38 protein-coding genes and 1 pseudogene (1 of these 39 running past the window's edge) are annotated in these 40,498 nt (G+C 72.9%); 22 read left to right on the top strand and 17 right to left on the bottom strand.

The annotated features are described in order from the left end of the window. Both AB0J33_RS08930 and AB0J33_RS08925 read right to left on the bottom strand, forming a co-directional pair. Window positions 1-93: pseudogene (locus AB0J33_RS08930) on the bottom strand (30S ribosomal protein S3); the annotation flags it as partial. Window positions 94-186: 93 nt separating this feature from the next. Further along, complete coding sequence (locus AB0J33_RS08925; RefSeq protein WP_363611525.1) at window positions 187-1,365, bottom strand: ABC transporter substrate-binding protein; 1,179 nt, start codon at window positions 1,363-1,365, stop codon at window positions 187-189. 444 nt (window positions 1,366-1,809) lie between these two features. Between AB0J33_RS08925 and AB0J33_RS08920 the strand changes: the two genes are divergently transcribed. From AB0J33_RS08920 to AB0J33_RS08905, 4 genes are all read left to right on the top strand, one after another. Beyond that, a complete protein-coding gene (locus AB0J33_RS08920) occupies window positions 1,810-4,971 on the top strand; it encodes a sensor histidine kinase (protein WP_363611523.1) in 3,162 nt (1,053 codons plus the stop codon). After that, entirely contained in the window at window positions 4,968-5,375 is a 408-nt protein-coding gene (locus tag AB0J33_RS08915; RefSeq protein ID WP_067313320.1) for a roadblock/LC7 domain-containing protein, read from the top strand. The genes AB0J33_RS08920 and AB0J33_RS08915 overlap by 4 nt, the downstream gene beginning before the upstream one ends. Window positions 5,376-5,463: 88 nt before the next feature. Next, entirely contained in the window at window positions 5,464-5,829 is a 366-nt protein-coding gene (locus AB0J33_RS08910; protein ID WP_007465174.1) for a DUF742 domain-containing protein, read from the top strand. Then, window positions 5,810-6,433, top strand: coding sequence for an ATP/GTP-binding protein (locus AB0J33_RS08905; protein WP_363611521.1), 624 nt, complete (start codon window positions 5,810-5,812; stop codon window positions 6,431-6,433). The genes AB0J33_RS08910 and AB0J33_RS08905 overlap by 20 nt, the downstream gene beginning before the upstream one ends. A 42-nt stretch (window positions 6,434-6,475) precedes the next feature. Here AB0J33_RS08905 and AB0J33_RS08900 read toward each other — a convergent pair whose 3' ends face one another. The 6 genes from AB0J33_RS08900 to AB0J33_RS08875 form a co-directional block, all read right to left on the bottom strand. Next, window positions 6,476-7,564: a uroporphyrinogen-III synthase gene (locus AB0J33_RS08900; protein ID WP_363611519.1), complete on the bottom strand. Its 1,089-nt coding sequence runs from the start codon at window positions 7,562-7,564 to the stop codon at window positions 6,476-6,478. Next, window positions 7,564-7,911, bottom strand: coding sequence for a nitrite reductase small subunit NirD (gene nirD / locus AB0J33_RS08895; protein ID WP_363611517.1), 348 nt, complete (start codon window positions 7,909-7,911; stop codon window positions 7,564-7,566). The genes AB0J33_RS08900 and nirD overlap by 1 nt, the downstream gene beginning before the upstream one ends. Further along, window positions 7,908-10,445, bottom strand: a complete 2,538-nt coding sequence (gene nirB, locus AB0J33_RS08890) for a nitrite reductase large subunit NirB (protein ID WP_363611515.1) — start codon at window positions 10,443-10,445, stop codon at window positions 7,908-7,910. Before nirB ends, nirD begins: the two co-directional genes overlap by 4 nt. Beyond that, window positions 10,442-11,881 carry an FAD-dependent oxidoreductase gene (locus tag AB0J33_RS08885; protein WP_363611513.1) on the bottom strand — a complete coding sequence of 480 codons (1,440 nt, stop codon included), beginning with the start codon at window positions 11,879-11,881 and terminating at the stop codon, window positions 10,442-10,444. The genes nirB and AB0J33_RS08885 overlap by 4 nt, the downstream gene beginning before the upstream one ends. Continuing rightward, on the bottom strand, window positions 11,878-14,064 hold the full coding sequence (locus AB0J33_RS08880; RefSeq protein ID WP_363611511.1) for a molybdopterin oxidoreductase family protein: 2,187 nt from the start codon (window positions 14,062-14,064) through the stop codon (window positions 11,878-11,880). Before AB0J33_RS08880 ends, AB0J33_RS08885 begins: the two co-directional genes overlap by 4 nt. 576 nt (window positions 14,065-14,640) lie before the next feature. Then, a complete protein-coding gene (locus AB0J33_RS08875) occupies window positions 14,641-14,919 on the bottom strand; it encodes a hypothetical protein (protein WP_363611509.1) in 279 nt (92 codons plus the stop codon). 617 nt (window positions 14,920-15,536) lie between these two features. On the opposite strand from AB0J33_RS08875, the gene AB0J33_RS08870 reads away from it, so the two are divergent. The 7 genes from AB0J33_RS08870 to glmM all read left to right on the top strand — a co-directional run bounded on the left by AB0J33_RS08870 (window position 15,537) and on the right by glmM (window position 21,086). Beyond that, window positions 15,537-16,232 carry a methyltransferase domain-containing protein gene (locus AB0J33_RS08870; RefSeq protein WP_363611507.1) on the top strand — a complete coding sequence of 232 codons (696 nt, stop codon included), beginning with the start codon at window positions 15,537-15,539 and terminating at the stop codon, window positions 16,230-16,232. An 88-nt stretch (window positions 16,233-16,320) separates the two neighbouring features. Beyond that, window positions 16,321-16,578, top strand: coding sequence for a DUF6364 family protein (locus AB0J33_RS08865; RefSeq protein WP_363611505.1), 258 nt, complete (start codon window positions 16,321-16,323; stop codon window positions 16,576-16,578). Further along, window positions 16,568-16,861, top strand: coding sequence for a hypothetical protein (locus AB0J33_RS08860; RefSeq protein ID WP_151488090.1), 294 nt, complete (start codon window positions 16,568-16,570; stop codon window positions 16,859-16,861). Before AB0J33_RS08865 ends, AB0J33_RS08860 begins: the two co-directional genes overlap by 11 nt. Before the next feature lie 225 nt (window positions 16,862-17,086). Then, the gene (locus AB0J33_RS08855; protein WP_363611503.1) at window positions 17,087-18,469 is read left to right on the top strand and encodes a nitrate/nitrite transporter; all 1,383 of its coding nucleotides are present in this window, start codon (window positions 17,087-17,089) and stop codon (window positions 18,467-18,469) included. 209 nt (window positions 18,470-18,678) lie between these two features. After that, on the top strand, window positions 18,679-19,122 hold the full coding sequence (gene rplM / locus AB0J33_RS08850) for a 50S ribosomal protein L13 (RefSeq protein ID WP_007465158.1): 444 nt from the start codon (window positions 18,679-18,681) through the stop codon (window positions 19,120-19,122). A gap of 20 nt (window positions 19,123-19,142) precedes the next feature. After that, the gene (gene rpsI / locus AB0J33_RS08845; protein ID WP_278141680.1) at window positions 19,143-19,610 is read left to right on the top strand and encodes a 30S ribosomal protein S9; all 468 of its coding nucleotides are present in this window, start codon (window positions 19,143-19,145) and stop codon (window positions 19,608-19,610) included. A gap of 120 nt (window positions 19,611-19,730) precedes the next feature. After that, the gene (gene glmM, locus AB0J33_RS08840; protein WP_363611501.1) at window positions 19,731-21,086 is read left to right on the top strand and encodes a phosphoglucosamine mutase; all 1,356 of its coding nucleotides are present in this window, start codon (window positions 19,731-19,733) and stop codon (window positions 21,084-21,086) included. A gap of 72 nt (window positions 21,087-21,158) precedes the next feature. On the opposite strand, the gene AB0J33_RS08835 is transcribed toward glmM, so the two are convergent. Together AB0J33_RS08835 and AB0J33_RS08830 are read right to left on the bottom strand one after the other, a co-directional pair. Beyond that, complete coding sequence (locus AB0J33_RS08835; protein ID WP_363611499.1) at window positions 21,159-22,355, bottom strand: pyridoxal phosphate-dependent aminotransferase; 1,197 nt, start codon at window positions 22,353-22,355, stop codon at window positions 21,159-21,161. Window positions 22,356-22,394: 39 nt separating this feature from the next. Then, window positions 22,395-22,892: an MmpS family transport accessory protein gene (locus tag AB0J33_RS08830; protein ID WP_363611497.1), complete on the bottom strand. Its 498-nt coding sequence runs from the start codon at window positions 22,890-22,892 to the stop codon at window positions 22,395-22,397. Between the two features lie 849 nt (window positions 22,893-23,741). Here AB0J33_RS08830 and glmS point away from each other — a divergent pair. Then, a complete protein-coding gene (glmS, locus tag AB0J33_RS08825) occupies window positions 23,742-25,655 on the top strand; it encodes a glutamine--fructose-6-phosphate transaminase (isomerizing) (RefSeq protein WP_363611495.1) in 1,914 nt (637 codons plus the stop codon). A 19-nt stretch (window positions 25,656-25,674) separates the two neighbouring features. Here glmS and AB0J33_RS08820 read toward each other — a convergent pair whose 3' ends face one another. Together AB0J33_RS08820 and AB0J33_RS08815 are read right to left on the bottom strand one after the other, a co-directional pair. Further along, a complete protein-coding gene (locus AB0J33_RS08820) occupies window positions 25,675-27,282 on the bottom strand; it encodes an alpha/beta hydrolase (protein ID WP_363611493.1) in 1,608 nt (535 codons plus the stop codon). Next, window positions 27,279-27,575 (bottom strand): hypothetical protein, encoded by a 297-nt coding sequence (locus tag AB0J33_RS08815; protein WP_363611491.1) that lies wholly within the window; start codon window positions 27,573-27,575, stop codon window positions 27,279-27,281. The genes AB0J33_RS08820 and AB0J33_RS08815 overlap by 4 nt, the downstream gene beginning before the upstream one ends. Window positions 27,576-27,749: 174 nt before the next feature. Between AB0J33_RS08815 and AB0J33_RS08810 the strand changes: the two genes are divergently transcribed. The 6 genes from AB0J33_RS08810 to ung all read left to right on the top strand — a co-directional run bounded on the left by AB0J33_RS08810 (window position 27,750) and on the right by ung (window position 33,198). Next, window positions 27,750-28,118: a holo-ACP synthase gene (locus tag AB0J33_RS08810; RefSeq protein ID WP_363611489.1), complete on the top strand. Its 369-nt coding sequence runs from the start codon at window positions 27,750-27,752 to the stop codon at window positions 28,116-28,118. 55 nt (window positions 28,119-28,173) lie between these two features. Next, window positions 28,174-29,643 (top strand): NAD(P)H-hydrate dehydratase, encoded by a 1,470-nt coding sequence (locus AB0J33_RS08805; protein ID WP_363611488.1) that lies wholly within the window; start codon window positions 28,174-28,176, stop codon window positions 29,641-29,643. Between the two features lie 90 nt (window positions 29,644-29,733). Further along, a complete protein-coding gene (gene alr / locus AB0J33_RS08800; RefSeq protein WP_363611486.1) occupies window positions 29,734-30,852 on the top strand; it encodes an alanine racemase in 1,119 nt (372 codons plus the stop codon). Continuing rightward, window positions 30,849-31,952 carry an alpha/beta hydrolase gene (locus AB0J33_RS08795; RefSeq protein ID WP_363611484.1) on the top strand — a complete coding sequence of 368 codons (1,104 nt, stop codon included), beginning with the start codon at window positions 30,849-30,851 and terminating at the stop codon, window positions 31,950-31,952. The genes alr and AB0J33_RS08795 overlap by 4 nt, the downstream gene beginning before the upstream one ends. Further along, window positions 31,949-32,431 (top strand): tRNA (adenosine(37)-N6)-threonylcarbamoyltransferase complex ATPase subunit type 1 TsaE, encoded by a 483-nt coding sequence (tsaE, locus tag AB0J33_RS08790; RefSeq protein ID WP_363611482.1) that lies wholly within the window; start codon window positions 31,949-31,951, stop codon window positions 32,429-32,431. Before AB0J33_RS08795 ends, tsaE begins: the two co-directional genes overlap by 4 nt. 65 nt (window positions 32,432-32,496) lie before the next feature. Continuing rightward, entirely contained in the window at window positions 32,497-33,198 is a 702-nt protein-coding gene (gene ung, locus AB0J33_RS08785) for a uracil-DNA glycosylase (RefSeq protein WP_363611479.1), read from the top strand. Between the two features lie 90 nt (window positions 33,199-33,288). Here the strand turns inward: ung and AB0J33_RS08780 are convergent, their stop codons facing one another. Beyond that, the gene (locus AB0J33_RS08780; RefSeq protein WP_363611477.1) at window positions 33,289-33,993 is read right to left on the bottom strand and encodes a helix-turn-helix transcriptional regulator; all 705 of its coding nucleotides are present in this window, start codon (window positions 33,991-33,993) and stop codon (window positions 33,289-33,291) included. A gap of 432 nt (window positions 33,994-34,425) precedes the next feature. Here AB0J33_RS08780 and tsaB point away from each other — a divergent pair, with 432 nt between their 5' ends. The 4 genes from tsaB to AB0J33_RS08760 are packed head-to-tail and all read left to right on the top strand — an operon-like array spanning window position 34,426 to window position 36,890. Beyond that, complete coding sequence (gene tsaB, locus AB0J33_RS08775; protein WP_363611475.1) at window positions 34,426-35,103, top strand: tRNA (adenosine(37)-N6)-threonylcarbamoyltransferase complex dimerization subunit type 1 TsaB; 678 nt, start codon at window positions 34,426-34,428, stop codon at window positions 35,101-35,103. Continuing rightward, window positions 35,100-35,582 carry a ribosomal protein S18-alanine N-acetyltransferase gene (rimI, locus tag AB0J33_RS08770; protein WP_363611473.1) on the top strand — a complete coding sequence of 161 codons (483 nt, stop codon included), beginning with the start codon at window positions 35,100-35,102 and terminating at the stop codon, window positions 35,580-35,582. Before tsaB ends, rimI begins: the two co-directional genes overlap by 4 nt. Continuing rightward, window positions 35,575-36,621 (top strand): tRNA (adenosine(37)-N6)-threonylcarbamoyltransferase complex transferase subunit TsaD, encoded by a 1,047-nt coding sequence (tsaD, locus tag AB0J33_RS08765; RefSeq protein WP_363611471.1) that lies wholly within the window; start codon window positions 35,575-35,577, stop codon window positions 36,619-36,621. Before rimI ends, tsaD begins: the two co-directional genes overlap by 8 nt. Before the next feature lie 14 nt (window positions 36,622-36,635). Next, window positions 36,636-36,890 carry a hypothetical protein gene (locus AB0J33_RS08760; protein ID WP_363612354.1) on the top strand — a complete coding sequence of 85 codons (255 nt, stop codon included), beginning with the start codon at window positions 36,636-36,638 and terminating at the stop codon, window positions 36,888-36,890. Window positions 36,891-36,921: 31 nt separating this feature from the next. Here AB0J33_RS08760 and AB0J33_RS08755 read toward each other — a convergent pair whose 3' ends face one another. From AB0J33_RS08755 to AB0J33_RS08740, 4 genes are all read right to left on the bottom strand, one after another. Beyond that, entirely contained in the window at window positions 36,922-37,662 is a 741-nt protein-coding gene (locus AB0J33_RS08755) for a DUF4142 domain-containing protein (protein ID WP_363611469.1), read from the bottom strand. 124 nt (window positions 37,663-37,786) lie between these two features. Beyond that, the gene (locus AB0J33_RS08750) at window positions 37,787-38,083 is read right to left on the bottom strand and encodes a DUF1707 domain-containing protein (RefSeq protein WP_363611467.1); all 297 of its coding nucleotides are present in this window, start codon (window positions 38,081-38,083) and stop codon (window positions 37,787-37,789) included. A 19-nt stretch (window positions 38,084-38,102) separates the two neighbouring features. Next, window positions 38,103-39,284: an ROK family protein gene (locus tag AB0J33_RS08745; RefSeq protein WP_363611465.1), complete on the bottom strand. Its 1,182-nt coding sequence runs from the start codon at window positions 39,282-39,284 to the stop codon at window positions 38,103-38,105. A 20-nt stretch (window positions 39,285-39,304) separates the two neighbouring features. Then, window positions 39,305-40,498, bottom strand: the 3' portion of a protein-coding gene (locus tag AB0J33_RS08740; RefSeq protein ID WP_363611463.1) for an ABC transporter permease. It continues 69 nt past the right edge of the window; the window shows 1,194 of its 1,263 coding nt (coding positions 70-1,263); its start codon lies beyond the right edge, outside the window; the stop codon is at window positions 39,305-39,307.

Here is a 40,498-nt window from a genome sequence, read left to right as displayed (position 1 = left end):
CAGCTGCTCGGCCACGCCCTGCGCGACCAGCTGAGCGTCCGACTCGGGGTTCTTCACCTCGATGATGTTCAGCTGAACCTGCTTGCCGGTGAGACCGTGCCCGGCGCAGGGATCAAGCCTGACCGCCCGGAGCCGGGCACGGTCGGCCACACCCAACCCGGCACCCGACGAACCCGCCAGCAGCGTCTACCCCGCCAACCGCCAGCGACCGTTGCGCGCCACCAGCGTGGTGAGCGCCTGCGGCATCAGGCCGCTGTGGTTGTCCGGAGTCATCCGGATCGGGCCGGACAGACCGTCCATCTGGGACGTCTCCAGCACGTCCCGGAGGCCGTCGCGGTTGACCTTCCCGACCTCCCCACCGGCGCGCAGTTCCGCGTCGGCGATCAGCTGGACGGCGTCCGCCGCGAAGGACGAGGACCCGTTGTAGCCGCCGAAGCGGGCCGTGTAGTCCTGGAACCACTGCCGCCGCGCGGCCTTGGCCGGCGTGGTGGCGATCACGTCGTCGATCACCATCGTCTGGGTGAAGATCAGCGTGGCCTGCTCGGTCGCCTTGGCCGCGGCGCCGAGGAAGAGGTCCCCGGCCGCGCCCGCGTCGAAGTAGAGCGAGCCACGGAAGATGGTCTGTTGGGTGCTGGTCGCGGCAAGTGTCGCCTGCTCCGGCGGGGTCCAGAAGACCAGCGCGTCGGGCTTGCCCGTCACCAGCTGCTGGATCTGCTGGCTGACGTCCGTGTCGGTGGTCTTGGCCCGTTGCTCGCGCAGCGAGATGTTGACCTTGTTCAGCTCGCTGCGGAGCGCTGCCGCGCCCTCCCGGCCGTATTCGTCGTCGCTGACCAGCATCCCCACTTTGCGGATGTTGTTGCGACGCAGTTCGGTGGTCAGTGCGGCGGCGCTGTCCGGGGCGTTGGGGCCCAGCTTGAACACGTAGCGCCGTTCGGCCACCGGGCTGGCGATCGCGCCGGAAGCGGCCAGCGCAATGGTGGGAATCCGCTTCTCGTTGATGGTCCCGACCGCGCCGACCGCGCATTCGTTGCAGCCGCCCATGATGATGGCGCTGACCCGCGAATCGCTGCTGAAGTCGACGATGTTGCGAAGTGACTCGGCCGAGTCGGAACGGTTGTCCTTGACCTTGAGTTCGATCTTCCGGTCGTTCAGCGCACCGGAAGAGTTCAACTGCTCGACCTTGAGTTCGAGGGCGCGCTGGTATGTCCGACCGACCGGGGCCGCGGCCCCGGAGAGTTCGAGATCCGCGGCGATCACGATCGGACTCGTGTCCTGCTCCGCCTCGCCAAACTGGCAGCCGGTGAGCGTGGTGGCCACTACGGCCGATGCGAGCGCCGCGATGGTCGCGGAGCGGATGGGGCTCAACTCAGTCCTCCAGGTGCGGGCGCGGGCGCTGCCCGGTCACCGCCGCTAATCCGTCCTCAGTGGAGGACGGGGTCTCCTCTGCCGTACGGTGTGCGCGAAGCCTGCAAAACCTTGCCAATGGCCGGCGCTGTGGTCAAGCGCGGACCCCGGTGGCATTTTCGGGACGGCCATCCCACATGCTGGGGTAACGCAATGTTTGCAAAAGCTCACTTTGCATACACGCGTGACCACTCTGGAGTTACATGCCCTGTTCAGGGGCTTGCAGAAATGAAGGTATCAGTTGCCCGGATCACGGGATGCGCTCCGTCCGACCGTTTCCTACCTCACTGCGGCTTCCCAAACAGGATCATGTCTGATGAAATCGCGGCCGTGCCGCGCGTGGTCCCCTCCGCTTACGGCATGGCTCGGCGGGTCAGGCGGGGAAGAAACGACGGAGGCGATGTCGTGAGCACCGGACCGACGACCCTGCCCGCGCTCGGCGATAGCGGTCGGCGTGCGCGCCGACGGATGCCGAGGCTGCGGGACGCCCGGATCCGGTCCAAACTGGCGCTGATCCTGGTCGTTCCGGTGGCGGCGGTGATCGCGCTGGCCACGGTCCGCCTGATCTCCGTCGGCGAGGGCGCTTTCGACGCCACCCGGGCCCGGTCGCTGACGGCTCTCTCCATCGACGTCAGCGCCCTCACCCAGGACCTGCAGTCCGAGCGGATGGCCGCCGCGGCCTACCTGGCCAATCCGCAGCAGCCGGCCGACGCGTACAACCTGCGGGTCCGCCGGACGCAGCAGCAGGTCGACGAGTACCGCGCCGAGCGGGGCCGGATCGGCGAGGTGCCGGCCGCCCTGCGGGACCGGCTGGCCGCCATCGACGACCACCTGGCGACCCTGGACGGCACCCGCCAGGAGGTGCTGGACCGCCGCCAGATGGCCGTCGCCGAGGCGGTGCTCCGCTACGGAGTCATCCTCACCGACCTGGTCTCCTACGGTGACGGCCTGGCCCAACTGCCCGGCGACGAGAGCCTCTCGGACAGTCGCCGCGCGGTCTCCGCGTTCGCCCGCGCCAAGGCTTCGGTCGGTGAGGAAGAGGCAGTCGCCTTCACCGCGTTGACCGCCGGCCAGCTCGACTCGGAGCAGTTCTCCTCCTTCGTGGCCACCTTGACCAGCCAGCAGGAGGCCCTGGTCGCCTTCTCCCTGGCCGCCGACCCGGTGCAGCGCGCCCTGGTCGACAGCACCGTCTCCGGTGACGCGGTCGGCCTGGCCGACCGGGTCGCCACCGACATCACCCGCTCGGTCGGCCAGCGCCCGCTGGTCACCGCGCAGGACGCCACCGCCGCCATCGGCGCCGTGAACGACCTGATGCGCTGGGCCGAGATCCAACTCCAGAACCGTCTGCTCCAGCAGGCCGACCAGGCGCGCTCGGACGTCATCCGGCAGGCCGTGGTCGAGTCGGTCCTGGTGCTGCTGACCCTGATCATCGCCGTGTCGCTGGCCGTGGTGCTGGCCCGCTCGCTCAACCACTCGCTGCGTCGGCTGCGTGAGGGCGCCCTCTCGGTGGCCAACCACGACCTGCCCGACGCGGTGCAGCGGTTGCAGAACATGGGCAGCGTGGGTGACGGCGGGGTGGACGAGATCGTCCGGCAGGTCCGCGACCCGATCCAGCTCAACACCCGCGACGAGGTCGGTCAGGTGGCGCTGGCCTTCAACGTCGTACACCGGGAGGCCGTGCGGGTCGCCGCCGAGCAGGCGGCGCTGCGTACCAGCGTCTCGGCGATGTTCCTCAACCTGGCCCGCCGCAGTCAGACCCTGGTCGACCGGATGATCGGCGAGCTGGACGCGATCGAGCGCGGCGAGGAGGACCCGAAGCGGCTCGCGCAGCTCTTCGAGTTGGACCACCTGGCCACCCGAATGCGCCGCAACGACGAGAACCTGCTGGTCCTGGCCGGCGCCGACTCCGCCGTGCCGCGTCGTGACGACGCGTTGGTGGTGGATGTCCTGCGCGCCGCCCAGTCCGAGGTGGAGCTGTACAACCGCATCGAGTTCGGGACGGTGGACACCGACATCTCGGTGGCCGCGCACGCGGTCAACGACGTGGTACGTCTCGTCGCCGAACTGCTCGACAACGCCACCCGGTTCTCGCCGCCGAACACCACCGTGGTCGCCGACGGTCGCCGGATCCGCGACTACGTACTGATCCAGATCGAGGACCGCGGCCTCGGCCTCACCGACGAGCAGCTGGACTCGCTCAACCGCCGGCTGGCGGCCCCGCCGAGCGTCGACGTCGCCGCGTTCCGGCTGATGGGTCTGGCCGTGGTGAGCCGGCTCGCCTCCCGCTACGGCATTCGGGTGGAGCTGCGCCGCAACGTCGAGGGCGGCACCGTCGCCCAGGTGACCCTGCCCGCCGCCACCGTGGTGCTGCCCAGCAGCCGAGGCCGCGACCAGGTGCTCACCCGGCCGCGTCAGCCGATGGCCGTGGAGCAGACGCCGCTCACCCCGGTGGGGCACTCCGAGCAGTTCGCCGGCGCCGCGACGTCGGCGGCGACGCTGCCCGACCAGTGGCGGACCAACGCCCCGGCGCCCGCCCAGTGGCAGTCGCCGCTGGACTCGCGGGACACCACCCCGGCCGTGCAGGCGGGTGGTTACACCGGTCCGCGCTCGACGATGCCACCCGTGCCCGCGCCGGCCGCCCCGGCGCCCGCCGCTCCGGCACCCGCCGCTCCGCTCCCGCCGACCCGGCCGGCCTACGGCAACGGCGCGGGCGCCTCGATGGGCAGCCCGACCGTGGCCTACCCGACCGTCGACCCGTTGCCGCGGCGCGGCTCCACCACGGACGCCGCCGCGGATGGGCGTGGCGTCCAGGGCGGTCTCCCGGTCGGGCCGGTCGCCGGTCCGGGCGCGGTGGCTCCGCCGGCCGCACCCCCGGTCGCGCCGTCGGTGCCGGCCGCGCCGGTCAGCACCCGGCCCGACTTCCCCGCCGAGGCGCCGATTTTCCGGGAGATGGAGGCGGTCTGGTTCCGGTCGCACGGCGACGACGCCACCGCGATCTTCACCCGGCCCAACTTCGACGAGCCGCCCGCGCCCACCACCGCGGCCACCGGTCTGCGTACCGGCAACGGTGGCCAGCCGAGCGCCGCGCCCGTGCCGGCCGCGCCGCCGGCCCGACCCAAGCTGCCGACCCGCACCCCGGGCAGTTCCGGCACCGACGGCACGGCCACCCCGGGCGCCGAGGGCCTCGGTACCACGATGGACGGCTTCGGCACCCGGTCGTCGGCGCCGCCTTCGGCGCCGCCGTCGTACAACCCGCCCCCGGCTGCCCGGACGGCGCCGCCCCCGGTGGACCCGGAGGCCTGGCGGACGGCGGCCGACGAGGGTTGGTCCCGGGCCAGTCGGGCCGCCGAGCCGGCTCCCGCCGGCACCACCCGCTCCGGGTTGCCCAAGCGGGTGCCGCAGGCACAGCTCGTGCCGGGTGGCATCGAACCGAAGAGCGGCCGGGACCGCAGCCGGCGGACCCCGGATGAAGTACGTGGTCTGCTGTCGGCCTACCACCGCGGTGTGCAGCGTGGTCGGACGGCCGGATCGGATCTGAACAGCACCTCGACCAAGGAGAGCCGATGAACAGGCCAGCTGCCATGCAGGACATGGGTTGGCTGCTCACCAACTTCGCCGACAGCGTGGCGGGCATCGCCCACGTGGTGGCGGTGTCCGCTGACGGGCTGTTGCTCGCGTCCTCCCGGGATCTGCCGACGGACCGGGCGGACCAGCTCGCCGCGATCACGTCCGGCGTGGTGAGCCTGACCGAGGGCGCGGCCCGGATGTTCAGCGCGGGCGGGGTGTTGCAGACAGTCATCGAGATGGACAGCGGGTATCTCTTCCTGATGTCGATCAGCGATGGCTCCTCGATGGCCGTGCTGGCCGCGCGCAGCTGCGACGTGGGTCAGGTGGGCTACGAGATGGCGTTGTTGGTCGAGCGGGTCGGTGCCGCGCTGGTGCCGTTGCCGCGCGACGCGGTGCGTTCCTAACCGGAAAGGCGGCGCTCCGACCGAGCGCCGGACCAGGGACGAGAGGCGGCGCAGTCCGGCTCCACAGGGGACCAGGAGGTGATCGGGCATGGACCAACGACGCGCTGACCCGCGCGGCGCGCTGGTACGTCCGTACGCGGTCACCCGTGGTCGCACCGAGCCCCGGCAGGACATCGCCCTCGAGGCCGTCCTCACCGCCTCTCCCACCCAGGTCGCCGAGTCCCGCTTCGCCGGGCATGACAAGCACCGCATCGCCACGGTCTGTGAGGGCCGAGCACAGTCGTTGGCGGAGATCGCCGCGTACACCCGGATGCCGCTCGGCGTTGCCCGGGTGTTGGTCGCCGACATGGTGGCCGAGAGCCTGCTGACGTTACACACTGCTGCTCCCGCCGAGGGGTTCGAGGAGCGGATGGAACTGCTTGGAAGGGTGCTAAGTGGACTTCGCAGGCTATGACCCCGCAGGGGGGCGGCCGGGCCGGGGAATCGTATCCGCGAAGATCGTCGTCGCGGGCGGCTTCGGCGTCGGTAAGACGACACTGGTCGGGGCGATCTCCGAGATCACGCCGCTGACCACCGAGGCGTTGATGACCGCGGCGGGTGTCGGCATCGACGATCCGTCCAAGGTGCCGGGCAAGGAGACCACCACGGTCGCCATGGACTTCGGCCGCATCACCATGGCCCAGGACCTGATCCTGTACCTCTTCGGTACGCCCGGTCAGACCCGGTTCTGGTTCATGTGGGACGAGATCATCCGGGGGGCGGTGGGTGCCGCCGTACTGGTGGACACGCGCCGGATCACCGACGCGTTCGCCCCGCTGGACTACTTCGAGAACCGCAACCTGCCGTACGTGGTGGCGCTGAACAAGTTCGACGGCGCACCGCAGTACGAGGCGGAGGAGATCCGCGAGGCGCTGGCCATCTCGCCGCAGGTGCCGCTGGTGATGACCGACGCCCGGCAGCGGGACTCGGTCAAGCAGGTGCTGGTGACGGTGGTCGAGCACGCCATGCTCCGGCTCCAGTCCGAGCACGGGCGGGGCTTCCCCACGCCGGTCGGCTGAACCCTCGTGTCACGGCCGGCACGACGGCCGGCCGTGACACGTTCAGTCGACCCGCAGTCGGTAGCCGCGCTTCACCACGGTCTGCACCACGCGTGGCGCGTGCAGGCCGGCCCGTAGCCGGGCGACGGCCATCTCCACGGCATGCTCGTCCGCGCCTCGGGGCAGTGTGCGCAGCAACGCCGTGCGGGACAGCACCCGTCCCGGGGACTGGGCCAGCGCCCGCAGCACCGCCATCGGTGCGGGCGCGAGTGGCCGCAGCTCGCCGTCGATCACCGCCGCGTGCCCGCGCAACGTGAGCAGGTGCCCACCGGCCTTGAACGTCACCGTCCGGCGGGGCAACTCGTCGACGATGGTCCGCACCAGCGCGCCCAACCGGGCCCGACCCGGCGCGCTCACCGGCACCCCGCGCCGCAGCAGCGGCTCGGCGGTCACCGCGCCGACGCAGCTGGCCAGCACATCGCCGCGCAACGCGGACAGCACCGCGTCGGTGCGGTCCCCGGCGGCCCGGAGCAACGCCTCGGCCGCCGGCGCCGAGGTGAACGTCACCGCGTCCACCAGCCGGCCGGCGATCAGGTCGATCAACCGGTGCAGCGGTGCCGGGTCGGTCGGCGGCGCCCAGCGGTAGACCGGCACCTCGATGACCGTGGCACCGGCCGCCTCCAGCGCGAGCGTGCACTCGGGCTGCCGCTCGCCGTGCAGCTGCATCGCGATCACCTGCCCGGCCACACCGCGCCGACGCAGGTGGTCGACCACCTCGTCACAGCTCTCCGAGGCCGGCGACCACTGGTCGTGCAGCCCGGCCGCCCGGATCGCGCCGCGCGCCTTCGGACCACGCGCCACCACGTACGAGCTGGCCAGCACCGAGCGCAGCGGCTCGGCCAACCCCCAGCCCTCGGCAGCCTCCAGCCAGCCGCGCATCCCGATGCCCGTGTTGGCCATCAGGATGTCCGGCGGCTGATCGAGGCAGGCGCGGGTCGCCTCGCGCAGTTCGGTGTCGTCGGAGAGCGGCACGATCCGCAACGCCGGGGCGAGCACCACCCGCGCGCCCCGGCGTTCGAGCAGCGCGGCCAACTCGTCGCGCCGCCGGTCGGCGGTCACCCCGATGGTGAAGCCCGCCAGTTCTTCCCGCATCAAGCCTCCTGTCGCAGCCGAACCTCGACCAGCCCGTTACGGCACCGCGCGTCGTGTCGGGCCACGGCCACCCCGGGAAGGTCGAGGCAGTGCCCGCTGCGCAGGTCGTACACCTGCTTGTGCAGCGGCGACGCGACCGTCGGCGCTCCGCCACGGCTGCCGACGATGCCCCGGGACAGCACGTACGCCCCGGAGACCGGATCGCGGTTGTCGATCGCGAACAGCCCGTCGGCGGTCCGGAAGAGGGCGATCTGTACCCCGTCTACCAGGGCGGCGACGCCCCGGTCCGGTTCCAACCGGTCGAGGCGGCAGACGGTGGTCCAGGTCAGTGCGAGGGTCTGGGTCATCGCCGTACCTCCGGTAGGCCGAGGGTGACCGGTTGCCGACGGTGACCGTTCGTCGGCTCGGATCCGGTCGGGGAATGGTCGCGTACGGGTACCAGTTGGCCGCGTTCCCGGGTGAAGGTGATCGACGGGTCGGGCACGTCGGGGGCGTTGACGAAGGAGGTGTAGCGGCGTAGCCGATCCGGGTCGTCCAGCACGTCGCGCCACTCGTCGGAATACGTCGACACGTGCCGGGCCATCGCCGCGTCGAGGTCGGCGCAGAGCCCGAGCGAGTCGTCCACGATCACCGAGCGCAGGTGGTCCAGGCCACCGTCCATCGCCTCGATCCAACCGGCGGTGCGTTGCAGCCGGTCGGCGGTGCGGATGTAGTAGATCAGGAACCTGTCGATCAGGGTGATCAGCGCGTCCGTGGACAGGTCGGTGGCGAACAGGTCGGCGTGCCGGGGCCGGAAGCCTCCGTTGCCGCCGACGTAGAGGTTCCAACCGGTCTCGGTGGCGATGATGCCGAAGTCCTTGCTGCGCGCCTCCGCGCACTCCCGGGCGCAACCGGAGACCGCCGACTTGAGCTTGTGCGGCGCCCGCAGCCCGCGGTAGCGCAGCTCCAGCGCGACGGCCAGCCCGACCGAGTCCTGCACCCCGTACCGGCACCAGGTCTCGCCCACGCACGACTTCACCGTGCGCAGCGCCTTGCCGTACGCGTGGCCGGACTCGAAGCCGGCGTCCACCAGTCGCCGCCAGATCTGCGGCAGCTGCTCCACCCGAGCCCCGAACAGGTCGATCCGCTGCCCGCCGGTGATCTTCGTGTAGAGCTGGAAGTCCCGGGCGACCTCACCGATCACGATCAGCTTCTCGGGGGTGATCTCACCGCCCGGTATCCGGGGCACCACCGAGTAACTGCCGTCGCGTTGCAGGTTCGCCAGGAAGTGGTCGTTGGTGTCCTGTAGGGACGCCTGCTCGCCGTCGAGCACGTGCCCGCTGCCCAGCGAGGCGAGGATCGACGCCACCACCGGCTTGCAGATGTCGCAGCCGCGCCCCCGACCGTGCTCGGCGACCAGCCGGGAGAAGGTGCGGATGCCGCGCACCTGGATGATCTCGAACAGCTCCCGGCGGCTGACGTCGAAGTGCTCGCAGAGCGCACGCGACTGCGCCACCCCGGCCGCGTCCAGAAGTTGCTTCAGCATCGGCACGCAGGAGCCGCAGCTGGTGCCGGCCCGGGTGCACGCCTTCAACGCCGCCACGTCCGCGCAACCATCCGCGATGGCGGCGTCCACGTCGCCGCGGGTCACCGCGTTGCAGGAGCAGACCTGGGCGGTCGCGGGCAACGCCCCGGCGTCCGCCCCGCCGCCGTCGGGCGCCAGCAGCGCCAGCGGCGCGGCCGGCAGCGGGCCGCCCACGCTGGCGCGCAGCGTCGGGTACGCGCTGGCGTCACCGACCAGCACCCCGCCGAGCAGGGTGTGGGCGTCGTCGGAGAGGACCAGCTTCGCGTAGACCCGGGTGGCCGGGTCGGTGAACGTGACGTCCAGGCAGCCCTCGGTCGCGCCGTGGGCGTCGCCGAACGAGGCCACGTCGACGCCGAGCAGCTTGAGCTTGGTGGCGGTGTCCGCCCCCGGGAAGGTCGCGGCCCCGCCGACCAGCCGGTCGGCCACCACCTCGGCCGTCGCGTACCCCGGCGCGACCAGACCGTGGCAGGTGCCGTCGACCGCCGCGCACTCGCCGACGGCCCAGATCCGTTCGTCGGCGGTGCGGCAGGTCGCGTCGACCAGCACCCCGCCGCGCGGGCCCAACGGCAGACCGGCGTCCCGGGCCAGCTGGTCCCGGGGCCGGATGCCGGCGGCCACCACCACCAGCTCCGCGTCGACGGCCGTGCCGTCGGAGAGTTCCAGGGCCGCGACGGCGCCGTCCGGGCCGGGACGGATCGCGGTGGTCGCCACCCCGAGATGGGTCCGTACGCCCAACTCGTCGACGTAGCGGCGGAGCATCGCACCGCCGGCCTGGTCCACCTGTACCGGCATCAACCGGGGCGCGAACTCGACCACGTCGGTGCTCAGGCCGAGCAGCCGCAGGGCGTTCGCCGCCTCCAGGCCGAGCAGCCCGCCGCCGATCACCGCGCCGGCCCGCCGGCCCTGGGCGTACGCCCGGATCGCGGCCAGGTCGTCGAGCGTCCGGTAGACGAAGACCCCGGGCAGCTCCGTACCGGCCACCGGGGGCACGAACGCGTACGACCCGGTGGCCAGCACCAGCGCGTCGTAGCGGTACTCGCCGACTGCGGTGGTCACCACCTGTCGCTCCCGGTCGACGGCGGTGGCCGGCTCGCCGAGCCGCAGCCGCACCCCGTCGTGCGGTGTGTGCAGGTTGAGTTCGCTCTCGCTCACCCCGTCGAAGTACGCCGAGAGCCGCACCCGGTCGTACGCCGGGCGGCCCTCCTCGGCCAGCACGGTCACCCGCCAGTTGCCCTCCGGGTCACGGGCGCGCAGCGCGTCCACGAAACGCTGCCCGACCATGCCGTTGCCGATCACGACCAGATCGCCGCCGCTCATCGCGTCACCTCCACCGATTCCGCTTGGCTCAGCCAGTCGACGATGCCGCTCACCGCGTCCCGGCAGCTGCCGCATCCGGTGCCGGCCCGGGTCGCGGCCACCACCGCATCGACCGTCCGGGCGCCGGAGCGCCAGCATCTGACCAGCGCGCCCTTGCTCACCGTGTTGCACTGGCAGACCGTGGCCGCGTCCGGCATCAGCGCCGGTGAAGCGGCCGGGGCCGCGCCGACCGTGCCGAGTGCCCGGCCCAGCAGCAGCGCCCGCCGGTCGCTCGGCACCGGGTGGCCACGGTCGAAGAGTTGGATCACCGTGCCGACGGCCGGGTTGTCGCCGAGCAGGATCGCGCCGATCAGCCGCTCGTCCCGGATCCGCAACCGGGCGTACGTGCCCCGGGTCGGGTCGGCGAAGGTCAGCTCCTCGCCCGGTCCGCCACTTGCCGCGTCACCCATCGAGGCCAGGTCGATCCCGGCGGCCTTCAGCCGGGTCACCACCGGCCGGGGCCGGTACCGGGCCAGCGGGTCCGTCCCGGTCAGCACGTCGGCGAGCACCTGGGCCTGGGCCCAGGCGGGGGCGACCAGCCCGGTGAGCACGCCGTCGTGCTCGGCGCAGTCGCCGATCGCGGAGATGGACCGGTCGGTGGTGCGCAGCCGGTCGTCCACCACCACGCCGCGCCGCACCGTGAGGCCGGCGGCCTGCGCGAGGGCGGTGTCCGGGCGTACGCCGCAGGAGAGCACCAGCAGGTCGGCGCGCAGCGATCGGCCGTCGGCCAGGTCGAGGCGGACGCCGTCGGGGTCGGCGGCCACGCCGGTCGCGGACACCCCCAGTTGGACGGTGACGCCGAAACCGGCGAGCGTGCCGGCGAGCACCGCGCCGGCGGCCGGGTCGAGCTGCCGTTCCATCAGGTGCTCCCGCGGGTGCACCACGGTGGTGGCCAGCCCCCGGGTGGCGAGCCCCCGGGCAGCCTCCAGGCCGAGCAGCCCGCCGCCGAGCACCAGCGCGCTGCGGGCGCCGTCCGCCGCGGCGAGGATCCGCCGGCAGTCGTCCAGGGTGCGGAAGGGAACCACCCGCTCCGGCAGGTTCGCCGGGTCGAGGCCGGGCAGCGTCGGCACCACCGCACGGGCGCCGGTGGCCAGTACCAGATGGTCGTATCCGATGCGTTCGCCGTCGTCGGTGCGGACCTCCCGGGCGGACCGGTCGACAGCGGTCACCGGTACGCCGCTGCGCAGGTCGACGCCGTGCCCGGCGGCCTCGGTCAGCTCCACGTCCGGCTCGTCGATCCGACCGGCCAGCAGGGTGGAGAGCAGGATCCGGTTGTACGCGCGGTGCGGCTCGGCCCCGAGCACGGTGACCTTCCGGTCGCCCTCCCGGGCGTGCAGCTCAGCGGCGAGGCGGGCGCCCGCCATCCCGTTGCCGACGATGACCACCCGGGCGGTCATGCCTTCTCCACCCGAACCGCGCAGATCTTGAACTCGGGCATCCCGCAGATCGGGTCGACCGCGTCGTTGGTCACCGAGTTGGCGCGTCCCGCCCCCGCGTAGTGGAACGGGGCGAACACGGTGTCCGGTCGGATTCCGGCACTGAGCCGGGCCGGAGCCCGCAACTCACCCCGGCGCGAGGTGACCCGCACCGGGTCGCCGTCGTCGATGCCCAGCCGGGCGGCCAGGTCGGGGTGCAACTCGACGTACGCCTCCGGGGCGGCACGGCGCAGCGCGGCCACCCGGCGGGTCTGGGTGCCCGACTGGTACTGGGCCAGCACCCGGCCGGTGGTGAAGTGCAGCGGGTACGTGGCGCAGACCTCCTCGGCGGCCGGCCGATGGTCGACGGGGTGGAAGCGGGCCCGGCCGTCCGGTGTGGCGAACCGGTCGGCGAAGAGCCGTGGCGTGTCCGGCCCGTCCTCGGTCGGGCAGGGCCAGTAGACGCCGTCGTCGGCGTCGATCCGGTCCCAACTGATGCCGGCGTAGTCGGCGGCCCCGCCGGCGGAGGCGCGGCGCAGCTCGGCGAAGACGGTGCCCGGGTCGGCCGGGAACCGGGCCGCCGCGTCGGTGGCAGCGCAGTCGTCGGTGGCAGCGCAGCCGTCGGTGGGGGCGCAGTCGTCGGTGGCGGCGCAGCCCTCGGTGGCGAGCCTCGCCGCGAGGTCGGAGATGATGGCCAGGTCGGTGCGGACCCCCGGTGGGGGTGGGCGTAGTGCGCGCCGACGCAGCACCCGACCCTCCAGGTTGGTCATGGTGCCGTCCTCCTCGGCCCACTGGGCGGTGGGCAGCACCACGTCCGCCAGCGCGGCCGTCTCGGAGAGCAGCAGGTCGGCGACGACCAGCAGGTCCAGGTCGCGCAGCCGGCCCTCGATCCGGGCCGCCCGGGGCGCCGACACCACCGGGTTCGATCCGAACACCAGCAACGCGCGCGGACCGCCCGGGGTGCCGAGCGAGTCGAGGAGTTGGTAGGCGGGCACTCCCGGGCCGGGCAGCTCGTCGGCGGGCACGCCCCAGACCCGGGCCACGTGCTCCCGGGCAGCCGGGTCGTCGATCTTCCGGTAGCCGGGGAGCTGGTCGGCCTTTTGCCCGTGCTCCCGGCCGCCCTGGCCGTTGCCCTGGCCGGTGAGGCAGCCATACCCCGAACCGTCGCGGCCGGGCAGACCGAGAGCGAGGGCGAGATTGACGTACGCGCTGACGGTGTCCACCCCCTTGGCGTGCTGCTCGGCACCGCGTGCGGTCAGGATGATCACGCGTCCGCCGGTGCCCAGCGCGCGGGCGGTCGCCTCCAGGTCGGCCACCGGCACACCGGAGAGCTGTTCCGCGCGGGCCGGCCACCAGGCGGCGACACTCCGGCGGACCGCGTCGAATCCGGTGGTGCGGTCGGCGACGTACGCCCGGTCGACCCAACCCTCGGTGAGGGCGATGTGCAGCAGGGCGTTGGCCACCGCGAGGTCGGTGCCGGGCAGCGGTTGCAGGTGCAGGTCGGCCTGGCGGGCGGTGGCGGTGACCCGGGGGTCGACGACGATCAGTTTTCCGCCGCCGCGGCGCTGCTCGGTGAGCCAGCGCACCAGCGGGGGCATGGTCTCCGCCGGGTTCGCCCCGACCAGTAGCAGGGTGTCGGCCCGGCCCAGGTCGGCGAGCGGGAACGGCAGCCCCCGGTCGATGCCGAAGGCCCGCATCCCGGCGGCTGCCGCCGAGGACATGCAGAATCGTCCGTTGTAGTCGATGTTCCGCGTGCGCAGCCCGATCCGGGCGAACTTGCCCAACGCGTACGCCTTCTCGTTGGTCAGGCCACCCCCGCCGAAGACGGCGACCGCGTCCCGACCGGCGTCGTCCTGGACGGCGCGGATGCCGGCGACCACCCGGTCGAGCGCGGTGTCCCAGCTCGCCGGGCGCAGCTCGCCGGTGGCCGGGTCGCGCACCAGCGGGGTGGTCAGCCGCTGCGGGTGGTCGAGCAGTTCGGCGGCGGTCCAACCCTTCTGGCAGAGCCCGCCCCGGTTGGTGGGGAACTGGCGCGGGTGGACCGTCACCCCGGCGTCGTCCTCGCGCAGCGTCATACCGCACTGCAGGGCGCAGTACGGGCAGTGCGTCGCCACCTCCCGGGGCGCGAGCCCCGGTCGAGTTGCCGACCATGCACCGTCTGTCATGTCGGGAAAGCGTGCCGGCGGGCGGTTTCCGGTCCGGGTCTCTTCTGTTTCGGTCCTGTCAAGTGGGGCTCACACCGCACCGGGGAAGAGCGCTTGACCGTGGGCCATGGCGGCCTCGAACGGACGCGTGACCAGCGCGGCGGGCCGCGATCCGACCCCTAGTCCGATGACCCTGATCGACCCCACCCACCCGCGCCGATCTTGCAGTTTCCGTTGTCGAGATGCGCGGGATGCCCCCTTTGCCGCGACAGCAACTGCAAGATCGCGGAGAGGCTGGCTCGACCAGGCGGCCCGGGTTGGACCAGTCGGCGGCGAGCGCGTTCTGCGTGTTCGCTGCCGGGTAGAACGCCAGGGCGATCGAGTGGCCGTAGAACTCGGTCGCGAGGTGCAGCTGAGCCGGCGAGCACGGCCGGGGAGCGGCGCAGCCACGGCAGAGCCACGCCGGGCGCATCGGTTGGTGCGGGGGAGGGGGTCTGGTCATCCGACCCGCACCGGACCTCGCTTGCCGGGCGTGCGCCTGGTCGACCGACGGGCCGCCCGCGCGGGCACGTCCGACCAGACCAGGGCCCGCGGGCATCACGAACAGGGATCGGCGCGCCACCGCGCCACCGCGCCACCGCGTCGCCGCGTCGCCGCGTCGCCGCGCCACCGCGCCACCGCGTCGCCGCGCCACCGCGCCACCGCGTCGCCGTTCGCGGCCAGCCGGTAACCGTCGATCCACAGCCACCCGTCGTACGTCGGCCGGTCGAGAACGCGAATCACCCGGACGAAGATCGGGCGCGGGAACTGCACACCCGCGGCGCGGGTCAGGTGCGGGACCTTACCCGCGCGTGGCTTCCGCGCGGGCCCGTTCACGGGTGCGTCCCGCGGTTCTCGGGGGGTGGGTCGAGTCGGTTCACCGGCCAGGGCGGAACGATGGTCCCTGGTGGCCAGGGCACGCCCGGTGCCGACGGCGGCGACAGGTTCGGCTGCGGCTCGGACTTCGGCTCGGGCTTCCGAACGGGTGGCTCGTCCGGCACGTGCTCCCCCCTGGGCGGTCGATGGGGGAAGAGGACCGTCGTGACTGCTCGCCCGTCGAGATCTTGGACATTTTCCGTTCTGGGCTAACGGAAACTGTCCAAGATCTAGGGCTGAGCAGGTGCCGCCCCGGCGCGAACGCGTCCGCCGGGTCTCGGGTCCCGGTCGGCCGCGCCGCCTACGGGCCACCGTCTGCACACAAGGCTCTCGCCGCCCTGGATCCTCGGGAATCGGGGGCCTCTTGCGTGTCCGGGTCCGTGATCGACTCGACTTTCTTGAAACCGGGCCCTCCCGTACGACCGGACGCCCCGACTTCAAGGAACACGTGTGGATCACGTGGATTTGCCGGTGTCTCCGCCGTTCGCGCGATGACAAAGTTGCTGGCGCAGCGGTTCTCGTTCGCCCCACGGCCGCCTATAATATGGGAAACTTGTCTCAGATTGTGGGAGGCTGCGATGAGCGTGGCGGACGTGTTCGACGCGGTGGCCGGTACCTATGACGAGGCCCGCCGGCGGCTCGTGCCCTGCTTCGACTCCTTCTACGGCACCGCCGTCGAGGTGGCCGCTCCGCCGCTGCGCGCCGCGCTGGTCGCCGGTCGTACCCCCGAGGTGTTGGATCTGGGCGCGGGGACCGGCCTGCTCTCCCTGCTGCTCGCCGCGGCGGTGCCGGAAGTCCGGCTGACCCTGGTGGACGCCGCGCCGGCGATGCTCGCCCGCGCCGCCGACCAGCTGAACGCGCGGTCCGTGCCACACCGAACGGTCCAGGCCGACCTGGCGGACGAGTTGCCGCCGGGCCGGTACGACGCGGTGGTCAGCGCGCTGGCGATCCACCACCTGGACGACGCCGGCAAGCGGGCGCTCTACCGGCGGGCCGCCGCCGCGCTGGCGCCAGGCGGGGTGTTCGTCAACGCCGAGCAGGTCGCCGGCCCCACCCCGGCGCTGGACCGGCGCTACGACGAGGTCTGGACAACCAGGATCACCGAGCTGGGCTCGTCGACCGAGGAGATCGCCGCCGCCCGGGAACGGATGAGCCACGACCGTCCGGCGACCGTGGCCGACCAGTGCCGGTGGCTCGCCGAGGCGGGCCTGGTCGACGTCGACTGTTTCTTCAAGGAGTGGCGCTTCGCGGTGTTCGGTGGCCGGGCCGGGTAACCAGGCGGAATGTGCGTTTCGCCGACCGGGGGTGAGGCGACGGGCGTGCGGATGACTGGTGGTCACACCAGTGGGTAGTCTCCTCGGCATGACTGCCAAGGTGACTCTCTCGTTCACCGACGAGACGATCGAGGAGGCGCGGCGGTTCGCCAAGCGTGAGGGGCTGTCGCTCTCCGCGTGGATGGACCAGGCCGCCCGGGAGAAGGCGCTGCGCGAGGTCTTCACCGCGCACGCCGCCGCCGTGGGCCGGGCCAGCCTGGATCTGGAGTCCGCCGCCCTCGCCGACGCCCGCGAGGTGGGCATGGTCAACGACCTGTTCTCCAACGGACGGCGGCGTGCTGCGTAGGGGCGAGGTCTGGCGCATCGAGGGCGCCCGGGAACGCCTCGGCCTCGTGATCAGCTCGGACGTCTACAACTCCACCGACGTGCCCATCGTGATTGTGGTCGAGGTGGTCGAGGAGTCGCTGCTGCGGGACTCGCCGCTCGCCGTGTCGATGGGCCGGTACGTGGTGATGCCCGACCGGATCTCCTCACCCATGAAGAAGTGGTTCACCGACTGCGTGGACGTCGCCGACACCGACACGATGCTCCGCGTCGGCCGCGCGCTGCGCATACTCCAGCAGCTCTGACCGCGACAGCAGCTCTGACCGCGACAGCAGCTCTGACGGCGACAGCAGCTCTGACGGCGACAGCAGCTCTGGCCGCGACAGCAGCTCGGGCCGGGGGGCGCGCGCTCACCATCGCCGCCGGCCCGTGGTGCGGTCCCCGTTTCCGGCCCGACCCGCGCCGGGCACTGCGAGGTAACCGGGCGTTCCTAGCGTCTCTCCTCGTCACATCGACGAGGAGGAGCCGCCGTGAGCACGCTCACCAGCACCGCAGTCACCGCCGAGCCACCTGCCGTCACCGGTCGCCGACAGCCGCTGACCGACTGGCGCCCCGAGGACCCGGCCTTCTGGCAGGCAACCGGCGCTCCGATCGCCCGCCGCAACCTCTGGGTCTCGATCTTCGCGGAGCACGTCGGCTTCTCGGTGTGGAGCCTCTGGTCGGTCACCGTGCTCTTCCTCGGCCCCGCGTACGGCATCGATCCGGCCGGAAAGTTCCTGCTCACCGCCGTGCCCGCCGCACTGGGCGCGGTGTTGCGACTGCCGTACACGCTGGCGGTGGCCCGTTTCGGCGGACGACGCTGGACGATCGTCAGCGCACTGCTGTTGCTGGTGCCCGCAGTGCCGATGACGGTGCTACTGGAACCCGGGGTGTCCTACTCCACCCTGATGGTGCTCGCCTGCCTCACCGGGGTCGGCGGCGGCAACTTCGCCTCCTCGATGGCGAACATCAACCTGTTCTACCCCCAGCGGCTCAAGGGGCGGGCGCTCGGGCTCAACGCCGGTGGCGGCAACCTGGGCGTACCCGCGGTGCAGCTGGTCGGCCTGGCGGTCCTGGCCACCGCCGGCGCCGCGTACCCCCGGTTGGTGCCGGCGGTCTACCTGCCGCTGATCGTGCTGGCCGCGCTGGCGGCGGCCCGCTGGTTGGACACCGTGCCCGGGGCGCGCAACGAGCCGGGCGCGTTGCGGGAGGCGGCCCGCGATCCGCACACCTGGGCGATGTCGCTGCTGTACATCGGCACCTTCGGCTCGTTCATCGGCTTCGGCTTCGCCTTCGGTCAGGTGCTCCAGCTCCAGTTCGCCGAGCGGTTCCCCACCCCGGTCGACGCGGCCTGGCTGACCTTCCTCGGCCCGCTGGTCGGCTCGCTGATCCGGCCGCTGGGCGGGCACCTCGCCGACCGGTTGGGCGGGGCCCGGGTGACCTTCTGGAACTTCGTGGCGATGGCGGCCGGCGCGGGCACCGTGCTGTACGCGGCGCGGGAGCGCTCGTTCGGGCTCTACCTGGCCGGGTTCCTCGCCCTCTTCGTCTTCTCCGGCATCGGCAACGGCTCCACCTACAAGATGATCCCGGCGATCTTCCGGGCCCGGGCGGCGCACGCGGTGGCCACGGGTCAGCGTGATCCGGAGGCCGCCGCGCGGTGGGCGCGACGGATGACCGGCGCGTTGATCGGCATCGCGGGTGCGATCGGCGCCTCCGGTGGGGTGCTGGTCAACATCGCGTTCCGTCAGTCGTTCCTCAGCTCGGGCAACGCCGACGCCGCCTACCTGGCCTTCATCGGCTGGTATGCGTTGTGTTTCGCGGTCACCTGGGCGGTCTACCGTCGGCCGAGGGCGGATCGGCTCGCCAACGTGTGAGCTGAGCCACGCCCGGCGCGTCGCGGCTCGGCACCGCACCCCCGTTTTGACCTGCGGACGGGGCGCCGGGTATCGTTGCCTGCTGTTGTACGACATCCAGAGGCGTGCCCCATCAGGTACGCTTGGTCGTTCGTGCGCGCTGGTCCGGCCTGCAAGATCTGGTCACCTCGGCGCGCGACCCCAGACCGACGACGAGACAAGGTAGACCTGTGCGTACGTACAGCCCGAAGCCGGGTGAGATCGAGCGTCAGTGGCACGTCATCGACGCCTCTGATGTCGTGCTGGGCCGCCTGGCCACCCACGCCGCCACGTTGCTGCGTGGTAAGCACAAGCCGACTTTCGCGCCGCACGTCGACACGGGCGACTTCGTCGTCATCGTGAACGCGGGCAAGGTTGCGCTGACCGGCAACAAGCGCCAGACCAAGGTCGCTTACCGCCACTCCGGTTACCCGGGTGGCCTGAAGCAGGTCGGCTACGACGAGCTGCTGACCAAGCGCCCCGAGCGGGCCATCGAGCTGGCTGTGAAGGGGATGCTCCCGCACAACAAGCTCGGCCGTCAGCTGATCAAGAAGCTGAAGGTCTACGCCGGTGCCGAGCACCCGCACCTCGCGCAGCAGCCGGTGCCGTTCGAGATCAAGCAGATCGCGCAGTGAGCGCGGGCGAAGGAAGCAGCATGACCGACATCACCACCGAGACCGAGGTCGCCCCCGAGGTCACCGAGGCACCGGCGCCCGTCGCCCGCGCGCCGCGTGGTGACCGCCCGATCCAGACCGTGGGTCGGCGCAAGGAGGCCATCGTCCGGGTCCGTATCGTTCCGGGCACCGGCAAGATCACCTGCAACGGTCGCGACCTCGAGGCGTACTTCCCGAGCAAGGTGCACCAGCAGCTCATCAAGGACCCGCTGGTCACCGCCGAGAAGCCCGAGGCGTTCGACGTCATCGCCAACCTGCGTGGCGGCGGCACCACCGGCCAGGCCGGTGCGCTGCGGCTGGCCATCGCCCGGGCGCTGATCGTCAACGAGCCCGACGACCGTCCGGCTCTGAAGAAGGCCGGCTTCCTCACCCGGGACGCCCGGGTCAAGGAGAGCAAGAAGTACGGCCTCAAGAAGGCCCGTAAGGCTCCCCAGTACTCGAAGCGCTGATCTTCTCCAGCGCGTTGTACTTCTGACGGACGGCCGGTCCGCCTCCCCCTCTGCGGGGGGAGGTGGGTCGGCCGTTCCGCTTTCTCCTCACTGGCAGTGCTCATTCGGAGGTTGGCGGGTATGGGTCGGTTGTTCGGCACGGACGGCGTACGCGGGCGGGCGAACGCGGATCTCACCCCGGAGTTGGCGCTGGCGCTCGCGGTGGCCGCGGCCCACACACTCGCCGAGACGGACCGTAGCCATCCGCCGCTCGCCGTCGTCGGCCGGGACACCCGCGCCAGCGGCGAGATGTTGGAAGCCGCAGTGGTCGCCGGTCTGACCAGCGCGGGCGCCAACGTGGTGCGGGTCGGCGTGCTGCCCACCCCCGCGGTGGCGTTCCTCACCGCCGAAGCCAAGGCCGACCTCGGTGTGATGCTCTCCGCGTCGCACAACCCGATGCCGGACAACGGCATCAAGCTCTTCGCCGCCGGCGGGCACAAGCTGCCCGACGAGATCGAGATGCGGATCGAGGCGGCTGTCGAGACGAACGCCACCACCGCCTGGGACCGGCCGATCGGCGCCGGCGTCGGCCGGGTGCACGACCTGCTCGACGGTGCCGACCACTACGTGCAGCACCTGGTGGGCACCGTTGGGCACCGGCTCGACGGGATCAAGGTCGTGGTCGACTGCGCCAACGGCGCCGCCGCCGAGGTCGCGCCCGTCGCCTACCGGGAGGCCGGCGCGGAGGTCATCGCCATCCACGCCGAGCCCGACGGGCTCAACATCAACGACGACTGCGGCTCCAACCACATCGAGGCCTTGCGCGCCGCCGTGGTCGAGCACGGCGCCCACCTCGGCATCGCCCACGACGGCGACGCCGACCGCTGCCTGGCGGTCACCGCCGACGGCGACGAGGTGGACGGCGACCAGGTCATGGCGATCCTCGCGCTGGCCATGCGGGACGCCGGCACGCTCACCCAGGACACCCTGGTGGCCACCGTGATGAGCAACCTCGGTCTGCGGCTCGCCATGTCCGCGCAGGGCATCCGCCTGATCGAGACCAAGGTCGGCGACCGGTACGTGCTGGAGGAGCTGCGCGCCTCCGGGCTGGCGCTCGGCGGTGAGCAGAGCGGCCACATCGTCATGCCCGCCCACGCCACCACCGGCGACGGCGTGCTCACCGGCCTGCACCTGATGGCTCGGATGGCGGCCACCGGCAAGTCCCTCGCCGAGCTGGCCTCGGTGGTCACCAAGCTGCCCCAGGTGCTGATCAACGTGCCGGTCGGCGACCGGACCGTTGGCGCCGCCGCGCCAGCCGTACGCGCCGAGGTCGAGCGGGCCGAGGCGGAGCTGGGCGAGACCGGCCGGGTGCTGCTGCGCCCGTCGGGCACCGAGCCGCTGGTCCGGGTGATGGTCGAGGCGGCCACCGAGGCGACGGCCCGTGCGGTCGCCGAGCGGATCGCCGAGCTGGTCCGCACCGCGAGCCCCGTCGTCTAGGTCGGTTGGACGCTGTGGAGCTGAACCGTTCGCGGCATCAGCTCCACAGCCCCCTGGGGTGCCGGGTCGAAGTCAGCGGCTCGGGGTCAGGGCGCGCAGCCGGGTGACCGCCTCGGTCAGCACCTCGGGGCGTTTGCAGAAGGCGAAGCGGATCAGCCGCCGGCCGGCGTCGGTGTCGTCGTAGAAGACCTGGGTGGGCACCGCCACCACGCCGCAGCGTTCCGGCAGCGACAGGCAGAACTCCACCCCGTCCCGGCCGCCGAGAGCCGTGATGTCGGCGGTGACGAAGTACGTCCCCTCCGAGGTGAGCACCTCGAACCCGGCGTCGGTGAGCCCACCGGCGAGCTGGTCACGCCGCTGCTGGAGGCTGTCCCGGAAACCGGTGTAGTAGTCGTCCGGCAGGGCCAGCGCCACGGCCACCGCCGGTTGCAGCGGCGCCGCGTTGACGTAGGTGAGGAACTGCTTCACCCGGAGCACCGCCGAGACCAGCGCCGCCGGGCCGCTCGCCCAGCCGATCTTCCACCCCGTGCACGAGAACGTCTTGCCGGCCGACGAGATGCGCAGCGTCCGCTCCCACATCCCGGGCAGGCTGGCCAGCGACACGTGTGGGCTCGCCGCGTCGGTGAAGACCAGGTGCTCGTACACCTCGTCGGTGACCGCGTACGCGCCGAACTCCTGGCACAACTCGGCGACCAGCGCCAGCTCGGCCGGCGTGAAGACCTTGCCGGTCGGATTGTGCGGTGAGTTCAACAGCACCAGCCGGGTGCGCGGGCCGAACGCCGCACGCAGCGCCGCCGGGTCGAACGCGTACCGGCCGTCGGCCGTGGGACGCAGCGTCACCGGCCGGCGCACCGCGCCGGCCAGTGCGATCGAGGCGGCGTACGAGTCGTAGTACGGCTCGAAGCAGACCACCTCGTCGCCCGGTTCGCACAGGGCGAGGATGCTCGCCGCGACCGCCTCGGTCGCGCCCGCGGTGATCACGATCTCGCTGTCCGGGTCGTACGCCAGGTCGTGGAACCGCCGCTGATGAGCCGCCACCGCCGCGCGCAGGGCGGGGATCCCCGGACCGGGCGGGTACTGGTTCTGCCCGCTGCGCAGCGCCTCGGCGGCGGCGGCCAGCATCTCCGGCGGGCCGTCGGTGTCCGGGAAGCCCTGGCCCAGGTTGACCGCGCCGGTGCGGACGGCGAGGGCGGACATCTCGGCGAAGATCGTCGTGCCGAACGGCCGCATCCGGGCCACCAGCGGGTCGACATCGGTGCTCGTCGTCACCTGCGCCAGCCTACGGGTGCCCCCGCCGGAACCCCAGCCTCACTCGGGCGCGCAACTGGTCGCCCAGTACCCCCGGGCCTTGTTGACGGCCGGTTTGCCCGCACCGGTGACCGTGACGACGCAGTCGAGTGGTCGCTGACCCTCGTCGTCGGCCCATCTGGCCTCCACCATGACCCGGCTCTTGCCGTTGGTGCGGATGGAGGTGCGCCAGGGCAGTTTCTGGCCGTCGACGTGGATGAGGTCGCTCTCGGCGTCGAAGTACGCGAGGTCGACCACGCCCGACCCGGTCAGCTCGTAGACCACCGTCACCGGGGCCGGCCCGGACGTCGGTCGAGTGATCGGCTTCTTGCTGGGGGTGGGAGACACCGTGGGCGGCGCCACGCTGGGTCGCTCGGGGATCAGCGGCCCGGCGGTCGGTTCGGTCCAACCATCGTCGTCGGGTATGACCCACGGCTGCTCGGCGACCGGATCCGAGCCGGCCTCGTCGAGCAGCAGGCCGCCGACGCAGAGGCAGCCGCAGACGGCAAGAACGAGCACCACGAGGACCGCGACGACGATCCCGACGGTGCGGCCGGTGGGCGTGGCCGGCCCGCCGCTGGACGGCGGTTGACCGGGGTGCGCCCACGGCGGCGGATAGCCGGGCGGCGGCCACCCGGCTGACGGTGACCACCCGGCGGTCGGCGGTCCGACCGGGGTGGGCCACCCCGCAGGCGGCGGTCCGCCGGGCCAGCCCGCCGGGGGCGTCGCGGTCGACGTGGGCCAACCGGGCGGTCCGGGGGGCGTCGGGCCGGCGGCGTCGGGTGCGGCCGGCGGCCACGGGGTCGTCGGGGTCGTCGGGGTTTCGGGCGTCCATGGCGCTGCGGGCGGGTGGGGCGTCCACTGGGTCGCGGGCGGGGGCGGCGTCCACGGCGCGGCCGGCGGAGACGGCGTCCAGGGCGCTGGTGCCCACGGTGCCTGCGGCGCCCACGGCTGGCCCGGGGCCAGCGGGTCGGGTGCCGGGAACGGGATCGAGGAGGGCGGTGCCGTCGGATCCGCCGCGGGTGCGCCCGCAGCAGGCGAGGACGGCTCGGCTGACGGCCCCGACGCGCCGCCGGCTGGCGGCTCCGGTGGGGGAGCGGGGGACGGATCGGGCGGGGGCGCGTCGGACATGGCTGCTCCGGGCGGGAGTGGGTATGGGACGAACGAACCGAGGACGGCCGCGCCGAACCCGCCGAGAGACTGTCGTACCCGAAGGCGCGCCGCAACCCCGTCGTCGCGGGCTGGCGGTCAGCGGCCTGTGACGCTCGTCCCGTTGTGGCCGTCCAGGTGCTGATCGCTCAGATTCCGTGATTGATAACCCGACTTTCGAGCACCCACCGTGAGTGAAACTGGGTTAGGCTGCGGGCCATGTGTGGAATCGTGGGATACGCGGGCGCGCGCCCCGCACTCGGCATCGTCCTCGACGGGCTGCGGCGGCTGGAATACCGCGGCTACGACTCGGCAGGCGTCGCGATCGTCTGCGACGACCAGCTGCTGACCGAGAAGAAGGCCGGCAAGCTGGCCAACCTGGAGAAGGTGCTGTCCGAGCGGGCCGCCGACGACCCCACCTCCTGCGCCGCCAGCCCGATCGGCATCGGCGACGGCACCACCGGCATCGGGCACACCCGGTGGGCCACCCACGGCGGTCCGACCGACCGCAACGCCCACCCACACGTCGCCCCCGACGGGCGCGTCGCCGTGATCCACAACGGCATCATCGAGAACTTCGCCAAGCTCCGCGCCGAGCTGGAGGCCGACGGCGTCCAGTTCACCAGCGACACCGACACCGAGTGCGCCGCACACCTGCTCGCCGCCGCGCTGGCCGACCTGCGCGCCGCCGGCCAGCCGGACAGCCCGCAGCTGCTCGCCGCCGGCATGCGCGTGGTCTGCCAGCGACTGGAGGGCGCGTTCACCCTGCTCGCGGTGGACGCCGCCGTGCCCGGCGCGGTGGTCGGCGCCCGGCGCAACTCGCCACTCGTGGTGGGCCGGGGCGACGGGGAAAACTACCTGGCCAGCGACGTTGCCGCGTTCATCGAGCACACCCGCGAAGCGGTCGAGCTGGGCCAGGACCAGATCGTGCTGATCACCGGTGACAGCATCGAGATCACCGACTTCGAGGGCCAGCCCGCCGCCGGCAAGGACTTCCACATCGACTGGGACTCCTCGGCCGCGGAAAAGGGCGGCTACGACTGGTTCATGCTCAAGGAGATCGAGGAGCAGCCGCAGGCCATCGCGGACACGCTGCTCGGCCGGCTCACCGAGAGCGGCGAGATCGCCCTCGACGAGGTCCGCCTCAGCGACCAGGATCTGCGCGACGTCGACAAGATCTTCATCGTGGCCTGCGGCACGGCGTACCACGCCGGCATGGTCGCCAAGTACGCCATCGAGCACTGGACCCGGATCCCGTGCGAGGTGGAGCTGGCCAGCGAGTTCCGCTACCGCGACCCGGTGCTCGACCGGTCCACGCTGATCGTGGTGATCTCGCAGTCCGGCGAAACGATGGACACCCTGATGGCGCTGCGCCACGCCAAGGAGCAGAAGGCCCGGGTGCTGGCGGTCTGCAACACCAACGGCTCGACCATCCCCCGCGAGTCCGACGCCGTGCTCTACACCCACGGCGGCCCGGAGATCGCCGTCGCCTCCACCAAGGCGTTCCTCACCCAGGTCGTCGCCTGCTACCTGATCGGTCTGCACCTGGCCCAGGTACGCGGGATCAAGTTCGCCGACGAGGTGGGCGCGGTGGTCGCGCAGTTGCAGGAGATCCCCGGCAAGCTGCGCGAGCTGCTCGACCGGATCGAGCCCGTCCGCGAGCTGGCCCGGGATCTGAAGTCCGAGCCGACCGTGCTGTTCATCGGCCGGCACGTCGGCTACCCGGTGGCCCTGGAGGGCGCGCTGAAGCTCAAGGAGTTGGCGTACATGCACGCCGAGGGCTTCGCGGCCGGTGAGCTGAAGCACGGCCCGATCGCCCTGATCGACAGGGGCACCCCGGTGATCTGTGTGGTGCCCTCGCCGGTCGGCCGGGGCATGCTGCACGACAAGGTCGTCTCCAACATCCAGGAGGTCCGGGCGCGCGGCGCGCGGACCATCGTGATCGCGGAGGAGGGCGACGAGGCCGTCGTCCGCTACGCCGACCACCTGATCTACGTGCCGAGGACGCCGACGCTGCTGGCCCCGCTCGTCACCACCGTGCCGTTGCAGGTGCTCGCCGCCGAGATCGCCGCCGCCCGGGGGCACGACGTGGACCAGCCCCGCAACCTGGCCAAGTCGGTCACCGTCGAGTAGGGCGTCACCCGCCCCGACCTCAGCGGCCCAACACGACCCGGGCCATCCCGTCCAGCGCGGGATTGCCCGGGTCCCAGTAGCCGGTGTGCCCACCTCGGCCACTGCCGAAGACCCGGCCGCCGAAGCCGGGATCCGCCGGGTCGTGCCCGAACCACAGCTCATGCCCCGTCCGGTCGGGCCAGCTCAGCACGGCGGCCAGCGGCGCCGCACCCAGCAGAGCCCGTCGCCCCAACTCCTCCGCCGGACGGGCCGCCCGGATCACGTCGTCGGGGGCGCTGCTCGCCCAGACCTCCCCGGGTGGCACGCCCAGCTCGCCGGCGTGCGACGCGCCGACACCGGGCGAACCGACGAACACCAGCGCGTCGGCGGCCAGGCCGTGCTCCCGGGCCGCCACCCCCACCACCAGCGACCCGTAGCTGTGCCCGAGCACGGTCTGCCGTGCCGGTGACCCGTCGTGGCTGACGCGCAGCCCCTCCTGGAAGCGGTGCAGCGCCGGGCCGGCATCCCGGGCCTGGCCCGCCGAGGCGGCCTCGGTCAGCAGATCCGGAGCGTCGTAGTCCAGCCAGAGCACCGCCGCGCTGCGCTCACCCGGGGCGAGCGCGGCGCACCGGTCCAGCACCCGGGCCGCCCTGCCCAGCTCGCTGTGGGCGTCGTCCAGGCCGGCGGTCATCCCCGGCACGTAGGTCAGCACCCGATCGGCGTGGTCCGGGTCGCCGAGCGTCACCACCGCCCGGCCCTCACCGGCCGGATCCAACCCGAGCAGGTACGCCCTCGGCACCCCGTCGGCCGTCAACCGCCCGATCAGCGCGTCCAGCCCGGTCAACCGCCCGGCCACCCCGCGCAGCCGGATCGACGCGAGCGGCCCCGGCGGCACCCGGGCCAGCAACCGTCGCCGCTCGGCAAGCAACTCCTCCCGCCAGACCCCGAGCCGTAGCCGGTTGGCCTGGTCGCGGGCGGCCACCGGCACCCCGTCCAGTCGGCCGACGAGGGCCGGCTCGCGCCCGATCAGCCACCGGCGCTGCGCCGGGGTCAACCCAGACCACCAGGCGTGGACCAGCATCGGCGCGGCGCCGGAGGTGGGTCGGCCCGGCGGAGGCGGAGACGCCCACCCGGTGCCGGCAGCTCGGGCCAGGTCGTCCAACCGGTCGGCCGCGACCCGGTCCGCCGCAGCGGCCCGGTCGAGCGCGTCCCGCAGGATCGCGGCCACCCCGGCCGCTGCCACGCCGGCCGCCGCCACCCCGGCCCGGTCGGTGGGCCGAACCCGGGCGGGATCGGCGTGCACACCGCCCGAACGGTCGACCCGCAGGCCGGCTGCCTCGGCCTGGGCGACCCCCTCGGCGAGCCGTGCCTTCGCCACGGTCAGCCGACCGGCCAACTCGGCGAGCACCTGGTCGACCTCGATCAGCGCGGGTGCGACCGAGGTCAGCTCGGCACGCAGACCGGCGAGCCGGGTGTCCGCCGCCGTGGCCGCCGCCCCCGACCAGTCGCCCCGCAACCGCCCGCCGGCCGAACGTAGGCCGGCCACCCGCCGGTCGACCGGCTCGGTCAACCCCGCCCACGCCACCCCGGCGGCCCGCCAACCGCCCGGATCGGCAGCCCACAGCTGCCGGTAGCCGACGCCGCTCACCGGGGCAACGCGGCGAACCGGGCGGCGGCCCGGTCGTCCACCGTCTCGTACGCCTCGGCCGCCGCCCGGACCCCGCCGGAGGTCGCCGCCACCGCTGCGCCCAGCCGGCAGAACCAGGCGTGCCCGGCCGCCTCCAACCCGGCCAGGGCCGCGCCGGCTCGCCACCCGGGCGCCGCCACCAGCAGAGCGGGCAGCCCCGCGAGGCCCGACGCCAACCCGTGTGCCTCGTCGTCGAGCAGGACGGCGACCGCCCGCAACTCCTCCGGCCGGACGGCGAACGGCTCGTCGGTCATGACCACACCCCCATGGACGATCGGCATCGACGCGCTGACGCTAGGCGCGTACCGCAGGCCGCGCGGTGCCCTGTGGACAGCCGACGTCGAGGCGTACCCCCGGGTGTCCACAGACGTTGCCCAGCGCGAGCCCGACGGTTAATCTGCGGCCTCGACCGCCGGTAGGGTGGTGTGGTGATCGTCGCTGTCGGCATCGACGTCGTCCTGGTCGACCGGTTCGCCCGGGCCCTGGCACGGACGCCGCTGCTCGCCGACCGGCTCTTCACCGATGCCGAACGGCAGACCGGTGCCGGCAACCCGCGCTCCCCGGAGTCGCTGGCCGCGCGATTCGCCGCGAAGGAGGCCGTGGCCAAGGCGCTCGGCGCCCCGGCCGGGCTGCACTGGCACGACTGCGAGATCGTGCCCGACCCGGACGGCCGCCCCTGGTTGGCCGTCTCGGGCACGGTCGCGGCGGTGGCCGAGGCGCACGGGGTCAACCACTGGCATCTCTCGTTGTCGCACGACGGCGGGATCGCCTCGGCGATGGTGGTCGCGGAACGATGACGTCGGCCGGGAGGGCCGATCGGGCCGGCCCGCGAACGGATTGGGACACGGTGGCATGAGAGCGGTGTGGCGGGTGGCCGACGTACGCGCGGCCGAGGCGGGGTTGATGGGCACGCTGCCGGAGGGGACGCTGATGCAGCGGGCCGCCGCCGGCCTGGCTCGCCGCGCCGCGCTTCTGCTCGACGAGCGGGGCGGGGTCTACGGCGGCCGGGTGCTGCTGCTGGTCGGCTCGGGCGACAACGGCGGCGACGCGCTGTACGCGGGGGAGCGGCTGGCCCGCCGGGGTGTCCAGGTGTCCGCCGTGCTGCTCACCCCCGGGCGGGCGCACGCCGCCGGCCTGGCCGCGTTGCGAGCCGCCGGCGGCCAGTTGGTGCCGGGCCCGGCCGGCCCGGTCGACCTGGTCCTCGACGGCATCGTCGGCATCGGCGGCACCGGTGGGCTGCGAGCGAGCGCGGACGAGTTGGTCCAGCGCCTCGGCGAGTTGCGCGGGCGCGACGGTGAGCGGGCCACCGTGCTGGCGGTCGACGTGCCCAGCGGGGTCGCGGTGGACACCGGCCACGTGCCGCTGTCCGCTTCCGGCCGGCCCACCGCGGTCCGCGCCGACGTGACGGTGGCCTTCGGCGCGCTGAAGCCCGCCCTGGTGGTCGGGCCGGCCGCCGCGCTGGCCGGGCAGGTCGAGCTGGTCGACATCGGGCTGCGGCCGTGGCTGCGCGGCACCCCGGCGCTGCGGGTCACCGAGTGGTCCGACGTGGTCGACTGGTGGCCCCGGCTGGGCCCGGCGTCGGAGAAGTACACCCGGGGGGTGGTGGGGGTGTCGACCGGCTCGACGACCTACCCCGGCGCGGCGGTGCTCTCCGTGGGCGGCGCCCTGGCCGGGCCGACCGGTCTGGTCCGCTACGCCGGCGGCGCGCGCGCCGAGGTGCTGCACCAGCACCCCTCGGTCATCGCCAGCGGGCGGGTCGCCGACGCGGGCCGGGTGCAGGCCTGGGTCTGCGGCTCCGGGCTGGGCACCGGCGCCGACGCGGCGGCCGAGCTGCGCGCCGTACTGGCCGCTCCGGTGCCGGTGGTGCTCGACGCCGACGCGCTGACCCTGCTTGTGGACGGCTCGCTCGCCGACCGGCTGCGGGGTCGGGACGCGCCGATCGTGGTCACCCCGCACGACCGGGAGTTCACCCGCCTCTGCGGGGAGGAGCCGGGCGCCGACCGGGTCGCCGCCGCGCTGCGGCTGGCCGCCTGGATGAACGCGGTGGTGCTGCTCAAGGGCGACCGCACGGTGATTGGCACGCCGGACGGCCGGGCGTACGTCAACCCGACCGGCACCCCGGCGTTGGCCACCGGCGGCACCGGCGACGTGCTGGCCGGGCTGCTCGGCTCGCTGCTGGCGGCCGGGCTGCCCGCGGACCGGGCGGCGGCCTCGGCCGCGTACCTGCACGGGCTCGCCGGGCGGGAGGCGGCGCGGGGCGGGCCGGTGACCGCGCCGGACGTGGTGACCGCGTTGCGTCCGGTGCTGGCCCGGCTGGGCTGAACGGGTCCGTTGCGGGCACGGTGACCGGATCACCGCTCCGGGACGTGCGTCGCCGCCCGCGGTGATCACAGCGGAAAGTAGGCTGGGCACATGTGGCAGGCCGAGGTACGCGTCGATCTCGACGCGATCCGCGAGAACGTGAGCAGGCTCCGCTCCGGTACGACCGCCGAGCTGATGGCGGTGGTGAAGGCCGACGGGTACGGCCACGGCATGCTTCCGGCCGCCCGCGCGGCGCTCGACGCCGGTGCGGACTGGCTCGGTGTCTGCACCCTCGACGAGGCGCTCGCCCTGCGGCGGGGCGGGGTGACCGTGCCGGTGCTGGCCTGGCTGCTCGCGCCCGGGTTGCCGCTGCACGAGGGGGTCAGCGCCGGGGTGGACCTGGGCGCGGCCAGCCTCGCCCAGCTGGACGAGATGATCGAGGCGAGTCGCCTCGCCGGGCGTCCCGCCCGCCTGCACCTCAAGATCGACACGGGGTTGTCCCGGGGCGGCGCGACCGTCGCCGACTGGCCCGCGCTGCTGGACGCCGCTGCCAAGGCGCAGGCCGACGGCCTGGTCGAGGTGGTCGGCGTGTGGAGCCACTTCGTGTACGCCGACTCGCCCGGCCACCCCACCACCGACCGTCAACTGGCCGTCTTCCACGAGGGGCTGGCCATGGTCGAGCGGGCCGGGTTGCGTCCGCGCTGGCGGCACCTCGCCAACTCGGCGGCCACCCTCACCCGCCCGGACACCCACTTCGACCTGGTCCGCCCGGGTCTGGCCATCTACGGGCTCTCCCCGGTGGCCGGCGAGACGTACGGACTGCGACCGGCGATGACCGCCCGCGCCCGGGTGATGCTCACCAAGCGGGTGCCCGCCGGCACCGGGGTCTCCTACGGGCACGCCTACACGACGGAAGCCGACGCGAACCTGGCCGTGGTGCCGCTCGGGTACGCCGACGGGGTTCCCCGGCACGCGTCCAACACCGGGCCGGTGCAGCTCGGCGGCGTACGCCGGACGATCTCGGGGCGGGTCTGCATGGACCAGTTCGTGCTCGACTGCGGCGACGACCCGGTGGCCGACGGTGACGTGGCGACGCTGTTCGGCAGCGGTGCCGACGGTGAGCCGACCGCGGACGACTGGGCCGAGGCCGTGGGCACGATCAACTACGAGATCGTCACCCGGTTCGGCGGCACGCGGGTGCCCAGGGTCTACGACGGCGAGAAACCATGAGTTACCGCATTCCGCGTCCCCGCACGGCCGCAGGCCGGGTCGCGGGGATCGTCGGCGCGGCGGTGGGGGTGGCCGCGGCGGGCCTGGCGGCCGGGGTCGCGACCGAACGCACCCTGGTCCGCCGGCTCAAGGCCGACCCGGCCGACCGCTACGCGCGCGAGACGTTCGACGAGCAGCGGTACGACGAGGCGTTCCGCCTGGAGTTGCCGGACGGTACGGACATCCACGTCGAGGTGGTCGAGCCGACCCGGCCGGTGCCGGGGCGCCCGACGGTGGTGCTGGTGCACGGCTTCTGCCTGGACATGGGGACGTTCCACTTCCAGCGCCAGATGCTGGCCGCCCGGGGTGACTACCGGATCGTGGCGTACGACCAGCCCGGCCACGGTCGGTCCGGCCGGTTGGAGACCGGGGAGTACGACCTCACGGTGCTGGGCCGGACGCTGCGCCAGGTGATCGACCGGACCGCCCCGGCCGGCCCGCTGGTGCTGGTCGGTCACTCGATGGGCGGAATGACCATCATGGCGTTCGCCGAGCTGTTCCCGGAGCTGTTCGGTGACCGGGTGGTCGGCACCGTTCTGATGGCCACGTCGGGCGGGCTCATCGCGGAGACCAAGCTGGTCGCACCCGCGTTGCTCGGCCGGGTCGGTGGCCCGGTGCTGTACATGGTCAGCAACGCCACCCGGTACGGCGGCCCGGTGATCGACAAGGCCCGCAAGTCGACGTCGAACGTGGCCTGGCTGCTGACCCGCAAGTACGGCTTCGGCACCCGCAAGCCCAGCCCGTCACTGGTGTCCTACGTGGAGACGATGAACTCCCGCACGTCGGCCGACACGGTGACCCGCTACCTGCGGACCCTGGCCACCCACTCGCGTTTTCCGGCGCTGGCGGCGCTGGCGGCGACTCCGGTGCTGGTGGTGGTCGGCGACAAGGACATGATCACTCCGGTGACCCACTCCGAGGAGATCGTCCGTCGGTTGCCGCACGCCGAGTTCGTCAAGATCAAGGACAGCGGTCACGTGGTGATGTTGGAACACGCGGACGAGGTCAACGCCGCCCTGGCGCGGTTCCTGGAGTCATTGCAGAGCGTGGAGGAACGGTGAGTCACGTCGTCAAGCTGCCGACCGTCGAGGACACCCGGGACTTCGGCCGGCGGCTGGCCGGGTTGCTGCGCGCCGGCGACCTGGTGCTGTTGACCGGACCGTTGGGTGCCGGCAAGACCGCGCTGACCCAGGGCATCGGCGCCGGGCTCGGTGTCCTCGGGGACATCACCTCGCCGACCTTCGTGATCGCCCGGGTGCACCGTCCCGATCCGGCCCGAGGCGATCGGGTGGCGCTCGTGCACGCCGACGCGTACCGGTTGGGGAACGCCACCGACCCGCGCGCCGAGATCGACGACCTCGACCTCGACGCGTCGGTGGACGACTCGGTGACCGTGGTGGAGTGGGGCGAGGGCCTGGTCGAGCAGTTGGTGGACACCCACCTGCGGGTCCGCATCGACCGCCGGGACGACGACACCCGCATCGTCGAACTGGACCCGATCGGTGGCGACTGGGCCCGGCGGCTCGCCGACCTGGGCTAGGCCGGTCGCTGTCGTACCCGATGCCTAGAGTGCGGGGGACCGACCCGCGCTGTGAGAGGTTCCTGATGCCCGACGACACCCCCGCCCTGGATCTGCTGGCTCTGCTGCCGGAGCAGTGGCGTGCCGTGCTCACCCCGCACCTCGACCCGGCACGCACCGCCGCGCTGGCCGAGTTCGTCGCCCGGGAATACGCGACGCAGACCGTCTTCCCGCCGCTGGAGGATCTGTTCTCGGCTTACCGGCTCTGCCCGCCGCAGGACACCCGGGTGTTGATCCTCGGTCAGGATCCTTACCACCGGGCCGGGCAGGCACACGGGTTGAGCTTCAGCGTCCGCGACGGCGTGACGGTGCCGCCGTCGTTGCGCAACGTCTTCAAGGAGCTGGGCGAGGACGTGGGCGTTCCCAAGCCGCGCAGCGGCAACCTCGACGGCTGGGCCGCCCAGGGCGTGCTGCTGCTCAACGCGGTGCTGACCGTGCGCCAGGCCACCCCGGGCTCGCACGCCAACGCGGGCTGGGAACAGTTCACCGACGCGACCATCCGCGCCCTGGACGCGGCACCGCAGCGGGTGGTCTTCCTGCTCTGGGGTGGCTACGCCCGCAAGAAGGCTGCGCTGGTCACCAACCCGCAGCACGTGGTGCTGGAGGCCGGTCACCCCAGCCCGATGAACCCGCGCGGTTTCCTCGGCAGCCGCCCGTTCAGCGCCGCCAACAAGGCGCTCGCCGACGCCGGCCTGCCCACCATCGACTGGGAACGCACCGCCGGCTGAGCCTGCTCGTCGACGCCCTGCCGCGGCGGTTGCCGCTACGCTGCCGCTGCCGTGGCCGGCGCGGCCTTCGGTGGCGCGGTCGGCGCTGGCTCAGTTGCCGCTGGTCAGCTGCCGGTTCCGGTAGCGGCGCAACAGCTCGGCGGCGCGTGGCTCGCGCAGTTCCAGCTCGACGAGCGGCACCACCTGGTAACTCCGCCCACCGTGGCGCACCTCGACCGTCTCGGGCAGTTCGTCGCACATCGTGGCCCTGATCTCCCCGTACCGGGTCGACCACCGGTGCTCGCCCGGCTCCTCGGGCTCCAACCACACCCCGCCGAACTCACCCCAGCGGGCGTTCCACCGCTGGCCGTAGTTCGCTTCCAGCCACCGGGTGAACGGTTTGGCGTCCCGCCAGCGCAGGGCGATCTCCAGCGCGTCGACCGGCACCGGCGCTCCCTGCAACAGCGCGGCGGTGCTGCCGGTGAGCACCTGCGGGACGTCCGGGAGCCGATCCAGCAGCTCATCCAGGCCAAGCCCGTCGATCCGCTCGGCGATCGGCTGGGCGGCCAGGTCGTCGATCCGGGCGTCGAGGTGCGCGTCCAACGGCTCGACGCCGATGACCAGCTGCACGTCCATGGCGGCGAGCACCCGTTCCAGCACGGCGATGCTGGGCGCTCGATCGCCGCCCTCGATCCGGGCGACCGTCGCCTGGCTGATCCCGGCCAACTCGGCCAGCTCGCACTGGCTCAACTCGCGTGACTGCCGCTGCTGACGAATCGCAGTGCCGATGAGACCGACGAGACGAGTGGATGGCATCTCGGGATGGTGGACCAGGCCGGCCGGCGGTGGAAACCGCTGAGGCGGATTCACGACTGGACGACCTTCGCCCCGTTCCACCGACCGCGTCGACCTTGTCCCGCCGTACGGCGAACTCCGCCTGGTCCTCGCTCGCAGAGCGACGTGCCACCGGCGACCGGGGCCATCTCCTGATGAGCGGCATACCTGTGAGTCATATTTATGACCCACAGGTATATCGCTCAACCGCGGATGTGGCCGATCCCCTCGGCCGAGTGGTGCCGGTGGACCGGTCCGTGCCGGGTGGGCCGGTCTGTGCCGGGTGGGCCGGTCCGTGCCCGGTGGCTTGGACCGTGCCGGGGAGATCAGACCGTGCCGATGGGTCGGACCCGTCCGGCGGGGTGGGGCAGGGCGTGACCGGGGCGCGGAGCGGGGCGGCTAGGCTGGCTTACCGTGCTCGTACTCGTGGTGGACAGCTCGACCCCCGCGGTCACCGCAGCGCTGGTGGAGGTCTCGGCGGACGGCGTGGCGCCCCGGGCGCACCGGTGCACCGTCGATGCCCGCGCGCACGGTGAGCTGCTCGCGCCCCAGGTGGACGCGGTCCTCGCCGACGCCGACGCGCGCCCGCGCGACCTGACCGCCATCGTCGCCGGGCTCGGCCCGGGGCCGTTCACCGGGCTGCGGGTCGGCCTGGTCACCGCCGCGACCATGGGGCAGGTGCTCGGCATCCCCACGTACGGCGTCTGTTCGCTGGACGCCATCGGCTATCCGGCGACGTCCGGCGAGCCGGTGTTGGCCGCCAGCGACGCCCGGCGCAAGGAGCTCTACTGGGCCGTCTACGACGCTGCCGGTCAGCGGATCGTCGGGCCCGAGGTGTCCGCACCGGCGGTGGCCGCCGCGCGCGCCCGCGAGCTGGGCGCGACGATCGCGGTCGGCGACGGGGCACACCGGTACGCGGAGGTCCTGGATCTGCCGGTTCGGGTCGAGCCGCGCTACCCGGACGCCACCGTGCTGGCGCTGCTCGCCGCCGAGCGGATCCGGGCGGGCGCGCCCAGTGAGAGGCTCACCCCGCTCTACCTGCGCCGCCCGGACGCGGTGGCCGCGGCCGGCCGCAAACCGGTCCTGCCATGACGGCGGTACGGCTCGAACCGTTCCGCTGGTGGCACATCGACGACGTGCTGCCCATCGAGGCGGACCTCTTCGGCGCGGAAAAGTGGTCGCCGGCCATGTTCTGGAGCGAACTGGCCAACGGGCACCATTACCGGGTCGCCGTCGACGTGGACGGTTCCGTGCTCGGCTACGCCGGGCTCGCCGGCGCCCCGCCGGACGAGGTGTGGGTGCAGAACATCGCCGTCCGCCGGGACGCCCAGCGGCGTGGCGTAGGCCGCGCGCTGCTGGAGGAGTTGCTCGCCGAGGCGGCCCGGCGCGACGCCCGCACCACCCTGCTGGAGGTCGCCGTGGACAACGCGGCAGCCCAGCGGCTCTACGCGACGTACGGGTTCGAGCCGGTCGGGGTGCGGCGCGGCTACTACCAACCGAGCAACACCGACGCGCTGGTCATGCGGCGCGACGCCGAGCCGACCGGGGACGGACCACACGACCATGGCTGACGAACCACTGATCCTGGGTATCGAGACCTCCTGCGACGAGACCGGCGTCGGCATCGTGCGGGGGCACACCCTGCTGGCCGACGCGCTCGCCTCCAGCGTGGAGGAGCACGCCCGGTTCGGGGGCGTGGTGCCGGAGGTGGCCAGCCGGGCCCACCTGGAGGCCATCGTGCCGACCATGGACCGGGCGCTGACCGAGGCCGGCGTCACGCTGGCCGACATCGACGCGATCGCGGTCACCTCCGGGCCTGGGCTGGCCGGCGCGCTACTGGTCGGCGTCGCCGCCGCCAAGGGGTACGCACTCGCCGCCGAGAAGCCCGTCTACGGCGTCAACCACCTCGCCGCCCACGTCGCGGTGGACACCCTCGAGCACGGCCCGCTGCCCGAACCCGCCATCGCGCTCCTGGTGTCCGGCGGTCACTCGTCCCTCCTGCTCGTCGATGACCTGGCCCGGGGCGTCACCCCGCTGGGCGCCACCATCGACGACGCGGCCGGGGAGGCGTTCGACAAGGTCGCCCGGCTACTCGGGTTGCCGTTCCCGGGAGGGCCGCCCATCGACCGGGAGGCGCGTTCCGGCGACGCCGAGGCGATCGCCTTCCCCCGCGGACTGACCGCCGCGAAGGATCTCGCCGCCCACCGGTACGACTTCTCCTTCTCCGGGCTGAAGACGGCGGTGGCCCGGTGGGTCGAGGCCCGCCAGCGTGCCGGCGAGTCGGTGCCGGTGGCCGACGTGGCCGCGTCCTTCCAGGAGGCGGTCTGTGACGTGCTGACCAACAAGGCGCTCGCCGCCTGCCGCGCGCAGGGCATCGAGACCCTGGTGATCGGCGGGGGAGTGGCGGCGAACTCGCGGCTGCGGGCGCTGGCCGAGCAGCGGGCCGAGAAGTACGGCATCCAGGTCCGGGTGCCCCGGCCGAAGCTGTGCACCGACAACGGCGCGATGGTGGCCGCGCTCGGTTCGCACCTGGTCGCCGCCGGGGTCGCGCCCAGCCGCCTGGACCTGCCGGCCGACTCAGCACTGCCGCTGACCACGGTCAGCGTGTGACGGAGGCGGCAGACATGATCGTGCGGATGTGGGAGGCGCGCGCCGAGGCGTACGGCGTCGCCGACCTGATCACCTGGGTGTGCGACACCGCACTGCCCGAGTTGGAGCACGACCCGCTGTACGTCTCCAGCGAGGTCTTCTCCTCCACCGACCACCGCGTGGTGGTCATCTCCAAGTGGCGCAGCAACCCGCGCTCGCTACCGGACCCGCCGGCCCTGTTGGTGGCCCGTGCCCCGCACTCCTGGGATTTCACCCAGGTCGACAGGTGACACGAGCCACCAACGAGCGCACCGCCGACGGTCAGCTGCGGCGCAGCATCCGGTAGGTGGCGATTCCGCCGGTGCCCAGCGCGGCGAGGAAGACCAGCCAGACGACGGTACTGCTGACTCCGGGCTGGGGGCCGGCGTTCGCTCCGGCGGCGGCCAGCAGCCCGTCCTTGCCGGGGGCGGGCAGCGCGGCCGGCGGCAGCTCCGGCCAGCGCACCAACCCGGTGCTCTCCAGCATCTGCATGTGGTGCATGACGAAGCCGTTGGCGTCGTCGCAGAGCTTGCGGACGGTGGCGTCGCGTGTGCTGGCCCGCACCGCGCCGATCACCGGGAAGATCTTGCCGTGGGCGACCCGGAGCCGGGTGACGAAGATCTGGTCGAACCGGGCGCCGGAGGCGTTCTGCATCTCCGACAGCCAGCCCTTCTGCTCGGCGGTCGGCTCGCTCGGGATGGCCGTGCCGAGCTTGTTGGCCGCGTCAACGACCAGCTGGTCGAGCCGCTGGTGCTCGTTGGCGATGCCGGCGCCGATCTCCCGGACCTTCGCCGACTGGCCCTTCTCGGCGGCCATCTGACCGGCCGGCATCTCCCACAGCCCGGCCAACCGCACCCCGTTGAGCAACGTCATGTCGGCGGCGTTGAGTTGCTGACCACCGGCGGGCGCGGCGACGGCCACACCGGGCAGGACACCGACCCCCGCGATGACCGCGATGAGCAGCATCGCCGCTCGGTGGGTCCGGGTGCCCAGTCGTCGATGGGCGGATCTGAGCGGTGCCATGTCTGTGGTGCCTCCTCGGTCCGGACCGGAACGCGTCTGGACCGGGCAGCCGTACCTCCCGGTTGCCCGTCCGCCCACTGGTACGGACTGATCGCGCGATCAGTTCATCGCGCGGCCACGCGGATCAGCGGGTGGCGGCGAGCAGGCCGCCGAGCAGCAGCAGGGTGAGCGCCGCGGCGGCGAAGACCATCAGCAACTCCCGACGCCCCTGCCCGACCGGGCCGACGTCGACGATCGGGTCGGGCAGGGCCGGCAGATCGCGGGTCAGCGCGGCCAGGTCGCCGAGGGTGCGCGCCGTCCACACCGCACCCGCCCGATCGGAGAACTCGTCCAACGTCAGCCGGCCCGCCGCGGTGTGCTGGTGCAGCGCGGCGACCACCCGGTTGCGGTCGTCGTCGGAGGCGCGCAGCTCGACATCCACGCCGGACAGCGTACGCGGATCAGCCCACGTCGAGGGGGTCGGCGAGGAGCCGTTCGAAGGCCAGTTCGGCGGCCCCGATGAGGGGCGCGTCGGCACCCAGTCCGGGGGTGCGCAGCCGTACGTGCTCCAGGCAGGCGCCGAGCGCGTTGGAGTTGAGCCGGCTGCGGATCTGCGCCGCCGCCGCGAGGTAGAGGTCCCGCATCGTTCCGCCGAAGATGACCATCTCGGGGTTGAAGACGTTCACCAGGTTGGCCACCCCGAAGCCGAGCCAGTCGCCGGCCTGGCGTACCGCCGTCTGGGCCCGGGCGTCTCCCCGGTCGGCGGCGTCGAAGACCCCCAGCAGCGCCTCGCGGCCCCGGGCGTCGGAGCGTCCCGCCGCGCGCAGGATGCCGTGCTCACCGATCTCGGTCTCCCAGCAACCCCGGGAGCCGCACTCGCAGGGCTTGCCGTCACGGACCACCTTCATGTGGCCGACCTCGCCGCCGTAACCACCGTGCCCGGTGAGCCGGCGCCCACCGGCGATGATGCCGGCGCCCACGCCGACGTCGCCGTACAGGTAGAGGACGTTGTCGCAGCCCGCGGCCACACCCCGTGCGTGCTCGGCGAACGCGGCCACGTCGGCCACGTTGCCCACGGTGATCGGCACGCCGATGCCCAACTCGTCGGCGAGGGCCGCGCCGATCGGCTCGTCCACCCAACCGGTGGTGGGGCCGAGCCGGACCAGGCCGTCGTCCCGGCGGACCATGCCGCAGACCGCGACGCCGGCACCGACGCAGATCGCGTCGGCCGGAACCGTCTGCTGCATCTCCTTGACCGCGCCGGCCAGCAGCGGCGCGGCGTCCGCGGCCAGCAGGCCGCGCGGTCGGTCCAGGTCCCGACGGTCCAGGACCGCGCCGCCCAGTCCGATCCGGGCGGCGCGCAGCCGGTCCACCTCCACGGAGTACGCGTACGCGTAGACCCGGGCCGACTCGGGCCGGACGACGAGTGACGGTCGTCCGGCCCGGCCGGTTTCCTTCGGTGCCCCTTCGCTGACCAGCCCCACTGCGGACAGGTCGGCGGTGAGCGCGCCGATGGTGCTGCGGTTGAGGCCCAGCGTGGTGGTCAGTTCGGCACGCGTGGTCGCCCCGTGGACGTGCACGTGCCGCAGCAGGGCCCCGAGGTTCTGCCGTCGGACGTCGTCCTGGCTGGGTCCTGGGCGCATGGTGGTGCTACCTCCCGCGGTCAGCGGGTGCCGGTTGCTGCCGCGCGGCGGCGGGAGAGCGCGTCGACGCTGGCGGCGAGCAGCAGCACAACGCCGGTGACCACGTACTTGACTCCCGCGCTGTACCCCATCAGGCCCATTCCGTTTTCGATGACCGCGACCACCGCGCCGCCGAGCACGGCGTCGAGGACGCGGCCCTTGCCACCGAAGAGGCTGGTGCCACCGATCACCGCTGCGCCGACCGCGTAGAGCAGTACGTTACTGCCCCCGGTGTTCGGGTCGACCGAGTTGGCTCGGCTGGCCGCCACGATGCCGCCGATCGCCGCCATGGACGAGCAGATCATGAAGACCGAGATCCGGATCCGGTCGACCTCGATGCCGGCCCGGCGGGCCGCTTCCCGGTTGCCGCCCACCGCGTAGATGTGCCGGCCGTAGCTGGTTCGTTGGAGGACGAAGGTCCACACGATCAGGAGCACCGCGATGATCGGCACCACGATCGGCACGCCCTTGAGGGAGCTGATCACGACGTTGCGGCTGCGTTCGAGGTTGAGCACGTACACCGCGGTGCCGAGGATGACGGCGAGTCCGCCGATCCGCAGCGCCACCACCGCGAGCGGGTCGGTGATGAGGCCACGGGCGACCCGGTTGCGGTGGCGCAGCAGTTGCACCGCGGCGTAGCCGACGACCGCGAGGGCGGCCAGCGCCCAGCCCACCGTGGGGGCGAGGTTGCGGTTGGCGATGGCGACCAGCACCTCGTCGCGGACGGAGATGTTGGTGCCCTCCTTGACGAGCAGCAGCACGACGCCCTGGAAGGCGAGGAAGCCGGCGAGGGTGACCACAAAGGACGGGATACCGATTTTCGCGACGAGCATGCCGAGCGTGGTGCCGATGACCACGCCGGTGGCGACCGCGGCGAGCACGGCGACCCACCAGGGGTAGCCGAGCACGGTGACGACGTTGGCCAGCACCGCCGCGCAGACGCCGCTGGCGAAGCCGGCGGAGAGGTCGATCTCGCCGAGCAGCAGCACGAAGACCAGGCCCATCGCGATCAGCGTGACCGCCGCGCCCTGGGTGAAGAGGTTCGCGAAGTTGCCGGCCGACAGGAACGACGACGGCCGCATGACCGCGAAGACGGTGCAGAGCACGATCAGACCGAGTACGGCCGGCAGCGCCCCGACGTCGCCACCGCGTACCCGGCTCAGGTAGTTGCGGGC

The sequence above is a fragment of the Micromonospora sp. NPDC049645 genome (assembly GCF_040675155.1).
In the GTDB taxonomy this organism is placed as follows: domain Bacteria; phylum Actinomycetota; class Actinomycetes; order Mycobacteriales; family Micromonosporaceae; genus Micromonospora.
Note: the sequence above shows the minus strand (reverse complement) of the source record. Positions and strands in the feature narration are given on the sequence as shown.

Coding starts and splice junctions, on each gene's coding strand:
- AB0J33_RS08900 (WP_363611519.1), bottom strand. CDS start 7,564: ATGCGGGAAGAACTGGCGGGCTTCACCATCGGGGTGACCGCCGACCGG.
- AB0J33_RS08805 (WP_363611488.1), top strand. CDS start 28,174: ATGAGAGCGGTGTGGCGGGTGGCCGACGTACGCGCGGCCGAGGCGGGG.
- AB0J33_RS08780 (WP_363611477.1), bottom strand. CDS start 33,993: ATGCCATCCACTCGTCTCGTCGGTCTCATCGGCACTGCGATTCGTCAG.
- AB0J33_RS08880 (WP_363611511.1), bottom strand. CDS start 14,064: ATGACAGACGGTGCATGGTCGGCAACTCGACCGGGGCTCGCGCCCCGG.
- nirD (WP_363611517.1), bottom strand. CDS start 7,911: ATGACCCAGACCCTCGCACTGACCTGGACCACCGTCTGCCGCCTCGAC.
- AB0J33_RS08795 (WP_363611484.1), top strand. CDS start 30,849: ATGAGTTACCGCATTCCGCGTCCCCGCACGGCCGCAGGCCGGGTCGCG.
- alr (WP_363611486.1), top strand. CDS start 29,734: ATGTGGCAGGCCGAGGTACGCGTCGATCTCGACGCGATCCGCGAGAAC.
- nirB (WP_363611515.1), bottom strand. CDS start 10,445: ATGAGCGGCGGCGATCTGGTCGTGATCGGCAACGGCATGGTCGGGCAG.
- ung (WP_363611479.1), top strand. CDS start 32,497: ATGCCCGACGACACCCCCGCCCTGGATCTGCTGGCTCTGCTGCCGGAG.
- rimI (WP_363611473.1), top strand. CDS start 35,100: ATGACGGCGGTACGGCTCGAACCGTTCCGCTGGTGGCACATCGACGAC.
- AB0J33_RS08910 (WP_007465174.1), top strand. CDS start 5,464: ATGGACCAACGACGCGCTGACCCGCGCGGCGCGCTGGTACGTCCGTAC.
- rpsI (WP_278141680.1), top strand. CDS start 19,143: ATGACCGACATCACCACCGAGACCGAGGTCGCCCCCGAGGTCACCGAG.
- glmS (WP_363611495.1), top strand. CDS start 23,742: ATGTGTGGAATCGTGGGATACGCGGGCGCGCGCCCCGCACTCGGCATC.
- AB0J33_RS08885 (WP_363611513.1), bottom strand. CDS start 11,881: ATGACCGCCCGGGTGGTCATCGTCGGCAACGGGATGGCGGGCGCCCGC.
- AB0J33_RS08865 (WP_363611505.1), top strand. CDS start 16,321: ATGACTGCCAAGGTGACTCTCTCGTTCACCGACGAGACGATCGAGGAG.
- AB0J33_RS08815 (WP_363611491.1), bottom strand. CDS start 27,575: ATGACCGACGAGCCGTTCGCCGTCCGGCCGGAGGAGTTGCGGGCGGTC.
- AB0J33_RS08745 (WP_363611465.1), bottom strand. CDS start 39,284: ATGCGCCCAGGACCCAGCCAGGACGACGTCCGACGGCAGAACCTCGGG.
- AB0J33_RS08915 (WP_067313320.1), top strand. CDS start 4,968: ATGAACAGGCCAGCTGCCATGCAGGACATGGGTTGGCTGCTCACCAAC.
- AB0J33_RS08870 (WP_363611507.1), top strand. CDS start 15,537: ATGAGCGTGGCGGACGTGTTCGACGCGGTGGCCGGTACCTATGACGAG.
- glmM (WP_363611501.1), top strand. CDS start 19,731: ATGGGTCGGTTGTTCGGCACGGACGGCGTACGCGGGCGGGCGAACGCG.
- AB0J33_RS08760 (WP_363612354.1), top strand. CDS start 36,636: ATGATCGTGCGGATGTGGGAGGCGCGCGCCGAGGCGTACGGCGTCGCC.
- tsaD (WP_363611471.1), top strand. CDS start 35,575: ATGGCTGACGAACCACTGATCCTGGGTATCGAGACCTCCTGCGACGAG.
- AB0J33_RS08755 (WP_363611469.1), bottom strand. CDS start 37,662: ATGGCACCGCTCAGATCCGCCCATCGACGACTGGGCACCCGGACCCAC.